Below are 55242 nucleotides of genomic sequence, written 5' to 3'. Positions count from 1 at the left end.
GATCACCGCGGTGTTCGGCCCCGGCGCCGTCAACGCCATCATCGCCATCGGTATCTTCAACATCCCGGTGTTCGCCCGCGTCGCGCGCGCCGGCGCGCTGGCGATCTGGCCGCGCGAATTCATCCTCGCCGCCCGCGCCGCCGGCAAGGGCAAGACGCGCATCACGCTCGAGCATGTCCTGCCAAATATCGCCACGCTGCTCCTTGTGCAGGGCACCATCCAGTTCGCGCTCGGCATCCTGGCGGAGGCCGGCCTGTCTTATGTCGGGCTCGGCGCGCAGCCGCCGATGCCGAGCTGGGGACGCATGCTTTTCGACGCGCAGACGCGCATGATGGTGGCGCCGACGCAGGCGCTGTTCCCCGGCCTCGCCATCATGATCACCGTGCTCGGCCTCAACCTTTTGGGCGACGGCGTCAGCGACGCGCTGGATCCGAAGCTGAGGCGGCGGCGGTGAGCCTGCTCGCCATAGAAAACCTGTCGCTGTCGATCGACGAGACGCCGATCCTGAAAGCCGTCGACCTGTCGATCGAGCCCGGCGAGGTGCTCGGCCTCGTCGGCGAATCCGGCTCCGGCAAGTCGATGACGGCGCTCGCCGTCATGCGGCTCCTGCCCGATGCCGCGAAGGCACGAGGCAGCATCCGCTTCGACGGCACCGATCTGCTCAAGGCCGACGAGGCGGCGATGTGCCGGCTGCGCGGCGACGACATCGGCATGGTCTTCCAGGAGCCGATGACGGCGTTGAACCCGGTGAAGACCATCGGCGAGCAGGTGGCCGAGGGCATCCGCTGGCACGCCGGCGCCAGCCGCGCCGAGGCCGAGCAGCGCGCGGCAAGAATGCTCGACCGCGTCGGCCTGCCGTCGCAAAAATTCCCGCTGTCGCGCTATCCGCACCAGCTCTCCGGCGGCCAGCGCCAGCGCGTCGTCATCGCCATCGCCTGCGCGCTCAAGCCGAAGCTGCTGATCGCCGACGAGCCGACCACGGCGCTCGATGTCGTGCTGCAGGCGCAGATTCTCGAATTGCTGCGCGAACTGGTCGCCGAGAGCCGCATGGGCCTGCTGCTGATCTCGCATGACCTCGCCGTGGTGACGGAAATGTCGGATCGCATCGCGGTGATGCGTGGTGGCGAGATTCTCGAGACCGGCGAGACGGCGAAAACCCTGTCGGCGCAGGTGCACCCATATACGCGCCAGCTGGCGCTGGCTTCCATGCATGTGCCGGCGGGGCGACGCATTTCCTCCTCCCTTGAGGGGAAGGTGCCGCCGAAGGCGGCGGAGGGAATTGCCGAAGGTTGGCGCGGCGCAGGGAAAACCACGCCGGAGTCTGGGTTCGAAAGCTGGCGCACTGCCGCCCGCACCGCCTCCGGCCCTTCGGGCCATCTCCCCTTCGAGGGAGGAGAGGACGTTACGCCGCTGCTCTCCGTCGAAAACCTCCGCAAGGATTATCCCGGCGCCCGCATCTCGCTGTTTTCCAAGCAAAAACCCTTCTGCGCCGTCGACGACGTCTCCTTCACCCTTGCGCCGGGCCGTTCGACGGCGCTGGTCGGCCGCTCGGGCTGCGGCAAATCCACCCTCGCCCGGCTGGTCCTCGCTCTGGAGCGGCCGAGCGGCGGCACCATCCGGCTGGAGGGCGAGGAAATCACGGGCAAGAGCGAGGCCGAGCTTCTGCCGGCCCGCCGCGCCGTGCAGATCGTGTTCCAGGACCCCTACGGCTCCTTCGACCCGCGCCACCGGGTGGAGCGGCTTGTCGCCGAGCCGCTCGGCCTGCTGAGGCCGGCGCCGGACAGGGCGGCGCGGCGCGAGCTGGTCGCCGAGGCGCTGCACCAGGTCGGCATGAAGCCGGACGACATGCAAAAATACCCGCACGAATTCTCCGGCGGCCAGCGCCAGCGCCTGTCGATCGCGCGCGCCATCATAACCCGGCCGAAGCTGGTGGTGGCCGACGAGGCGGTGTCGGCGCTCGACGTATCGATCCGCGCCCAGATCCTCGACCTGTTTTCCGAGCTGAACCGGACGCTGGGCGTCGCCTATCTGTTCATCACCCATGACCTGACGGTGGCGCGGGCCATCACCGACGAGGTACTGGTGATGCATGAAGGCCGCATCGTCGAGCGGGGTCAGACTGCCGCGGTGCTCGACCATCCGCGGTCGGAGGCTGCCAGGGCCCTGGTCGCCGCCGCACCGGATCTGCGCCGGGCGATCGCGACGAAGATGCGCGAGCAGGGTTGACCGGACGTCCCCCGGTCAGGTCTGATCCTTCACCACGTCCACCGGGCTGAGACCCAGCAGCTCCAGCGTGCGGCGCAGCAGCCGCACCTCCTTCTCGGCAAGCTTGTGGTCGGCCTTGGCGATGTCGGCCATATGGCGGGCAAGCAGCTTGCGGCGGTCGAGGTCGAGCTCCTGGAACAGCGACAGCGCCTGCGTGCCGCTGGTCTCGTAACCAAAATCGTTGAGGAATTCGACGACGCCGTCGATGCTGTCCTCGCCGATGCCGAAGCCCTCACGGCAGATGCGGCGGAAGGTCTCCAGCTCGCTGTCGCTGACCACGCCGTCGGCAAGGATCATGCGGAAGAGCAGCAACAACTCGGCGGTCAGCGCCGGATCGTCGGCGACCTTGCGCACGCCGGGATCACCCTCGAAGATCGTCCGCACCCGCGCCAGCAACCCCATCGCCATCCTGCGTTCTCCGCGTGCTTGATGTCGTCCTTCGTAGCGCGAAATCGGCCTTGCGCAAATGGATTCCATGTGGTCGAAGCGCGCGACTTCGCTTACGCGGAACGGCTTTCCTTTGGTCGACCTTTCTCTCGAGATACTCGCACTGCTGGCGGCGGCCGCCTTCCTGGCCGGTTTCGTCGATTCCATCGCCGGCGGCGGCGGACTGATCACCATCCCGGCGCTGCTGCTTGCCGGGCTGCCGCCGGTCGATGCGCTCGGCACCAACAAGCTGCAAGGCCTGTTCGGCACCGGCGCCGCGACGCTCACCTATGCCCGCAAGGGACAGGTCGACCTGCGAAAGCAGGCGCCGGCGGCGCTGTTGTCGCTGGCCGGGGGTGCCGCGGGCGCACTGCTCGCCAGCGTGCTCCCGGGCGAATGGCTGCACATCGCCTTGCCTTTCGTGCTGGTCGCCATCGCGCTCTATTTCGCGCTCAAGCCCAACATGGACGACGTCGACCGCGCCGAGCGCATGACGCCCTTTGTGTTCGGCGCGGCGATCGTTCCGGCGATCGGTTTCTATGACGGCGTGTTCGGCCCGGGCACTGGCTCCTTCTTCATGCTGGCCTTCGTCAGCCTGGCCGGCTACGGCCTGCTCAAGGCCACGGCGCATACCAAGCTGCTCAACTTTGCCTCCAACATCGGCAGCTTCGCCGCCTTCGCCTTGGTTGGCGCGGTCTTCTGGAAGATCGGCCTGCTGATGGGTGTGGCGCAGATCCTTGGCGCGCGCGTCGGCGCCGGGCTGGCCGTACGCAAGGGGGCCAGGATCATAAAGCCGCTGCTGGTGGTCACCTGCGTCGCCCTCGCCGTCCGCCTGCTTGCCGACCCGGCGCATCCGTTGAGGGTGATGCTGGGCCTTTGAGGGGCACTTTGACGCCACCCCGGCCACTTGATATCTTGCCGGCAGGTCGAGGGCCCCGATGTCGTCAACCGTGCAGCCGCTCTTTTCGCCGCCGGCCGGCATCGAACTGGTCGAGATATGGCCCGGCGGCCCTCTGGACGGCATTGTCTCCCGCATGACCGGCTACCGGGAAACGGCGCGGCGGCACATCCGTATGCGCGAGCCGGCGTCGCTGACCGTTCCATTGATCCTCAGCTTCGGCGAACCCTTTGCCATCGGCCTGGGCCGTCCCCCGACTGAAGCCGATCGCATCGCCAGCTTCGCCGCCGGCCTCTATGCCGGCCCGGTGCTGATCGAATCCTTCGGCGCCTCGGCTTGCCTGCAGATCGACTTTTCGCCACTCGGTGCGCGGCGTTTCTTCAGGATGCCCATGCACGAGCTTGCCGACCGCACGATCTTGCTGGACGACGTGCTCGGCAACGCTGGGCTGGCCTTGCGCGAGCGCCTCGGCAACATGCCGGACTGGGAAAGCCGTTTCGCGCTTGCCGTGGACTTCGTGTCGTCACGCATCGGCGCCGGCAAAACGCCGTCCGCAGAGGTGCGTGAGGTTTTCTCCGGCATCGATGCTTCGGGCGGCCGGGCGCCGGTGTCGCGGCTTGCCGCCCGCGCCGGATGGAGCAGGAAACATCTGGCGGAGCGATTTCGTGCCGAGATCGGGCTCGGGCCGAAATCGGTGGCGCGCATCGTGCGCTTCAACCGGGCGCTCGCCGCGGCGCGCACCGGAAATTGCAACTGGGCCGGTATCGCGGCCGACTGCGGTTATGCCGACCAGGCCCATCTGACGCGTGAATTCCAGAATCTAGCCGGCCTGACACCCGCCGCGTGGCGGGCCGGGCTGGCCTGAGCGGGTTACATTCCTTCAAGACGGCGCAACCGCGACGGCCCAATGTGGCTTATCGCAATGCATCCGGCACAGGAGGAAACCATGGCCGAAACGACCGCGATCGAGCCCCCGCGCATCTACCCCACCTTCCGCTACCGCGACGCCGCAAGAATGATCGACTGGCTGCAGAAGGCGTTCGGCTTCACCGTCCACGCCAAATATATGGACGGCGACCTCGTCGCCCACGCCCAGCTGACGCTCGGCTCGTCGATGATCATGCTGGGCAGCGTCCGCGACGACGCCTATGGCGCGATGGTCGGCGGGCCGGGCGACAATGCCGGCAAGAGCACCTACATCGCCGTCTCCGACACCGATGCGGTCTACGCCCGTGCCAAGGCGGCGGGCGCAAAGATCCTCGAGGAGCCGACGGACCGCGACTACGGCAGCCGCGACTTCATCTGCGCCGATCCGGAAGGCAATGTCTGGTCGTTCGGCACCTACTGGCCGAAGGCGCACGAGAAGGCGTGAGCACGATGCCGACGACCGCCGCTACCGCACCGCTCAAGCCGGTCGTGCTGCGGCCCGGCGAAGGACGCAGCTACGCGATGCCGGCGATGCGCGCCGTCTTCAAGGCCGACGGCGCCGAGACCGGCAACCGCTACAGCGTGTCCGAATGGCGGATCGAGCCGAACAGCCTGGGTCCCGGCGCGCACAGCCACGCGGCGAATGACGAGATTTTTTACGTGGTCGAAGGCACCGTCTCCCTGCTGGTCGGCGATGGCTGGGTCGACGCGCCACGTGGCTCGTTCTTCTTCATTCCGGCGGGCACCACGCACGATTTCGCCAACCGCAGCGACAAGCCGGCGGGGCTGTTCAACGTCTTCGTTCCCGGTGGGTTCGAGACAAACATGCCGGCGATCGTCGCGTGGTTTGAAGAGAACCCGCCGGATACGACGCGCTAGCGCGCCAGTCCGAAGATCGCGTCGCAGTCGAGGTGTTTTTCCAACTCCGCCGCGATCTCGTCCAATGCGCGCTCGACTTCGGTCCGGTAGTCGACGCCGCCGCCGCGCACGCCCAGACTTTCGAGGAAGCGGGCGCGGAACAGGTCGGCCGAGAACAGGCCGTGCAGGTAGGTGCCGAACACCTTTCCGTCGGCTGAACTGGCACCGTCCGGCACATTATCGATGACGGTCGCAGGCCGCGCGCAGTCGGGGCCGAAGGTGCGGCCGAGATGGATCTCGTAGCCCGAAAGCGGCGCGTCGAAGGCGAGCGACCGGGCGTCAACGTTGCGCACGGTCTTTTCCGGCTCCATCACCGTCTCGATGTCGAGCAGGCCGAGACCTTCGGCCTCGCGAAGACTGCCCTCGATGCCGTCGGGATCGCGCACGGTCCGGCCGAGCATCTGGTAGCCGCCGCAGATGCCGACCACGTAGCCGCCGCGGCGGCGGTGCTGGGCAAGGTCGCGGTCCCAGCCGTTTTGGCGGAACTCGATGAGATCGCCGATGGTGGATTTCGAGCCGGGGATGACCACCAGCCCGGCATCGGCGGGCAGCGGCTGGCCCGGCGGCACGAACGCCACCTCTACCTGCGGCTCGGCGCGCAGCGGGTCGAGATCGTCGAAATTGGCGATGCGGGCAAGCATCGGCACCGCCACCTTGAGCGCCCTGCGCTCGCCGGCGGTCAGCCGTTCCAGCACCACCGAATCCTCCGACGGCAGCCGCGCCGCCGCCTTCAGCCATGGAACCACGCCGAAGCAGCGCCAGCCGGTGAAGCGCTCGATGGCCTTGATCCCGTCGTCGAACAGCGAAACGTCGCCGCGGAACTTGTTGATGAGATAGCCGGCGATCATCGCCCGGTCCTCCTCGGGCAGGATGAGATGCGTTCCGGCGACCGAGGCGATGACACCACCGCGGTCGATGTCGCCGACCAGGATAACCGGCACGCCGGCGCGGGTGGCAAAGCCCATATTGGCGATGTCGCGCGGCCTGAGGTTGATCTCGGCCGGTGAGCCGGCGCCCTCGACGATGACGAGATCGGCGCCTTCGCCGACCTGGCGCCACGAATCCATCACGGCGTCCATCAGCTTCGCCTTCAGCGCCTGGTAGTCGCGCGCCTTGGCATGGCCATAGACTTTGCCCTGAACCACGATCTGCGAGCCGATGTCGCTCTGCGGCTTCAGCAGCACCGGGTTCATGTGCACCGTCGGCGCGACGCCGCAGGCGATCGCCTGCAGCCACTGCGCCCGGCCGATCTCGCCGCCGCCCGGCTCGCCGGGAAGATCGGCGACGGCGGCATTGTTCGACATGTTCTGCGGCTTGAACGGCCGCACCTTCAGCCCGCGCCTGAGCGCGGCGCGGCAGAGGCCGGCGACCAGCACAGTCTTGCCCACGTCCGAGCCGGTGCCCTGCAGCATGACGGCGCGCGCCATGGTCAAGCGTCCCTGCCGCCGATAACGGATCTTTGGGCCAGCGGGCCGCCGCGCCAGAGATAGATGGCCAGCAGCGGATCGTCGCCGGTGCGCATGGCGTGGTTTATGTTTGAAGGATGGTGGATCACCTCGCCGGCCTTCCTGGTCACGAATCCGCCCTCGCCTTTCCGCCACCCCGTCCCATCCGTCAGCGGGATGTAGATCTCTTCGGCGACATGATGGTGGTCGGGATAAACCAGATTCGGCCCGAGCACGAGAAATCCGGCCGCGACATCATCGTTCACGAAATGCCCGCGCGTGCCGAAAAGTTCGAGCCAGCCGTAATTGTCGATGAAACTCCGTTCGAAATCGGCGGCGGTATAGGTCTGGCCCCAGGCGAGGCTGTCCGCCTGAAGCAGCAACGCACCGGTCAGCGCCCGTGCGGCAGGCGGTGCCAGATCATGACAGCGGCCGAGATGACGCAGACAGGGCAGCCGTTTCGGCGCAAGGTCGCGTTCCTTCATCGCCGGCAGAAGATAGGCCGTGAAGCGCCGCGGCACGTCGTCAGCCCGATGAAACAGATAACTCCGGAACGCATGCAGGAGTTGTTCCGTCATCGCCGCCATGCAAATCCCGCTCTCTATTTCTTGCACAGCCGCTTCGCGTCCGGTCGCGGTTGCGCGGCGGCATCATTGGTCTAGATTGGCGGCAAGGCATAGCCAAAAACGTCAGGGAGGACGCCATGGACGCCGCAGTCGATCCTGCCGCCATCCAGTTCGACCTCAACGAGGACCAGCGCGCCATCCGCGAGGTGGCGGAGGCGTTCGCGGCCGACCGGGTCGCGCCGAACGCGCTGGAATGGGATAAGAGCCGGCATTTTCCCGCCGACGTGATCAGGGAGACCGGCCCGCTCGGCTTCGGCGGCATCTATGTGCGCGAGGATGTCGGCGGCTCCGCCCTCGGCCGCCTCGATGCCGTGCTGGTGTTCGAGGCGCTGTCGCGCGCCTGCCCGGGATTCGCCTCCTTCGTCTCCATCCACAATATGGGCGCGTGGATGATCGACCGCTTCGGCGATGACGAGCAGCGCCGGCGCTTTGTGCCGAGGCTCACCTCGATGGAATGGCTCGCCAGCTACTGCCTGACCGAGCCGGGATCGGGATCGGATGCGGCCGCGCTGAAGACCCGCGCCGTGCTGGACGGCGACCACTATGTGCTGAACGGCACGAAACAGTTCATCTCCGGCGCCGGCGACAGCGACGTCTACGTGGTGATGGTGCGCACCGGCGGCGACGGGCCGAAAGGCATCTCCACGCTTGTCGTCGAGAAGGACACGCCCGGCCTCTCCTTCGGCGCGGTCGAGAGCAAGATGGGCTGGCACATGCAGTCGACCCGGCAGGTGATCTTCTCCGACTGCCGGGTGCCGGCGGCCAACCGCCTGTCCGGCGAAGGCGCCGGTTTCTCCATCGCCATGGCGGGTCTCGACGGCGGCCGGCTCAACATCGCCGCCTGCTCGCTCGGCGGCGCCCAGGCGGCGCTCGACAAGGCGGTGGCCTATGCCGGCGAGCGCAAGGCATTCGGCAAGCAGCTCAAGGAATTCCAGGCGCTGCAGTTCAAGCTGGCCGACATGGAGACCGAGCTGCAGGCGGCCCGCGTCTTCCTTTATGCCGCCGCGGCGCGGCTCGATGGTAAGAGCCCGGAAGCCGGCAAATGGTCGGCGATGGCCAAACGCTTCGTCACCGATGTCGGCTTCCAGGTGGCCAACGAGGCGCTGCAGATCCACGGCGGCTACGGCTACCTGCACGACTACGGCGTCGAGAAGCTGGTGCGCGACCTGCGCGTCCACCAGATACTCGAAGGCACCAACGAGATCATGCGCGTGATCGTGGCGAGGAATCTGCTGGGGAGGCGGTAGGGAATAGGCAGTCGGCAGCAGGATCCGATCGTGCTTCTTCTGCCGTCGGCGCCCACCCGCCCGCTGACCGACCTACTGCCTACTGCCGACTGCCTACTGCCCATTGCCAATCTTGAAGGACCACTACCATGCCAACCATCGCATTCATCGGCCTCGGCAATATGGGCAATCCGATGGCCGCCAATCTGGTGAGGGCCGGCCATGCTGTACAGGGTTTCGACCTCGTGCCCGACAATCTTGCCAAGGCGCGCGAGAGCGGCGTGACGGTGATGGCCAATGCGGCGGCCGCGGTGAAGGGCGCCGAGGTCGTCGTCACCATGCTGCCGGCCGGCAAGCACGTCATCTCCGTTTACGAGGACATCGCGCCAAAGGTAGCGGAAGGCGCCCTGCTGATCGACAGCTCCACCATCGACATCGACTCGGCCCGAAAGGCCCATGCGATCGCGGCGCGGCGCGGCCTGCCTTCGATCGACGCGCCCGTCTCGGGTGGCACCGGCGGTGCCACCGCCGGCACCCTCACGTTCATGGCCGGCGGCAGCGCCGAAGCCTTCGCCAAGGCCGAGCCGATCCTGCAACCCATGGCCGGCCGCATCGTGCATTGCGGCGAGGCCGGCGCCGGCCAGGCGGCGAAGATCTGCAACAACATGATCCTCGGCATCTCGATGATCGGCGTCGCTGAAGCCTTCGTGCTGGCGGAGAAGATCGGCCTGTCGCACCAGGCGCTGTTCGACGTCGCCTCGACCTCGTCCGGCCAGTGCTGGTCGATGACGACCTATTGCCCGGTTCCGGGCCCGGTGCCCACCTCGCCGGCCAATCGCGACTACAAGCCGGGTTTCGCCGCGGCGCTGATGCTGAAGGACCTCAAGCTGGCGCAGGAGGCCGCCCAGGCGTCCGGCGTGGCCACGCCGCTCGGCGCACAGGCCTCGCAGCTCTATGCACTGTTCTCGGGCCTCGGCCACGGCGACATGGATTTCTCCGGCATCATCCGTATGCTGCGCGGCGACATCGGATGATTTCGTGCCGATCCGGTGCCGGAGGGCGTACCCGACCAGCTCTTGCTACGAGTTGATGCCGGCAAACGATCCACCCAGCCGGCTACCGCGAAAACGCCCGATTCAGCTTTGCTTAAGGTCTCGATAACCGCGCGGTAACATTGTCGGCTTAAAAGAGAAGACAGATCGGTTGTCGCAGCCGCTCTCACGCTCCGGATCAGGTCTCGCGTACCGGAGCCAGGTTTTCGCGCTGTATTGCGTCCGTGTATGCCGTGCGTGACTTTGGCAAGACCGCGCTTTTCCGCTCGGCGGAACGGCGCGGTTTTTGCTGTCGTCGCCGCGGCGGGACGCTGCACTGTCGCACTGCTCGAAGATAGCTGCCGCCTGTAGGTCCCCCCTCTCCAACGGGGCATGCATCGGCTAGCCTTTGCGGCTGCTCAACCTTCGATAGTTCGCCTTGACCTTGCGCCCCGCCGGTTTCATCGCCGCCTGGATCGCCCGGTCTGCGGCCACGCCGCTCATAAGCGACGGCGTCCTGCCGGACAGCAGTTCGGGCCAGAAGCGCAGGGCCGCGCCTGCGATCTCCATCTGTGCCGCGGCCATGCCTTCGGCCAGGGCGGCTGCCTTCTCGGAAACGGCCCGCGCCGTCTCGCTGCCGGGCCCGGCCGCATCGGCGCCGGCTTCCGCCACCAGCAGCGGCACGCGCATGCCGATGACGAGCGGGGCAAGCATCAGGTCGGTGACAATCCCGGCTTTCCGCTTGATGGCTCGCCTCCCCTTCATTCGTGCGGCTCGAACTGCACGTCGACCGGAGGCTTGAGGCCGTTCACCAGCCGGTTGGTCTCGTTGGCCATGCCGACCACCGCAAGCAGTTCCATGAGCTGTGCATCGGTCATTCCTTTGGCGCGCGCCGAGGCGGTGTGGGAGTAGGTGCAGTATTCGCAGCCATTGCTGGCCGACACGGCGATATAGACCAGCTCCTTGGTCAGCGGATCGAGCGCGCCCGGCGCCATCACCTGCTTTATCGAGTCCCAGGTGCGCTTGAGCAGCGCCGGGTCATGCGCCAGCACCTTCCAGAAATTATTGATCCAGTCGGTGTTGCGGGTGGCCATGATGTCGTCGTAGACGGCGCGCACCTCCTCACCGGCCATTTCGTATTCAATCAACGGAAGCAGCGATTTACCCGACATTCCTGACCTTTCGTTGAAGAATGGGCGGGCAGCAGCGCCCGCCCTTGTCGGCGTCAGGCCGCCTTGCGCAGGTCGGCCTCGGCGAGGTCGAGCGCCCTGGCGATACGCTCGCCGGCGAGATCGATCGTCTGCCGCGTCCAGATCAGCGGCGGCGACAGGATCATGGTGTCGCCGGTCGCCCGCATCATCATGCCCTGGCCGATGGCATGGTCGCGCACCAGGACGGCGGCGCTGCCGACGGGCTGGAAGCGCTCGCGCGTCCGCTTGTCCCCGACGATCTCGATCGCGCCCATCAGGCCGACGCTGCGCACCTCTCCGACCAGCGGGTGGCCGCCGATGCGCTCGCGCAGCATCTCGGCGAAATAAGGACCGGTGTCGTCGCGCACCCGCTCGACCAGCCCCTCCTTCTCCATGATCTCAAGGTTCTTCAGCGCCACGGCGCAGGCCACCGGATGGCCGGAATAGGTGTAGCCGTGATAGAATTCGCCGCCCTTCTCTTGCAGCGTGCCGGCTATGCGGTCGCCGACCAGCAGGGCCGACAGCGGCTGGTAACCCGAGGTCAGCGCCTTGGCCGTGGTGATGGTGTCCGGCTCGACGCCGAAGGTCTCGGCGGCGAACCAGTGGCCGGTGCGGCCATAGCCGGTGATCACCTCGTCGAGCATCAGCAGCACATCATGTTTGCGGCAGATGCGCTGCACCTCCGGCCAGTAGCTCGCTGGCGGGATCTTGACGCCGCCTGCCCCCATTACGGGCTCGCCGATGAAGGCGGCCACCTTGTCCGGACCAGCTTCGAGAATCGCATCCTCCACCGCCCTGGCGGCGCGCATCCCGAAATCATGGTCGCTCTCGCCCGGCAGCGACAGCTCGAACGCATAGGGCATCATCACATGCACGATGTTCGGCACCGCGCCGCCGAGCTGGCCGTGCATGCCCTCCATGCCACCGAGCGACGTGCCGGCGACGGTGGAGCCGTGATAGGCCATCTTGCGCGAGATGATGCGGTTCTTCTCCGGCTTGCCCTCAAGCGCCCAGAAATGGCGCACCAGCCGCAGCGCCGTGTCGTTAGCCTCAGAACCCGAAGAGCCGAAGAACACCTGGCTCAATCCCTTCGGCGCCAGCTCGGCGATCTTCTTGGCAAGCAGCGTCGGCGTCGGCGTGGTGCAGCGGAAGAAGGAATTGTAGTAGGGCAGCTCCTTCATCTGCTGGTAGGCGGCCTCGGCCAATTCGTTGCGGCCGTAACCGATATTGACGCACCACAGGCCGGCCATGCCGTCGAGGATCTCGTTGCCCTCGGAATCGTAGACGAACGGCCCGTCGGCCCGCACGATCATGCGGCTTCCGGCGGCGCGCAGGTCCTTGTGGTCGGTGAACGGGTGCAGATGATGCGCGGCATCGATCTGCTGCAACTGTTTCAGCGAATAGTTCTGGTAGGTCATGAGTTTGGCCTCGACTTGAACTGATCCGGCGGATGCCGGGACGAATTCAGCGAGCGGCGGCGGGCGGCGAATAGCCTATCCGGGCGCACAGCCGAAGCAGTTCGACATGGATCGTGCGCCGCGAAGGCGTCGAGGCATGTCGGTCGCAGCAGGAATGGCCGTCGCGCATGAGAGGACTGTAGTCGACCTTGGCAGGAACGTTCAAGACCGCCGCGACAATGACCGCAATAGCGCGAAGGTGACCAGCAGGCTGCTCAGTCCGGCGATGACGACAGGAAGGCCAAGCGGCCCGATGGCCTGCATCAGGGCGCCCGAGGTCGGCGGGCCGACGATGCCGCCCAGTCCCCACATGAGCGCGAAAGCGGCGTTTCCGGTCACCAGCGTCGTACCGTGGAAACGGTTGCCGAGCTCGACCAGCGCCATGGTGTAGACGCCGTAGCCCACGCCTCCCATCACCACCAGCAGCGGCCATACCGCCGGCGTTAGGACCAGGGTTGGCAGCAGCAGCGCGCAGCATGCCGTCGCCAGCGCGCAGGCCAGCATCATGGTGCGGCCGCCCAGCCGCTCGGCTGCGAGGCCCAGCGGGATCTGCAAAACGATGTTGCCGAGCGAGAGCGCCGTGATCAACGAAGCGAGCACGGCCTCCGGAAGGCCATAGGCTGCCCCGAAGACAGGCGTCAGCGAGTAGGTGCTCTGCTGCACGGCCGACGACGACAGCACCGCGGCCAGCAGTGCCGGCGCGATCATGGCGAAGCCGAAGACGCCGCCCGCCTGCCCGCTTTCGCCCTCGAAGCCGGCAAGGCCGGAAGAGACCAGGTGTAGGATGGCGCCGCAGGCGAGAAAGCCGCCGATGGCGATGAGGAAGGGCGGCCAGCCTTCGACGCCGATCATGGTGAGCGACAGCGGGCCGACGGCATAGCCGGCACCCATGACGGCGTTGAAGACGCCCATCACGCGGCCGCGCTTGCCCGGCGGCGCCAGCGCCAGCGCCCACACTTCGCCGAGCACGTAGAGCGGGTTGATGACGAAGCCGAGAAGGAAGCGGATGACGAACCAGCCGATCCAGTTCTGCATCGAGCCGATGAGGAAGAAGCAGAATGCGCCGACCAGCGCGCAGGTGACGGCAACGTTGCGCCCGCCGAATGTTCGCACTGCCCATGGCACGAAAGAGGCCGAGAGGATGAGGCCGAGCGGCATCATTGCCGCCGAGGTGCCGATCAGCGCCGGCGACAGGCCCTGCCTCTGCATCAGCAGCGTGAACAGCGGGTAGCTCAGTCCCTGCGCCATGCCGAACATGGCGAGCGCGGCGGTCACTCCCATCAGCGCCGACCAGCGCGGCTGCGTCTCCTGCGCCGCCGTCATGCCCGGTCTCGGGAACGCATGAGAATGGAGACGACCAGGCCGAGGCAGAGCAGCCCGAGCGCCAGCGGAAGGCCCTGCACGCCGGCGATGTCCATGACGGCTCCGGTCACCGGCGGCCCGGCGATGCCGCCGATGCCCCAGAACAGAGCGAAGGCGGCGTTGCCGGTGATCAGCATTGCCCCGGTGAAGCGGTCGCCGAGCTCGATCAGCGCCATGGTGTAGATGCCGAAGGCCACCGCGCCCCAGACGAACACCATCGGCCAGATCAGCGGTGTCGCGAGCAGCAGCGGCAGCAGCGCGCAGCCGAGCACGGCGACGACCGCGCAGAGCAGCATCACCCGGCGCGCGCCGATGCGCTCGGCCAGCGCGCCTAGAGGAAGTTGGAGCGCTATGTTGCCGGCGATGAAGACGGCGAGCAGCGAGGCGAGCGTCCGCTCCGGCGTGCCGTAGCTCGCGCCATAGACAGAAAACAACGACAGCAATCCCTGCTCGAAGGCCGCGGCCGCCGCCACGGCGAACAAGAGCAGCGGCGCCAGCATGGCGAAGCCGCCCACCGAAGTCGTATGCGCTTCGTCCTGCATGTCCGGCAGGCGCGGCAGCACGATCACCAGGATCAGCCCGCAGACCAGGAAAGCGCAGATGCCGACGAGGAAAGGCGGCCAGCCCTGCGTGCCGACCACGGTGAGGGTCAGCGGGCCGAGGGCAAAACCGCCGGACACGATCGAGGTGTAGATGCCCATGACCCGGCCGCGCTTGGCGGCGGGCGCGATCGCGATCATCCAGGTCTCGCTGATCACGTAGAGCGGGTTGGCGAAGAAGCCGAGCAGGAAGCGCAGCGGGAACCACAGCCAGACGTCCTGTGTCCAGCCGATGGCCGCCAGCATCAGCGTCGCCAGGCCGGCGCAGCCGACCGTCAGCGGCCCGGCGCCGAAACGGCGCGACAGCCACGGGATGAACGGCGCCGACACGATATACCCGAGCGGCGTCATCGCCGCCGAGGCGCCGATCATCGCCGGCGAGTAACCCTCGCGCAGCAGGATGAAGCTGAGCAGCGGATAGGTGAGCCCCTGCGCGATGGCGAACACCGACACGGTCGCGATGATACCGGCGAGCGCCGCCAGCGGCATCCCCGAAGTGTCCCGTACCTTTTCCACCATCGTTTGCTCGAGCCGCCGGAACTTAGGAGCGGCCTCCATGCCACGGTGGCAGACCAGGCGCACTACGGCACGGCAGCGATTTCGCCCCGCCACGAAGCGGTGGCGCAGGGGCCGCATGGAACGTGCGGTGCCGCATGCGCGTTGCATCGTTCAAGGAACGGAGCGCGCCATGTTGGATTCCAGTCTGTGGGTGCTTGTCACGATCGCCGGCCCGGCCATCCTTGCCGCCGCGGTTGCCTTTGCCTTGATCAAGCAGCGGAAGCTGACGCCTGCCGAGCGCAGCGAGCTGCGCGAGGCCGTGGACGAGCCTTACGTCGACACGGAAGAAAACGACGGCTGTCTGATCCGCGTCGACACGGAAAAGCGGAAGGGCGAGACCAACCCGCGGTCCCGCCGCTTCGACCGCCTGGCAGGCACTATGCGGTGAGCGCCACCGGGAAGCGCGACAACTGCTCGCGCCCGCTTTCGGTAACCAGCACCTGTTCCTCGATCTTCACACCCTCGTGCCCGCCGAGCCGGCCGATATAGCTTTCCACGCAGAGCACCATGCCGGGTTCCAGCACGCCGTCCGGCGTGTCGTCGGTCCAGTCGGCGGCATGCGGCAGGGTCGGATATTCGTCGGCCAGGCCGACGCCGTGGTAAAGCACGCCGTAACGGGCGGGAAAGCAGTCCGGCGGCGGCACTGCCGATCGCTCGACCAGCTCACGGAAGGAAATGCCGGGACGGATCAGCGCGGTGTTGCGGGCGGTCTGGTCGCCGGCGATGGCAAAAAGATCGCGCTGCTCGGCGGTCGGTTCCCCGTCGCCGCACAGCCAGGTACGGGACAGGTCGGCGCAGAAGCCATAGGGGCCGATCAGGTCGGTGTCGAAGGCAACCAGGTCGCCGGCCTCGACTTTCCGGGAGGAGCACTCCTGGAACCAGGGATTCGTGCGCGGTCCGGACGACAGAAGCCGGGTCTCGATCCATTCGCCGCCGCGCGAAATGTTGCCGCGATGCAGTTCCGCCCAGAGCTCGTTTTCCGTAATACCGGGCTTCAGCGCGTCCCGCATTTCCGCCATCGCCGCCTCGCACGAGACGACGGCGCGGCGCATGGCCAGAATTTCGTCCGGCGACTTGATCAGCCGGGCGCTTTCCATCACGGCCTCGCCGTTGTGGACGGAGACGCCCAGCCGCGAGAGTTCAGCCGCACCTTCCGGATCGAGATGGTCGGCAGCAAGCCGCGTATTGCCGCCGCCATGCGCTCTGACGAGATCGGCAATCGGTCCGGCCCAGCGTTTCACGCGCCGGTCACTGAGTTCTCCGCCGTAAAGATACATCCATGACACCGCCTGCCGAACCTCGTCGACCACGCCGGAATGGTCGGAAAGATGCTCGCAGGAAAAATAGTCGAACAGCACGACGGGACCTTCGACAGCGACAAAACAGTGGCGGGTCGGGTTGTGAGCCACCCAGAGCTGCATGTTGGTGGAGTCGGTGGCGTAACGGATGTTGACGGGATCATAGAGCAGCGCGCCGGCATAGCCGCGGCGCTTCAGCTCGGCGCGGATGCGCTCCAGCCGGTATTTTCGCATCGCCGGCAGGTCGGGGGCCGGGATGCCGGCGGCGGCCCATTCGCGCTCGGCAGTCTCGCCATAGCCAAGGACATGCTGGTTGAGGGAGGCAGCTTTTTGGCGGGCCTGCTGGCGCAGTGCCTCGATATCGGCGGCCGCGCCAGGCTCGAATGGCATGATCTTGCGGTGGCGGCCGAAGGTACTTTTGACGAGCGGCTCCATTAGGGTCGCTCTCGCAACGCGGTTCGCCGAGGTTTGTAATCCTTCACACCCCCCTCTGTCCTGCCGGACATCTCCCCCGCAAGGGGGGAGATTGGCTTGCCGATGTGGTTTCGCCAATGGCCAATGTTGCAGGCGGAGTGATGCCGTTGAAGCTGCCAATCTCCCCCCTTGCGGGGGAGATGTCCGGCCCATTCGACAAGCTCAGGACAGAGGGGGGTGCGAAGATGCAGCACTGACATCCCTGGGCCTCTACCCCCGCATCTTCTCGCCGGCGGGGTCGAACAGCGGCTCGACATTGATGCGCGCCGGGCGGCGCTGGCCCAGAATCTCGATCTCGAACAGGCCTTCGCTTTCGTCCTCCGCCAGCTCGGCCGGCACATAGCCCTGCGCCAGCGACTTCTGTACGAAATGCGCATAGCCGCCCGACGTCACCCAGCCGACTACCGACCATTCGCCGTCACGGATGCCGCGCACCATTGAGGCTCCGGTCGCCGCAGTCGAACCGCGGACTTCCTTGCCGGTGGTGTCGAAACGTGGCGCGCCATAGCCATGCGGCTTCTCGACGGTGCCGAAATCTTTGCCGTTCACCTTCGCCCAGATCGGCTCGTCGCCCATGACGTCGGCGTCGAGGGCATCGACGATGAGCGACACGCGCCGCAGCCTCGGCCCTGCGGCATGCTCCTTCGCCGCAGCCTCGCGGCCGACAAAATCGTTCTTCTCAAGCTTGATGAAGCGCTCCATCGAGCCCTCGAAAGGTCCGTAGATTGGCCGAAGCTCGCGGAACCAGGTCGGAAAGTTTTTTTCGAGCCGCATGGACAGCAGCGCCCGCATGCCGAAATCGACGATGCCGAATTCCTCGCCCGCTTGCTTGATCGCGGCATAGACCAGCCGCTGATAGGCCGGCTGCATCCAGATCTCGTAGCCGAGGTCGCCGGTATAGGTGATGCGGTTGACGATTGCCGGCGCGCCGCCGACCGCCATTTCGCGGAAATCCATGAAGCGGAAGGCTTTTGACGATACGTCCTCGTCGACGAGTTTTTGCAGCAGCGCCTGGCTCTTCGGCCCGGCAATGGAGAGGCCGACCAGCGTCTGGTCGAAGCGGTGGATACGCACCGACCCATCCTTCGGCAGGTGCTTCTCGAACCAGCGCATGTGGTATTTCTGCGCGGCCGACGAGCCCCAGATCATGAATGTCTCGTCGCCCGTCCTGGCGATGGTGAAGTCGCCGATCAGCTTGCCGAACTCGTTCAGCATCGGGGTGAGCACGATGCGGCCCTTCTTCGGCATGCGGTTGGTCATCAGCCGGTTGAGGAACTCCTCTGCACCCGGACCGGAGACTTCGTATTTGGCGAAATTGGCGATCTCGGTGACGCCGACACGTTCGCGCGTCGCGCGGACCTCCGCGCCGATATGTTCGAAATCGTTGGAGCGGCGGTAGGAGACGATGTCCTTCGCCTCGGTGCCTTTCGGCGCGAACCAGAGCGGCGTCTCCAGGCCCCAGCTGTCGCCCATCACCGCGTTGTTGGCGACCATGGTGTCGTAGAGCGGCGTGGTCTGCGCCGGCCGCGCGGCGGGCAATTCCTCGTTGGGAAAGCGGATGGAGAAGCGGCGCGAGTAGTTTTCGCGAACTTTCGCATTGGTGTAGCGCAGGCTCGCCCATTCGCCGAAACGGGCGACATCCATGCCCCAGACGTCGAAGCCGGGGTCGCCGTTGACCATCCAATTGGAGAGCGCCAGCCCGACGCCGCCGCCCTGGCTGAAGCCGGCCATGACGGCGCAGGCACACCAGAAATTGGTCAGGCCCTGGACCGGGCCGACCAGCGGGTTGCCGTCGGGCGCGAAGGTGAAGGGGCCGTTGATGATCTGCTTGATGCCGGCCTTCTCGATGCCGGGGAAATGCCGGAAGCCGATCTCCAGCGACGGTGCGATACGGTCGATGTCAGGCTGCAGCAGTTCATGGCCGAAGTCCCACGGCGTATTCACCGGCGACCACGGCTTGCATGCCTTCTCATAGGTGCCGAGCAGCACGCCGTTGCGTTCCTGGCGGGTGTAGATCTCGCCCTTGAAGTCGAGCACGCCGACCATCTCGCGGCCGGTCGCCTTGTTGAACTCCTCGACCTCCGGCATCGGCTCGGTGAGCAGATACATGTGCTCCATGGCCAGCAGCGGCAGCTCGACGCCGACCATGCGGCCGATCTCGCGCGCCCACAGGCCGCCGCAGTTCACCACATGCTCGGCCTTCACCGTGCCCTGCTCAGTGACCACGTTCCAGGTGCCGTCGGCCTCCTGCGTCAGCTCCACGACGCGGTTGCGCAGCACGATCTCGGCCCCGAGCTTTTTGGCCGCCTTGGCGTAGGCGTGAGTGGTGCCCGACGGGTCGAGATGGCCTTCGACCGGATCCCACATGGCGCCGACGAAATGTTTTTCGTCCATCAGCGGGAACATCGCCTTGGCTTCCGACGGCGTGATCAGTTCGGTGTCCATGCCGAGATAGCGGCCCTTTGCATGGGCGAGGCGCAGAAAATCCATGCGCTCAGGCGTGTCGGCCATCATGACGCCGCCCGTGAGATGCAGCGAGCAGGACTGGCCCGAAAGCTCCTCCAGCTCCTTGTAGAGCTGCACGGTATAGGCCTGCAGCTTTGCAACGTTGGGGTCGCCGTTGAGCGTGTGGAAACCGCCGGCGGCGTGCCAGGACGAGCCGGACGTCAGCTCCGAGCGCTCGATCAGCATGACGTCGGTCCAGCCGGCGCGGGCAAGATGGTAGAGCACCGAGCAGCCGACGACGCCGCCGCCGATGACAACCGCTTTGACGTGGGATTTCATGTGGAACTCCTGGAACGGGCTCGGCCGACCGCGAAGGACGCGAGGCAAAGCGCGGCGGCGGCGAGCAGGGCATAAAGAAGGTAGGCGGGAGCGAAGCCGATCTCCTCGGCGAGCCAGCCATAGGCGAGCGGGGCGGGGATGCGCACGAGACCGGTGATCAGCGACAGCATGCTGATCACAGCCGCCGCCGGCCGCGCCGACATCCGCGCCGCGGCGGCGAAGCCGCAGGGCACGATGCAGGCGGTGCCGATGCCTACGGCGGCAAAGCCCAGGGCGCTGACGGCGAAGCTGGAGGAGGTCGTGATCACCGCGAACCCGACGAACGCCACCGCCAACGAGACGCGGATCAGCCTTTCGTCGCCGAGCAGCGCGCGCAGGCGGTCGCCGCTCAGGCGGACGGCCGCCTGGAACAGCGCGAAGGCGGTTGCGCCCGCGCCGGCATAGGCGGCGAGCGCCGGCGCCTGGTCGACCAGCGTCTGGGCGGAGAACATCGTGGCGGCCATCTCGCCAGCCATCGAAACGCCGAGCACGAGCGACAGGGCGACAAGCGCGGCGGAGGGCCTGAACCAGCTCGAGCCGGCCTCGGCAGGCTGTGTGGCGCCGCGGTCGGGCGTGCCGGACATGACCGCGGCGATGGCGGCCGCATGCACCAACAGGCTGACGATCGCGGTTGCCGTCAGGCCGACCGTCACCGACAGGTAGCTGCCGCCGATGGCACCCAGCCCGACGCCCAGCGAAGCGAGGCCGTGGAAGCCGGAGAGAACGGGGCGGTCGAGAGCCCGTTCAACCGCGACGCCCTCGCTGTTCATCACGAGGTCGATGCTGGCTGAAAAGAAGATGAAGACGAACAGCCCGGCGATCAGCGCGACGGCATTTTCCGCCTGGAACAGGAGGACGAGACACACGGCCGCGATCAGTTGCAGGATGAGCAGGCGTTTCTTCAGGCTGACCCCGCCGCCGACGCGGCCGGCAAGGGTCTGGCCGAGGATGCCCGCGATGGTCGAGCCGAAGAAGGCCGATCCGATCATCTCCGGCGACGTGCCGGCGAGCCGGGCGATCTCGGGAACGGAACCGCCGAGCAGGCCGATCGCCAGGCCGAAGCAAAGAAACACCGTTCCCACCGCCGCGCGCGGCGTGATCAGGGCGGGACCAGGGGACACGGCGTCCAGGGCGGTCATGCGCTGTATCAAAAATCAGTCGGAGCGCCGCCCTCGGCGCGGCGCCTTTCGACGAAGGCGTCGAGCTCCTCGCGGATGGCCGGGTCCATCCAGGGCTCTTCGTATTGCGCCAGCCGTTCCTTCCACACGCGGTTCGCCCTTTCGATAGCCGTCGGACTGCCGGCCTCAGCCCAGGTCTCGTAGTTGCGCCAGTCGGACAGCACGGGGGCATAGAAGGCGGTCTTGTAGCGCGACTGCGTGTGCGGCGTGCCGAAGAAATGCCCGCCGGGGCCGACGTCGCGGATGGCGTCCACCGCCAGCGCCTCCTCGGAGAGGTCGAGCGGGGTGAGGAACTCCGCCACCATCTGCAGAAGATCGATGTCGAGGATCGTCTTTTCGTAGGAGCAGCGCAGCCCGCCCTCGAGCCAGCCGGCGCCGTGCATGACCATGTTGCCGCCGCCCTGGACGGCGCCCCAAAGCGAGAACACGCTCTCATAGGCGGCCTGGGCGTCGACGGTGTTGGCGGCGCAGGTGTTGGAGGTGCGGTAGGGGATGTTGTAGCGCCGCGCCAGCTGGCCGCCGACAAGCTGCGCCTTCATGTATTCCGGCGTGCCGAAGGCCGGCGCGCCCGACTTCATGTCCACATTGGAGGTGAAGCCGCCATAGCCGACCGGCGCCCCCTTGCGGACCATCTGCGCGAAGGCGATGCCGGCCAGCGCTTCGGCATTCTGTTGCACCAGCGCGCCGGCGACGGTCACAGGCGCCATGGCGCCGGACAGCGTGAACGGCGTGACGATGACCACCTGGCCCATCGACGCCATCTGGATGATGCCCTCCATCATCGGCACGTCCAGCTTCAGCGGCGAGTTGGTGTTGATGATAGTGAAGACCGACGGCTCGTCGATTAGCTGCTCGCGCGACACGCCGCGGGCGATGCGGGTGATCTCGATGCCGTCGACGTTGCGCTCCTTGCCGAGCGAATAGATGTGGAAGACCTTGTCGGTCAGGGTTGCGAGGTCGCGGATGCAGTCGAGATGGCGCACCGACGGGTGGATGTCGATCGGCTCGACCGGATAGCCGCCCGTGCAGTTGAGGACATTGTGCATCTGCGCGAGTTTCAGGAAGTTGCGGTAGTCCTGCTGATTGCCGGGCCGGCGGCCGCGGTCGATGTCCGAGCAGTTCGGCGCCGAGGCCATCATCGACAGGATCAAATTGTCGCCGCCGAAACGAAGGTTATGGGCGGGATTGCGCGCGTGGATGGTGAATTCCGGCGGGCAGTGGGCGATCAGCTCCAGAATCATGTCGCCATCGAAGCGCACGCGCTCGCTGCCGTCGCGCACGTCGGCGCCATGCTCCTTCATGATCTGGCGGGCGCCGTCGTGCAGCACGTCGACGCCGATCTCCTTCAGCACCCGGAGCGAGGCGAGATGGATCGATTCCAGCTGGTCGTCGGAGACGAGCTTCGTCGGCTGCAGCGGCATCCGCAACTGCCGGAACGGCGGCTGCTCGAAGCCGGCGCCCGCGCCCGAACGCTTGCCGGCGCGGCCGCCGCGGCGGGAGCGTTCGGCCACGGGAGCGGCTAGGTCGGGCTGCACGGCGTTCATGATCATCCTCGTATTTCAGTGCCGGCGCATAATGGACCGCCGCCCGTCACGCCATTGCGGAGGCGACGACCACTAGCGCAAAGGAAGCGACATGACGCAACGGCTTGTCATGCCGCCGCCGGCTGGCGGGCCAGGTCTGCGACCAAAGGCATGGTGGTGCGTTGAACCCGGGCATTGGCCGCTCCCGTCGTGCAGACGGGACTGACTCGAAACGGACCCGGGTTGAAACATGCCGCGAAGCAAGCGCAATGAGGCCGAGCTGCGCATCGGCACCTCCGGCTGGCATTATGCCGGCTGGTGGGGGCCGTTCTATCCGAGGGAGGTCAGGAAGAAGGACGCGCTGGGCTACTATTCGACGAGATTCGACAGCACCGAGCTCAACGCGCCTTTCTATCGCACGCCGACCGACAAGGCGGTGGAGACCTGGTTCGACACCGTGCCCGGCGACTTCCGCTTCGCCTGGAAGGCGTCGAAATTCATCACGCATTGGCGCCGGCTCAACATCGACGCGCATTCGATGGAGCTGCTGGACTCGCGCGTGAAACTGCTGCGGCAAAAACTCGGGCCGGTCCTGTTCCAGCTGCCGCCGCGCATGGCGGTCAACCGTGAGCGGCTCGCTCGCTTCCTCGACCGATTGCCGAAAGGGCGGCTACACACCTTCGAGTTCCGCCATCCGAGCTGGTACGAGAAGCCGGTCTTCGAGCTGCTGTCCGACCATAACGCCGCGCTCTGCCTGTCCGACCACGCCGACGCGCCGGCGCCGCTCGAGGCCACGGCGGACTGGGCCTATGTCCGCAACCATGGTCCGAGCGGCCGCTATCACGGCAGCTACAGCGACGAGCAGCTCGCCGGCTGGGCTAGGAACATCCGCAAATGGCGCCGGCAGGGGCGGGGCGTCTGGTGTTTCTTCGACAACGACGTGAAGAGTGCCGCGCCGGCGGATGCGCAGAGACTGAGGGAGTTGCTGGCGTAGCGGGCGCTCACCGCGGCAGTTCGGTTACCGGAGAACCGAGGGCGGCGATGTAGGGCAGGCCCTTGCGCCGTGTGGTCCAGCCGACCACCCGTACCGCGCCGGCCTTCGGCTCGAAGCGCCTGATCAACTGCCAGCTGCGGCAGTCGACGGCCGCCACATCCGCCCTGCCCTCGGCCACGGCCATGACCGAGGCGCGGTGCGCGCCGGTCTCGACCAGACCCGAAAAGACGTCGAGGCCCTCGCCGAGCGCGGCGAGGTCGCGGGTCAGCGCCAGGATGCCCGACATGGAGTCGTGACTGTTGAAGGCCAGCCTCTTGCCGCGGATGCGCCCGAGCGGGATTGTCGCAGTACCGTCGGAGGGCGCTCCCACGTCCCCCTCCCCCTCCAGGTGAGGGTCGCCGCGAAGCGGCGAGGCGGGGTCGTCGCGGCCGCGCTCCGCGGTCTCCTGCCGTAGCCCGCTGCCCCGACCGGCTCCCTCCGGCCCTTCGGGCCATCCCCCGCTCAAGGCGGGAGGATTCCGACGCATCAGGATGGCACTCGAATAGAGCTCGCCCTGCCCGCCTTCGTAGGCGGAATAGTCGGGCTGGCCGACGATGCGTACATTCGACACCAGTTCCAGCTCCAGCGGCCCCCAGCAAGTCTGCCCGAACAGCAGTTTCGGGTGATGCCAAAGTGTGGAGAAATCGAGTTCATTCGGCGGCAGCGTCGCCGGGTCTGGCGCAACGATCGCGCCCGCCGCGTCGCGGATGCCGCCCGGCACCGGCGGCATGTCGGCATTGCGGCGTACCAGTTTTTCCGGCGCGTCGATGCCGGCGGCACGCAGGCGGGAACGGATCGCCGCCCACTCGGCATCGACCTCGGCACGGGCCTCCGGCCAGTCATACATGGGCAGCGCGGCGAAGAAATCGGTCATGCCAAAGATGTCGGCGAAGCGGCGGCCCGGCGCAAGGGCGGGCCGCGCTATTCCTTGGGCGGCTCGGCCGGCACCGGCACCGAGCCCATCCCGTTCAGCGAACGCGAGCGCACCCGTGGCGTAAAGGCGCGGCCCCTTTCTGGCGTGCGGCGCAGCGCCGGATGCACCACCGGCTCCTTGGGCTTGAAGGCATAGCTCCTCAGCAGCGCGAAATAGCTCGGGAAGACATAGCCGCGGTTCATCGCCAGCCATTCCTCGCGGCGGGCGCGGAACAGCGCCGGCAGATCGTACCAGGCAACCGTCGGGTTCTTGTGGTGGACGAGGTGCAGATTGTTGTTGAGGAACAGGAAGGCGAAGGGCGAGCGCTCGACGATGATGGTCCGCCCGTCCGGGCGCTCCGACCATTGGTGCTCGGCGAAGGTGCGCACCGAGATCAGCGACTGGCCGAGCCATACCGAAAGCAGATAGGCCCAGGCGGGGATGTCGAACACGGCAAGCACCAGCGGCATCACGACGGCAAGGCCGGCGCCATGCAGCAGCCAGGCCTTTCGCACCGCGCGGTCGCCGGCGGCGATCAGCTTTGCCTCGGCCGCCAGGAAGCCGGCGGTGCCGAGCAGCGGCCCGATGACGAAGCGGCCGACCATGGTGTTGTTGACGTGCAGCAGGAATTTCAGCGCGGCCGGCAGCTCGCGATGCTGCCAGAGCGCGCGGTAGTAGGATTCCGGATCGTCGAAGGGATCGGTCAGGTTGTCGTCGGCGTGATGCCTGAGATGCAGCGCGCGAAACCGCCGGAACGGATAGACCAGGCCGGCCGGCAGGCCGACCAAAAGCTCGTTCAGCCATCCCCTGCGCGTCGGATGTCCGTGCGCGGCCTCATGCATGAGCGACGATTGCAGCGCCAGCACGAAGCCGAGCGCAACGATCGTCGCGGCCGGCCAGGCCGGCCAGGCGAGACCGCAGAGCGCGGCCCACAGCGCATAGGTTGCGAAGATGAGAAGGACCGTCGGCCACTCCACGCGTTGGCGCCTGTGCGCCGTTCGCCTGCCTGCATTCATTTCAATCGACCACTGCCCCCAGCCGCCGGAATCGGCGATTCCTGACAGCATGGTGTCAGGAGAATGAGCAGCCTTCAATGCGACAATGCGCAGAAAGTGTTGTGATTGCGCATAAGAGGCCTCACATGTTATGGAAAGTAAACAGCAATCGGATTCGTGTTCTCTGTTTCGGGGTGGGAAGGACATCCCGGAGTAGAATTTTCCTTCGCGAGGTCTCTCTGAAGTGGACAAACGCGATCTTTCAAGCCTTTTTCGCGAGCGCCTGCGCATCCTGCTTTCGCGCTATGCCGGCAACCAGTCTGCCTTCGCCGCCTCGATCGGCATCGACCGCTCGGCGCTGTCGCAGATGCTGTCGGAGACCTCGACGCGCCTGCCGCGCGCCGAGACGCTGCTCACCATCGCCGCCGAGCACAAAATCTCGCTCGACTGGCTGATGGGGCTGTCGCAGGACGAAGGCCTGACCGGCGAGATCCGCGAAAGTCTCGAGATCGAGGAGGCGCCCGACGGCTTCGACCGCACTCTGCTCGCCAAATGGCACGCGGAGGCGGTCGGCACGAAAATCCGCTACGTGCCGGCCGGACTTCCGGACCTGCTGCGTACCGACGCGCTGATCGACTACGAATCGGAGATTTCCAACCGCAGCCGCGAGGCGCAAGCCGGCGAGACGCAGTACCGCATCGACTACAACCGGCGGCCGGAGACCGACATGGAGGTGTGCATGCCACGTCACACCCTGGAGGTGTTCGCGCGCGGGCTGGGCGTCTGGTCGGGGTTTCCGGAACAGGCGCGGCGCGAACAGCTCAAGCACATGTCGCGCCTGCTCGACGACCTCTATCCGGCCTTCCGGCTCTTCCTCTATGACGGCCGCCTGCGCTATTCCGTGCCCTACACGATCTTCGGCCCCTACCGGGCTGCCGTCTATGCCGGCGACATGTATCTGGTGCTCAACGCCACCTCGACCGTGCAGCGGCTCACCCGGCATTTCGACACGCTGATCCGCAGCGCCGAGATCAATCCGCACGAGGCATCGAGCTTCACTGCCGGCCTTGCCGGGATGCACTTCTGAGCATCGAGCTCATTGGAGTTTCATTGAGCTGAGATTGACCTGACATAAAGACTTCTTTATATCTTTATCCAAACCTTGATGCCAAAGGGCCTTCTCCCAATGACCAATCCTATCGACGCCCTGCTCGCCGAAAAAGGCGTGCTGCTTGCCGACGGCGCCACCGGTACCAATTTGTTCGGCATGGGCCTGGCCTCGGGCGAGGCGCCGGAACTGTGGAACGAGGACGCGCCCGAGAAGATCGTCGCGCTGCACCAGAATTTCGTCGATGCCGGCGCCGACATCATCCTCACCAATTCCTTCGGCGGCACGCGCCACCGGCTGAAGCTGCACAACGCGCAGGATCGCGTGTTCGAGCTCAACAGGAAGGCCGCCGAGATCGCCCGCTCGGTCGCCGACAATGCCGGCCGCAAGGTGATCGTCGCCGGCTCGGTAGGCCCGACCGGCGAGTTGTTGCAGCCGCTCGGCGCGCTCACCTATGACGACGCCGTTGCCGCCTTCAAGGAGCAGATCGAGGGGCTGAAGGCCGGCGGGGCGGAGATCGCCTGGATCGAGACCATGTCGGCGCCGGAAGAGGCGAAGGCAGCGGCGGAAGCCGCGATCGCCATCGGCCTGCCCTACACCTACACCTTCTCGTTCGATACGGCCGGCCGCTCGATGATGGGCCTGGCGCCGAAGCATGTTCACGGCGTCGCCGACGGCCTCTCCCAGCCGGCGGTGGCGGTCGGCGCCAATTGCGGAGTCGGCGCTTCCGACATCCTCGCTTCGCTGCTCGACATGACCGAGGCCAATCCGGACGCGAAGGTGATCGTCAAGGGCAATTGCGGCATTCCGGAATTCCGCGGCACCGAGATCCATTATTCCGGCACGCCGGAACTGATGTCGGACTATGTCCGGCTCGCCGTCGACGCCGGCGCAAAGATCATCGGCGGCTGCTGCGGCACCTCGTTCGAGCATCTGGCCGCCATGCGCAAATCGCTCGACGCGCACCAGCGCCAGGCCCGCCCGACGGTGGAGGCGATCGTCGAGCGCATCGGCCCGCTGCGCAACAAGACGGCCGACCAGAGCGGCGCGGTCCAGGGCGGCGAAGGCCGCCGGCGACGCCGCGCCTGATCGCCGCCTGCGTCGCGGACAATCCTCGCGATGCGCATTCTTTCCCTGAATGCCTGGGGAGGGCAGCAGCATGCCGAGCTGCTGCCTTTTCTCGCGCGATCGGGCGCAGACGTCGTCTGCCTTCAGGAAGTGCTCCGGGCGCCCGGGAGAACGCCCGACTGGCTTCTCTACCGCGACGGATCCGTTGAGCTTCAGCAGCGTTCCAACCTGTTTGAGGAGATCGCGGCCGTCCTGCCCGACCACGACGCAGCGTTCTTTCCGACATCGCGCGGGGACCTGATCGGCAGCGACGGCCCGGTTGGGGTCGAGTTCGGCATCGCCACTTATGTGCGCAGATCGCTCCCCATCATCGGCCAGGCGGTGGCATTCGTGCACGGCTCGTTCTCGCCGGCTTCGTTCGGCCATCATCCGCGGCCGCGCAACGCCCATTGCCTGCGCCTCTTCGACTACGCTGCCGACCACGCGGTCACCATCGCTCACCTGCACGGGCTGCGCACCGAGGACGGCAAGGGCGACAACGCGGAGCGCGACGCACAGGCGGCCGCCCTGGCCCGCCTCATCCGCTCCGTCTGGCCCGGCGGCGAGCGGCTGGTCGTCTGCGGCGACCTGAATGTCCTCCCCGGCGGCAGGATTTTTCAGGTGCTGGGCGAGTTCGGGCTGACCGACCTGGTCACCTCGCGCGGTTTCGCCGGCACGCGCACGTCGCTCTACCGGAAGCCGGAACGCTTCGCCGACTACATGCTGGTCACGCCGGACGTGCGCGTGCTCGGCTTCGACGTGGTGCGGCAGCCCGAGGTCTCGGATCACTGCCCATTGCTGCTCGACTTCGCTTAGACCTGATCGGTCTTCCGTTCCGACCGCATCCCGCTCAGCACGCGAAAATAGTGTTCCTCGCGTCCCTCCAGCCATTCATACGCCGCGGGCCAGCAGGCCGGATCGGTCACCGGCAAGGGATGGTTGCTGAGATAGCAGCAGCCTTCATAGCCGCGCAGGCTGGCACCGAGCGCCTCGCCAAGTTCGGGCTCGCAGGCCGAAAGCCGGCTCACCGTCGTCGCCCAGCGCTCGCCCCGCTGGCCCCTGACGAACAGGCCGACGCTGCGGTTGGTCAAGTAGAGCGAGATGACCAGGTCGTCGGAGACATGGCGCCAGCGCGAATAGAGGCTGCCGTGCTCGATCTTCGCGCTGCGGCGGACGATGTAGCCGTTCCAGAATGTCTTGATCTCGGCCGCCGACACCGAACGCAGCCCGCGCGAAAAATCCCATTCGTCGAGGACGCGATCCGCCATGGGCTTCACCTCTCCCTTTGGCGTCGCGGTCGGCGGACCGACCGCGACGTGGAGGTGAGGCGTATCACAGATCCTCGATGTCGCGCCGCGCCTTTTTCAGGATGTCGCGGGCCTTGCGCGCCTGCTCGGGCGTGAACTGGCCGCGCCGCAGCCGCATGAACACGGCCTTCACCACGCCCCTTACCTCTTCGCCCAGCGAGACGTTGCCGCCTTCGGCCGAAGCTTCGTCGATCTGGGCGTTGATGCGCGCGAGATCCGCCGCGTTCTCCTCGAGATAGGCTTTGCCCTGCTCGGTGATCGAGTAGAGCCGCTTGTTGCCATGGGCCTGCGAGGCGACGAGGTCGGCCTCCTCCAGCATCTGCAGCATCGGATAGATGGCGCCGGGGCTCGGACTGTAGGCGCCCTGGAATTTCGCCTCCAGCGCCTTGATGATGTCGTAGCCGTGGCGCGGCTCCTCGGCGATCAGGCCGAGCACGACGAGGCGCAGCGCCCCGGGATCGAACATGCGCGGACCGCGCCCGCCGAACGGGCCGCCGCGATGCCGGCCGAAAGCCCCGCCGAAGCCGCCGCGCCGGCCCCCGCCGAAACGGCTGCCCTCTCCCGACATCGACCATTCGCCACAGCGCTCATGGGACCTGTGAAACCGATGAAACATGGTTCTTCCTTTCTCAGATATATCGTTCATGCGATATATCTGGAGAACGATATATCTTTTGCAAGGGTGATTTTTGGAATGGCCCGCCGCCTGCTGGCGCGAGAAACAGCCGCCGGAACAAGCGTTCCGCCAGCCTGGTCATTTCTGCTGCGACGTTATCCGACATCCCAGCAAGCCGCTGTCGGTATGCGATGGATCGCTTTGGCTTACTTCTTGAATTGCCAAGACGGGTCTTCGATCTTCAAATGCTTGGATAGCTTTAAGCCGACCCATTTGCTGAAAAGCTCGGGCGACACCAATGCGAAATGGTACATATCCGAATCAGAGTTCAAATCGATGACGAGCAGATTGCGCTGTTTCGACCAATCGACCAGCTTGGGAAAAATCAGGTCGAGGTGATCGCCTCGCGCGACCTGTTCTATTTGCGCGGCAAACTGATGGAAGCTATCGGGAAAGCCAACCAAGCCGAGTTTTCTTAGAAGCGGGTCGAATGTTTCGATGACATCATCGGGAGACGCCGCCCAATCAATGCCCGCAAGCAGGTCGTTTTCCCGTCCCACCTCCAGCAGTGCGACATCCTCGAGAAACCGATCTTCTACCTTGCCCCACCCCTCCGCGAGTATCGATGCGGCTCGTTTCCGATCTCGCAACAAATCGCGAAACTGATCGACGGCAATGTGGTCGCCGCCCTCCAAATCGGCCAAGAATTCATCATGGCGCCCCAGTCCGACAGCGTTCTCGGGGTCGCCCAACCCCAACATGCGTCGAAGCCAATCCATTGCGTCGATCCCAACCCCTCATGAGTTGTAGATGTAACGAAAAGTTTGCCATTGTCACTGCGAAGCCGGCAGAGTTCGCGCACTGCCGGACTCGCCCGCCGGCAACTAGGGCCTACGGCTTGCCCGCATCCAGCGCCGCCGCCAGCCGCACCAGCGACAGGAACTCCGAGCGGTAACCGTAGCGATCGTCGCCGCGCGCGGCGGCAGCGATCTCAAGAATCCGGTCGTAGCCGAAACCGGCCACCTGGTCGGCATGCCGGAGCTTCTGCCCGAAGGCGGCGACGGCAATGGAAAAGCGCTGGTCGGTCGAGGCAGCGTCGAAGGAAGCGACCTCGTTGCCTGCCGTCACCGGCGTGGTGATCAGCTTGGACACGTCGCCATCCGGCGCCTTGTAGCGGATTTTGACGAAGGCATATTCGTCGGCATTCGCCACGCCGCCATTGGCCGTCGAAGCCTCCCCGTAGCGCGGAGGATCGATCATGGCGGCCGAGCTGCCCTTCGGCGTCACCTCGTAGATCGTCGTCACCGAATGGCCGGAGCCGATCTCGCCGGCGTCGACGCGGTCGTTGTTGAAGTCCTCGCGTTTCAGCGCGCGGGTCTCGTAGCCGATCAGCCGGTATTCCGAGATTTTTGCCGGATTGAACTCGACCTGGATCTTCACGTCCTTGGCGATCGGGAAGATGGTCGACGAGGCGTCCTGAACCAGCACTTTCTCGGCTTCGGCCAGCGTGTCGATATAGGCGGCGGTGCCGTTGCCGTTCTGGGCGATGGTCTGCATCATCTGGTCGTTGAGGTTGCCGCGGCCGAAGCCGAACACCGACAGGAACACGCCGCTCTTGCGGTTCTCCTCGACGATGCGCTTCAGGTCGGCGTCGTCGCTCTGCCCGACATTGAAGTCGCCGTCGGTAGCCAGCATGACGCGGTTGACGCCGCCCTTCACGAAGGATTGCTTCGCCAGCCGGTAGGCCTCGCGGATGCCTGCCTCGCCGGCCGTCGAGCCGCCCGGCGCCAGCGTATCGATCGATTGAAGGATCTTGTCGCGCTCCGATACTTTCGTCGGCTCCAGCACCGTGCCGGCCTCGCCCGCATAGGTGACGATCGATACCGTGTCGTCCGGCGACAGCGTGTCGACCAGCAGCCGGAAGGCGGATTTGAGCAGCGGCAGCTTGTCGGGCTCGTCCATCGAGCCGGACACGTCGAGCAGGAAGACGAGATTGGCCCGCGGCCGCTCCGCCGGCTTCACGTCAAAACCCTTGATCGCCACATGCATCAGCTTCGTGCCGGCGTTCCACGGCGTCGGCATGACGGTGACCGTCGTGTTGAACGGCGTCGCCGCGTTGTCCGGCCCTTTCCAGTCGTAGGGGAAGTAGTTGACCATCTCCTCGACGCGCACCGTGTCGGCATCCGGCAGTATCCCCTCCTTCAGCGAGCGTCGCACGAAGGAGTAGGACGCGGTGTCGACGTCGATGGAGAAGGTCGACACCGGCTGCTCCTGCGTCGAACGCAGCGGGTTGCTGTCGAAGGCGGCGATGCGGTCCCGGTCCTCGCGCGCAAGCGGGGGCATGTCGGCGGGTGCGATCGAGGGCGCCGCCTGCCGAGCAAAGGTGCGGGCCGCGCCGTCGCGGCCGGGCCGCGCGGTTTCCAGCATCGTCGCCGGCGCGGCCCCGCCCTGGCCGACGGCGCTTTGCGGAACCGGCGCCGCCGTCAGCGCATCATGCGGCGCAGCGGCTTCGGGTTTCGCCAACTGCGCCGGTAGCCCGCCCGCCTGCGTCCGAGTGTCCTGCGCGTCGGCCTCCTGCTCGGCGACCGGCGCCGGCGCGATCTTCTGCCTGTAGGGCTCGTGCGGCGCCGGGACGACATTGTTTTGCCCGGTCTCCAGCAGGTAGTAGGCCGTATAGCCGGCCAGCGGCAGCGCCAGCAGGGTCGCCAGCGCCGGGGTCGCATAAAGTTTCTTCTGCATCATCCCACTCCAAAGCTTCATTGCTCTGGCGGTAAGACGGCGCGGTTCCGCAATTCCTTGGGCGGCATTCGGCTTTTTTTCGGCGGCCTCTGGTGCATTCGCCCGATACGCGGCCATTGCCGCACCGACCGCACGGGCCTTCGCGTCGGCATCGGGCGACGGCGCGGCGATGCGGCCGAGCCTTTCGAGTTCGCTTTCGTCGACCATGGTCAACCTTCCCCGGCCTGGCGCATCAGCACCGTCAGCCGCTTCTTCGCTTCATGGATGTGCCACGAGACGGTCGCCTCGGAGATCGCCATCACCTCCGCCGCGGCGGAATGGCTGAGCCCTTCGCCATGGACCAGCAGCACCGCGTCGCGCTGCCTGTCCGGCAACTGGCGCACCGCTTCCCACAGCGCATCGGAGCGCGCCTGCGGTTCCGTTTCGGGTCCGCCCCCTTCGGCGATCAGCGCGTGGACGCCGTAGGCCTCCGCCCTGGCGGCCTCCCGCACCGATCTGCGCAGCGCGTCGCGGGCGGCGTTCAAGGTCAGCGCATAGAGCCATGTGGTGAAGGCGCCGGCGCCGCGATAGCCGCGGATCGCCGTGCCGAGCCGGATGCAGACCTCCTGCGCGACGTCGTCCGCATCCGCCGCGCGGCCGCACCAGCGCCAGGCGACGCGGTGGACGAAATCATAGTGCCGTTCGACCAGCCGGCCGAACGCGGTCTCGTCGCCCGCGCGGGCGCGATCGACCAGTTCCGCGTCGGAGGCTTCCGGTTTCGCCTGCACCGTCATGACCGTCATTACCGGTTGGACGACGGCTATCGGCCATTCCTTGGGGTGTGAAAAGGACTTTTTTCCAGGATTGCCGGTTCGATTTTCTATGTCTTTTCGGAGAAAACCGTAGCGAACCGTCGCGAAAGTTTTCAGCTTCCGCCCAAAATCCGCAGCGTCCGCGGATCGGGATCGCCTCCGAAACATCTGTCGAGGGCGCGCAAGAACACCTCCTCGCCGGAGGCCTCGCAGAACAGCGTCAGGCAGGAACGGAATTTTGCGTCGTCGGCGCTGCCGAATATCTCGCGAGCGGAGCGGCCGTCGTTTTCCAGCACCAGCTCGACGCATTCGCGCAGGCGATCGCCCAGGATCGGGTGGTCGAGATAGGCGCGCGCCTCGGCGAGCGAGCCGATGGCATATTTCCGCGACATGGCGCTCATGCCGAGGCCGGCCATCTGTGGGAAGACGAACCACATCCAGTGGCTCGTCTTGCGCCCGCTCCGCAACTCGGCCCGCACCCTGTCGATGACCGGCGCCTGCGCAGCGACGAAACGCCGGAGATCATACGGATCGTCGGACATGATCGTGTTCGCGGGTCTTTCGCTCAGAGCGTATCCGAAAGCGTCTCGGCAAAGAAGGTTTTGAGCCGCTTCCAATGCCGCTCCGCGCCTTTCCCGTCATAGGCGCCATGGTCCGGCACAGCCCAGCCATGCGCCATGCCGACGTAGTTTTCGATGACGTGGTCGACCTCGGCCGTGCGCAGGGCCTCGGCCAGCTTTGCCGATTGTTCCGGCGGAAAGCTGCGGTCGACGCCGGCGACGCCTATGTAGACGCGCGCCTGGAGCTTTGCGGCGCTCCGGTGCGGACTGTCGGGGGCATCGGATGCGAGATTGCCGCCATGGAAGCTGGCAGTGGCGACGATCCGGTCGGGATAGGCGGCCGCGGCGTTGATCGCCCGGCCGCCGCCCATGCAATAGCCGACGGCGCCGACCGGCCCATTGATGCCTTCCGCTTCGAGTGCTGCGAGGAAGGCGCCGGTGTCGCGCACAGTCATCTCCTGCGACGTGCCGGAGATCAGCGCCATCAGCTGGTTTTTGGTCGTTTCGTCGCTGAAGGCGGTCTTGGCATCGAACGGGCCGTAGGGGGCGTTGCGGTAGAACAGGTCGGGTACCAGCACAATGTAGCCTTCGCCGGCGAGCTGCTCCGCCATGCCGTCCAGCGCCGGTCGGGGTCCGAAGGCATCCATATAGAGAATCACGCCGGATCCCCCGCCCGCTCCGCGGAACAGACCGGCTTTGGCCACTCCGTCATCGGTCCTGATCTCGATCTCGCGCTTGCTCATCGGGCTTCCTCGGGAAAATTTCGTCCGCCGCAGAACTTATCTGCCCGCCGCCGGTTCTCAAGCCCCGGCCATGAATTCGGATGCTCCGTTGCGGACGGGATCAACCCCGCGCCTCGTGCGTTGGGCAGGAGCCAACGAGGAGATTCGACATGCCATCCCAGGAAAGAGCCGAAGCCAGGAACGAGGCCGACAAGCAGCGCAAGATCCAGAAAGGTGTCGACCGGACGGACGCGAAAAAGAAAAAAAACGGGGGCGGCAACGGTGCCATGCAGGCCGGCGCGCGCGCCTATCCCGAGCCTCCTTTCCCCAAGCAGCATCATCCGAAACCCGGCGAGGAGTGGAAGATCGAGCCGGCGCCGCTGTATGATGCGCCCTTCTACATCGGTTCCAAGAAGCTGGAGGGGAAGGTCGCGCTGGTCACCGGCGGCGATTCCGGCATCGGCCGGGCGGTGGCGGTGCTGTTCGCGCGCGAAGGCGCCGACATCGCGATTTCCTATCTCACCGAGCACAAGGATGCGGAGGCGACGAAGAAGGCGGTCGAGGCGGAAGGGCACAGGTGCATCCTGTTCCCGGGCGATGTCACGGAGCGCGACTATTGCCGCTCGGTCGTCGCCGAAACGGTGAAGCGGCTGGGCAGCCTCGATGTCCTGGTCAACAATGCGGCGTTCCAGATCCATTCCACAAAATTCGAGGACCTGACCGAAGAGCATTTCGACACCACGCTGAAGACCAATCTCTACGGCTATTTTCACATGGCCCAGGAGGCGGTGCCGCACATGAAGCCGGGCTCGGCGATCATCAACACCGGCTCGGTGACCGGCATCGACGGCAGCAAGGAACTGGTCGACTATTCGATGACCAAGGGCGGCATCCACGCCTTCACCCGGGCGCTTTCCGGCAATCTGGTGTCGAAGGGCATCCGCGTGAATTGCGTGGCGCCCGGCCCGGTGTGGACGCCGCTCAACCCGTCGGAGAAGGAGGCGGAGGACGTCTCGCAGTTCGGCGCCAAGACGCCGATGAAGCGGCCGGCGCAACCCGAAGAGATCGCGCCGGCTTATGTGTTCCTGGCCTCGCCGCAATGCTCCAGCTACATCACCGGCGAGATCCTGCCGATCGTCGGCGGCTATTGAACGGTCAGTTGATGGTGCTCTTGCCGCCGATGTCCTCCATGGTCGGATCGAGCGGTTTCTGCCCGGTGGCGCGGTTGACGAAGACCGTGACGACCCACAGCACTACGCCGATGGCGAGCAGCACGCCGGCGATCTTGTATTGCTCCGGATTGCGTCCCGTCCATGGTCCCGTCAGGAACCCACAGGCGATCGCCCCGACGATCGGCAGGATGGTCGGGGCCTTGAAATGCGCGTGCTCCACCCGGTCCTTGCGCAGGACGAGCACCGCGACGTTGACCACGGTGAACACGCATAGAAGCAGCAGCGCCGTGGTGCCGCCGAGCTGCGGAACGCCGCCGACGAAGGTGATCAGGCCGAACGCCAGGAGCGTGGTGAAGAGGATCGCCAGGTAGGGCGTGCGCCGCGTCGGATGTACCTTGCCCAGCACCGCCGGCAACACATGCTCGCGGCTCATGCCGTAGATCAGCCGGCTCGCCATCAGCATGTTGATCAGCGCGGTGTTGGCGACGGCGAACATGGTGATGAAGGCGAAGATGCCGAGCGGGAAGTTGGGTGCGCCCGCCTCCACCACCTTGAGCAGCGGCGTCTCGCCCTCGCCGAGCGCGGCCGGCTCGACCAGCGTCACCGCCGAGATCGACACCAGCATGTAGATCAGCGCCGTCGCCAGCAGTCCGATCAGCAGGATTTTCGGGAAAATCCGCACCGGGTCTTTGGTCTCCTCGGCCATGTTGACCGCATCCTCGAAGCCCACCATCGCGAAAAAGGCGAGCGTCGTCGCGGCGATCACCGGCCAGACGGCGCTGACGCCCTCCGGCGTGTGGAACTGGGTGACGCGCGAGACGTCGCCCTGCCCGGCGCCGATCGCCCACAGGCCGATGAAGATGACGATGAGCAGGCCGGACAGCTCGACGCAGGTCAGAACGATGTTGACCTTCACGCTCTCGCCGACGCCGCGGAAGTTGATCGCCGCGACGATCGCCATGAACAGCAGGCCGAGCCACATGATGCCCCAGGTGTTGTTGCCGACGGCCGGATCGCCGAGGCCGAGTCCGAAGGCCGCGTCGAGATTGACCGAGAACGCCCGCGAGGCGGTCGATGCAGAGGTGATGCCGGAACTCATCACCGCGAAGGCGACGAGGAAGGTGACGAAATGGATGCCGAAGGCCTTGTGGGTGTAGAGCGCGGCACCGGCCGCCCGCGGGTATTTGGTCACCAGCTCGAGATAGCTGAAGGCGGTGATCAGCGCGACGACGAAGGCGATGAGGAAAGGCAGCCAGACCACGCCGCCGACCTGCTTGGCCACCTGGCCGGTCAGCGCATAGATGCCGGTGCCGAGAATGTCGCCGACGATGAACAGGAGCAGCAGCCATGGCCCGATCGCCCGGTGCAGGGTGGGCTCGGCGGCGGGGGCTTTCCGGGGAGCGGTGGTGTCGGTCATCAAAGTCCCTCCGTTGCGCGACTAGCCGCGCGACGCCGCGCCCCTTCACGGCCGTGACTCAAGCTCCCCGCCCGCGATGGTTGCGCAGCTTGCGCCGAAGATCAATTGCCCGTGAATGCCCGCATATGAAAAGCCTGCATCTCGGCCGGATAGCGATAGGCGGCGCCGTGCGGACAGGCGTTGCGGTCCAGGCAGCCCCGGCTCGCGCAGGCCCGACCCTTAGCCGAGCGCACATATTCCAGGCAGCCGGCATGGTCGAAACCGGCCGCCGAATGAGCATCGACCGGACAGGACGCCAGGCAGGGCTTTTCCGCGCAGGCGTCGCACAGATGGGCCGGCGCGCCGGGGTCGGGCAGGTCGAGCTCATGGTCGAAAAGCAGCGCGCCGCGATAGGCGTGCCACAAGCCGTATTCCGGATGCATGAGGATGCCCAGCGGTGACGGTCTCAGCTTCTCCGCGCGCATCGCCCATTGCTGGAACGGCAGGTAGGGCCTTTCGGAGGGAAACACCGCCCTCGCCCCGAAGCGCCCCGCGACCGCGCCGATCACCTCGCGCGACCAGGTGTCGAGGGGATTTTCCAGGCCGGGGGGCTGAGCCTCCCTCCACTTCAGGAAATGCAGCCATGGCGCTGCACCGGCCTGGCCGACCAGCAGAACCGCCTGCGCCGGCGCGCCGGACGGGCCGGGCGGTGCGTCTTCGCCGTCGGCGAAGTTGAAGCCCCCGCGCGGGATAAGGCCATGCCCAGCTAGTTCACGCGCCAAATCTCGCGTCCGAACTATGCAGCCGTAATTCTGATCCGGGCCTGCCGCGCTCTGTTTCGGCATCTGCATGAAGCACCTTATGCTGGCGCGTGTTGCGGCCGCAACGCCTCCGGCTTTCGATGGGAGCGCGCCGCTCAGAACCGCTCCAGCCGCCGCCTCACCTTCTCCAGAAAGGCCGCGCGCGAGGCCGGCGTCGAGCGGTCCATGTCGTAATGGGCGAGATAGAGCGTGCGGCTGCGCTTCGCGCACAGCGCCCGCATGCCGCGCAGGATCGTCTTGCGGCCGGGCTGGCCGATCAGGAACGACCACAGCCGCGGCGCGCCGCAGGTGGTGACCACGCCGATGCGGGTTATGTGGGAGATGCGCGAGACGATCCGGCCGCCGTCGCTGGCGAGGTCGAAGGCGACCCCGGTCGCCCAGACGCGGTCGAAGAATCCCTTCAGCATGGCCGGCAGGCCGTACCACCAGGTGGGATAGACGAACAGCACCGCCTCCGCCCATTTCAGGTGCTCGACATACGGCACGAGCGCGGGGTCGGCGGGCGGGCCGTCATTGTAGCCACGCCGCTCGTCGCAGGTCATCACCGGATCGAAGCCCTCGGCGTAGAGGTCGACCAGGCGGAGCTCGTCGCCGCGGCGGCGGAACACCTCCAGCGCCGTGTCGCGCAGGGCGGCGCAAAAACTCTCCGGCACCGGGTGGCAGTAGACGACCAGCATCCGCATCAGAACGCATCCATCCTGGCTGCCACCTTGCGCATGAAGGCCGCGCGCGAGGCCGGCGTGGAGACGTTCATGCCGTAATGTGCGAGGTAGGAGACCGAGGCGCCCGGCCTCACCATGGCGCGCAGCACGCGCGTCACCAGCTTTCGCGGCGGGTCGCCCATCAGGAAGGCATTGAGCCGGCTTCCGCCATAGCTGGTGACGGCGACGACCCTGCGGATGTCGTGCAGCGCCGGCCTTACCACGCCGTCGACCAGCTGGAAGCTGACGCCCGGCAGGAAAACGCGATCGAGAAAGCCTTTCAGGATCGCCGGATAGCCGAAATTCCAGACGGGATAGCACAGCACCAGCCCCTCCGCCGCAAGCAGCCGCTCGGCATAAGGGTGGATCGGCTCGCCAGGGTGGCGGGGATCGTGATAGGCGAGACGCTCGGCGGTGCTCAGGCGCGGCTCGAAGTTTTCGGCGTAAAGGTCGCAATCGTCTACGTTATGGCCGTTCGCCCGCAGCCGCTCCACGATCGTCCGGTGCAAGGCGGCGTTAAAACTCGTCGCGACCGGATGGGCGTGGAGGACGAGGATGGTCATGGACGGTTCTTTCCCTCCCCCTCGAGGGGAGGGTCGATCCGCGAAGCGGATTGGGCTGGGGGCGTTGCCGCCTGTCTCGGCGCTCCTCCACGTCGAGCGGAGACGGCCGCGGAGGTTTGCCGGCGCAAGGTCTTGCGCACCTTGGCGTAGAGCGCTGCCGCGACGACCCCACCCGGCCGCTTCGCGGCCACCCTCCCCTTGAGGGGGAGGGAGGGCGTTGTGCTCTTCATCGCTCCAGCCCCTTGAATAGGAATGTTTTCCCTGACCGGTAGTCGTAACCCGGATTCTCCCAGGCGATCATTTTTCCCGGGTTGAGCAGGCCCTGCGGGTCGGCCCGGCGCTTGAAGGCGAGCTGGATCTCGTCGGTCTGCTTCATGCCGCCCTCCTCCAGCGTGTAGCGGTGCGGGTTGAAGATCGGGCAGCCATTGTCCTCGTAGAGGCGGACGATCTCGTCCAGCCGCTGCTCGGTGGTGAACTTCACCAGCGGCAGGCCGAAGCAGGTGATGTTGCCGTCGAAGCGCACGAATTCGAGATGCGAGGTGACCTCGGGGAACAGGCCGTCGACCCTCTCCACCAGGTCGAGCTGGTGGGGGAAGGGATAGAGCGACTGCAGGTAGGTGATGGACGGGTCGACGCGCAGCGCCCTCAGCGTCGTGTGGTTCCAGGCGAGCTCGTAGGCGGGCGGCAGGCCTTTCCTGTCCTCCACCAGCGAGGCGTCGAAGATCACCTTGCCCCTCTCGCGCCGGGTGAAGGCGCGGAAAGCGTCGAGCGCGTGCGGCGCCACCATGCAGACGACGACGCTCAGGCCTTCGTGCAGGAATTTCTGATGGCGCTTGAAATAGAGCCAGGGCGCGGGCGCGGCGACCGGCGTGATCAGCTTGGTCAGGATGCCGTCCTGGCAGGCGAGCGCATTGCCGTAGCGGGCGGCGTCGGAAAACCGGTCGAAGCCGACGATGACGTCGACCCAGTCATAGGCGGCGGCAAGCGGCATCTCCACCTCGGTGATGATGCCGTTGGTGCCGTAGGCGTGGGTGACCTTGTGCAGGTCCTCGCCGCTCAGCTCCAAAACCTTCGGATCGGCTTCCATGGTGACGACGCGCAGCCGGATGACGTTGCCGAAATCGCGCAGGCCGCCGAAATTGATCGAGCCGACGCCGCCGGAGCCGCCGGCGATGAAGCCGCCGATGGAAGCGGTGTTATAGGTCGAAGGATGCAGGCGAAGCTCCTGTGCCGAATGGGCTTTCGTCGCCCGGTCGATATCGGCGAGGATGGCGCCCGGCCCGCACACCACCCGGCCGGGCGCGATGGCGCGGACCTCGTTCATCTCGGCCAGCGACAGCACCACGCCGCCAGACAGCGGCATGGCCTGGCCGTAATTGCCGGTGCCGGTGCCGCGCGGCGTCACCGGAACGCCGTGCGAAAAGCAGGCGGCGAGCACGCGGACCACCTCGGCCTCGTCCTTCGGCGAGACGATGAGATCGCCGGTTACATGCTCGAGCTGCCGCTTCAGCACCGGGCTGTACCAGTAGAAGTCGCGGCTCCTCTGCTGGACGATCGCCGGATTGTCCTCGATCCTGATGCCGTCGAGCTCGCGTTTCAGGGCTTCGATGTCCATGCGCTTCCCATCAGCTCGTCGAGTTCGCAATAGTCCGGGATGCTGCGCTCGATCGCCCGCCCGTCGCGCACCACGATGCGGTCGGATTCGGGCCGCGACAACAGTTCCGTCCAGCTCCTGCCCTTGAAGATCACCAGATCGGCTGGAGAGCCGACGGCGAGCCGGCCCGCATCGACGCCCATGATTTCGGCCGGCGTCGCCGCGACCGTCTTCGGCCAGTCGCCGACGGGATGATCGAAATGCAGGATGCGCGTCGCCATGCGGTAGACCTCCAGCATGTCGAGGTCACCATAGGCGTAGAACGGATCGCGCGTGTTGTCTGAGGCGACGGCGACGGGAATGCCCCGCGCCTTCATCTCGTGCAGCAGCGTCACCCCGCGCCAGCGCGGCGTGGTGCCGTCGTGCCGGCGGTCCTGCAGGAAAAGATTGCACATGGGCAGCGACACCACGGCGATGCCTGCCGCGGCGACCTTGTCGAGCGTTTCCAGGACCTCGCCGTCCGGCTGGCGCGACAGCGCGCAGCAATGGCCGACCAGGATTTTTCCCCCGAAGCGGTGTCTGAGGGCAGCCTCGGCAATCCTGCGCAGCGACACGGCGGCGAGATCGCCGGTCTCGTCGGCGTGGAAATCGAGGTCGAGGCCGAATTCGATCGCGGTGCGGAAGACGCGGTCGAGCAGTGGCTCCAGATCGGGCAGCATGTAGGTGACGGCGCCGAGCACGGCTTTTGCCGCCGCCACGCGGCGCGCCAGCGTCTCGAACCAGGCCGCCTCGCGGACGCCTTCGATGCCGATCAGGCTCGCCGCCTGCAGGTCGATGCGGCCACGCCACTCGTCCCGCATTTCTTCGAAGACCGGCCAGGAAATTGTCTCCTGCGGCGCGACCGAGTCGAGATGGGTGCGCAGGGCCTTGGTCCCATGCGCATAGGCGGTGCGCAGCGAGAAATCCATGCGGCGGGCGACGTCGGCGGCGTTCCAGTGCACCAGCCGGTCGGCGCCGACGGCGCCGAGCGCGCCGGCGAAGGAGCCGTCGGGATTGGGCATGCGCGGCCAGATATGGCCCTTGTCGACATGGGTGTGGCAGTCGACGAAGCAGGGCAGCACGATCCGGCCGGCGAGGTCGATGCTGCGCGGCGGCGCCGGCCGCTCGCCGCGGGCGGCGATGCCCGTGACCTTGCCGTCGGCGATGGCGATGTCGACCAGCGCGAAGCCGTCGCGGTCGAACGGCCCGTCGAGGCCGGGCGTCAGCGAGCCGTGCAGCCGGGCATTGCCGAGCACGTACCAGCCGGAGGTGGGAATGAGGAGGTCGGTCATGCTGGCTGCCGCAAGGACAGGCCGCGTCCCTTCGCACCCCCCTCTGTCCTGCCGGACATCTCCCCCGCAAGGGGGGAGATTAGCCGGCCGCGTGTGCTTCGCAAATCACCAGCGCGGTAGGAGAAGCGCCCAGAGCGGAACTGCAAATCTCCCCCCTTGCGGGGGAGATGTCCGGCAGGACAGAGGGGGGGGCGACGAAGCGCAGGCCAACAATTGTCCACTCTCATCATCACCGTTCCGCCGACAGCGCGCTTTCGTGCCAGCGCCGCAGGGCGAGGTGCGACACCAGCGACAGCGCCAGGAAGATCAGGATGCCTGTGAGCGAGATCAGGAACAGCGCGGCGAACAGGCGCGGCGCGTTCAGCCGGTAGCCGGCCTCGATGATCCGCGAGGCGAGCCCCGACGACTGGCCGGACGCGCCCGCGACGAACTCCGCCACCACCGCGCCGATCAGCGACAGGCCGCCGGCGATCTTCAGGCCGCCGAGGAAATAGGGCATCGCCGCCGGCAGCTTGAGCAGTCGCAACTGCTGCCAGCGCGAGGCGCCGTTGAGGCGGAACAGGTCGAGCAGGTTGCGGTCGACGGAATTCAGGCCGAGCGTCGTGTTGGAGAGGATGGGGAAGAAAGCGACGATCCATGAACAGAGCAGCAGTTTCGCGGTCTGGTTGTCGACATAGATGTTGATCAGCGGAAAGATCGCCACGATCGGCGTCACCTGCAAGACGATGGCGAAGGGAAAGAACGACATTTCCACCCATTTCGACTGGGTGAACAGGATCGCCAGGCCGACGCCGCCGAACACGGCCAGCAGCAGACTGAGGAAGGTGATGCGCAGCGTCACCAGCAGCGACGAGAACAGCAGCGCCCGGTCGGTTATCAGCGTCGCTGCGACCACGCCCGGGCGCGGCAGGATGTATCGCGGGATCTCGTTCCACACGCAGAGGCGGTCCCACAGCCACACGGCGGCGACCATGATGAGGATGGGCAGCAGCCACCGGCCGACCCTTTCCAGCCGGGCGCCGCGGGCGCGCCGCGCCTCCTCGGGATCGAGCGCGAGGGCAGCGGAGCGCCGTTCTTCAACGGCCGCCATTGCGCGCTCCCGCCGGGGCTTGGTTGATTGCTCCGAGCAACACGTCGGAGGCCTGCCGGCAGAGCGCGGCATAATCCGGCGAGGTGCGGAACGCCTCGCTGCGCGGCTGCGGCGTCTCCACGGCGATCTCGTCGAAGACGCGGCCCGGCCGCGCCGCCATGACGGCGATGCGGCTGGACAGGAACACGCTCTCGAACACGCTGTGGGTGACGAAGACCACGGTGAAGTGCTGCTCCTGCCAGAGATCGAGCAGGTCGTCGTTGAGGCGAAAACGGGTGATCTCGTCGAGCGCGGCGAAGGGCTCGTCCATCAGGAGGAGCCGCGGCTTCGTGACCAGCGCCCGCGCGATCGAGACGCGCATCTTCATGCCGCCGGAAAGCTCGCGCGGCATCGCCTTCTCGAATCCCGTGAGCCGCACCCGCTCCAGCAGCGTACCGACCGCCGATGCCGCTTCGGCGCGCGAGCGGCCGCGTAGCCTGAGCGGCAGCCAGACATTGTCGAAAACATCGGCCCAGGGCAGCAGCGTCGGCTCCTGGAAGACGAAGCCGACGCAATCCTCGCCGAGCGCCTTGCGCCAGTCGAGCGTACCCGAGGTCGGCGTCGTCAGGCCGGCGATCAGCCTGAGCACCGTCGACTTGCCGCAACCCGACGGTCCGAGCAGGCTGAGGAAGTCGCCCTGGCGGATGGTCAGGTCGACATCTGCCAGCGCGGTGACGCCGTTCGAGAAGGTCTTGCCGACATTGCGCAGGATCAGCAGCGGCTCGCCTTCGTCGTCCGGCATCGGGCCGTCACGCTTCATTCCGGCCGTCGATACCGTCATCGTGGCATTCTGATCCGCTTCCCGTCGCGATGCAGCGGCCCTACTGCTTGAGATCGAGCCCCACGCCCTTGTTCACGAACTGCAGCGTGTAGGACTTCTTGATGTCGATGCCTTCCGGCAGCACCTTGGCCTTGACCATCTTGTCGTAAAAACTCTGGATGTGCTCGTCGGTCATGGCGCCGATGCCGAGCTTTTCGGCATCGCCGGAATCGACGATGCCGAACTTCTTCATCTGCGCGATCGAGAAGGCGATCTGCTCGTCGGTGATGTCGGGATTGTCCTTCTTGATCATCTCGTTGGCGGCCTTGTTGTCGCCGTAAAGATAGCTGTACCAGCCCTTGGCAGAGCCATCGACGAAGCATTGGACCACCTCGGGGCGCTCGTCGATCGTCTTCTGCATCGCCTCGATCGTCGTCGCATAGGTGTTGTAGCCGTAGTCGGCGAGCAGGAACTGGTTCGGCACGAAGCCGCCCTCCCTCTCGATCGCAAAAGGCTCGGAGGTGACGTAGCCCTGCTGGATCGACTTCTTGTTGGCGAGGAACGGGGCCGGATTGAAGGTATAGGGCACGCGCCTGGAGACGTCGAAGCCGTATTCGGTCGCCATCCACAGGAGGAAGCTCTGCGCCCCCTCGTCGCCGATGATGTACTGCTCGGCCTTGGGCAGTTCCTCCCACGTATCGAGGCCCTGCCCCGGGTGCGACATGACCACCTGCGGCTCCTTCTGGAAGGAGGCGGCGACGACGCGCAGCGGGATGTTCTGGGCGACCGCGTCGAACGCCTGCTGCAGATTGCCGCCCATGTAGAAGTCGATCTTGCCGGCAAGCAACAGCGGCCGGCCGCTGACCTGCGGGCCGCCCTGCTGGATGGTGACCTCGAGGCCGCAGGCGGCGTAGGTACCGTCGGCGACTGCCTGGTAGTAGCCGCCATGCTCGGCCTGGGCGAGCCAATTGGTCATGAAGGTGACTTTCTCGGCGGCAACAGCGCCATAGGCCGACGCGGCAAGAGCCGCGAGCGCGACCGAGATTTTCGCGAGATTTCCGTTCATCGACACCACCCCTCGTCGGCCGCGCATGCCGCGCGGCACTGCTGCAATCCGTCAATCCGCGATGCAAGCCGCATGCCACTGCCGACCCGCAGACGCCGCCGGCGGCGGACACTGAACAAGCGCTCGTGCCCTGCCCTCGCGCGACGCATCGTGCATAATTTGCGAGCGCCTGTCCACGGTGCCCCGCGCCTGTGCAGTCCCCCTGCCCTACCCGCCGAACACCGTTTGCCGGTCTGTCCCGGCCTATTTCTCCGGAAAGTCGGGCAGGCTCTTGAAGGCGTTCTTCAGGGCGTCGGACCAGCCTTCCGACACCGTGCGGTAATACGGATCGTCCTGGCCGATGCGCTTCTGCACGCCGACCTTGTACTTGTTCGCCTCGTAGAACAGCAGGTCGAGCGGCAGGCCGACCGACAGGTTGGAGCGCAAGGTGGAATCGAAGGAGACGATGAGCAGCTTCACCGCCTCGGCGAAGCTCATGGCACGGTCGTAGGTCCTGACGATGATCGGCTTTCCGTATTTGGTCTCGCCGACCTGGAAGAACGGCGTGTCGTCGGTCGATTCGATGAAGTTGCCTTCGGGATAGATCATGAACAGCCGCGGCTCGGAGCCGCGGATCTGGCCGCCGAGAATGAAGGAGGCGTTGAAGTAGCTGTCCGCCTTCTGGCCGGCCGGGCTCGAATCGTGGATGACCTCCTTCACCGTGTCGCCGATCAGCTTCGCCGTCTGATACATGGACGGCGTCTCCAGCACGGCGGCCTTGCGCTCCTCCAGCGGCTTGGCACGGCCGTTGAGCAGGCTGATCACGTTCTGCGTGGTGGCGAGATTGCCGGCCGACATCAGCACGACGACGCGCTCGCCCGGCCGCTCCCACACATGCATCTTGCGGAAGGTCGAGATGGAATCGATGCCGGCATTGGTACGGGTGTCCGACATGAAGACGAGCCCGCGTTCGATCTTGAGGCCGACGCAATAGGTCATAAGCGTGATTCCGCGTAACGTTCGCGGGGATTACTGCTCCACCGTGATGTGGACCGCAAGCGCTTCCGCCGCCTGTCCCAGCCGAATGCCGGAAACCGGCATCGCCTCGCGGTAGTCGCGCCCGACCGCCAGGCGCACGTAGCGCTCGTCCGGCGAGATGCGGTTGGCGACGTCGAATGCGACCCAGCCGAGCGCCTCGACATGCGCTTCCGCCCAGGCGTGGCTGGCGACCTGGTCGACCGTGCCGTCGAGCAGCAGGTAGCCGCTGACGTAACGGGCGGGATAGCCGAGCCGGCGAGCGGCGGCGATGAAGACATGCGCCTGATCCTGGCACACGCCCTTGCCCAGCGCTATCGCTTCCTCTGCATTTGTGCCGGCGTGGGTGGAGCCGGGCACGTATGCGACCTTATCGGCGACGGCGTCCATCAGCGCGTGCAGCCTGTCGACCTCGCTCGCCGGCGCGACCGCGTCGGCCAGCGCAGCGATGCCGTCCGCCGCCACGGTCAGCGCGGTCTCGCGGGCGAACAGCCAGAGCGGCGCAAACCCCTGATGCGGGCCGACGATGCCGGAGGTGTCGAAGGTCTCGACGATGCCGCCGGCTTCCACCGACACGCCGTGCGGCTCGCCCTCGACGCTGACCAGCCGCGTCTCGTTGCCGAACTGGTCGGCGAAGCGGACCTCTTCGCGCGCGCCTGCGATTTCGAGGGCCCAGGACACCACCGCCTGCGTCGGCCCGCTCTGCGGCACTAGGCGCAGCCGCTGCAGCCCGTACTGGACCGGTACGTCGTAGCTGTATTCCGTGCGATGGGTGATCTTCAGCCGCATCAGTAGAACCGATAGCTGCGGGCGACCTCGTCGCCGAGGCGGTTGTTGTCCTGGATGAAGGCGGTGAGGAACTCGTGCAGTCCTGAATCGAATATCTGCTTGATCGTCGCGCCCTTCAGTTTCGCCGTCGTCGCGGCCAGCGTGTCGTGGCAGGCGTGGCGGATGCCGTAGGCTTCCTCGAGATAGCGCAGGCTGTCGGCCAGGTTGCGGTAGCAGAAGGCGAGCGAGCGCGGCATGCGGGCGTCGAGGATCAGGTATTCGGCGATGTTGGTCGGCCGGTAGTCGGCCTCGTACACCCAGCGGTAGGAGCGGTGCGCCGACACCGAGCGCAGGATCGATTCCCACTGGTAGTTGTCGAGCGACGAGCCGACCCAGTGGATCGACGGCAAAAGCACGTAATATTTGACGTCGAGAATGCGCGCCGTGTTGTCGGCACGCTCGATGAAGGTGCCGAGCTGGGCGAAATCGAAGATCTCGTTGCGCAGCATGGTGCCGTGGAAGGTGCCGCGGATCTGTGCGGTCTCCCGCTTGATGGTGTCGAGCACGCTCGGCAGGTCGCGCTCGTCGACCGGCCTGGCCAGCACCCGCCTCATCGCCATCCAGGCTTCGTTGATGCTCTCCCAGGTCTCGCGCGTCAGCGCCGTGCGCACCATGCGGGCATTGCCGCGCGCCGTCTCGATCGAGGCCAGCACGCTCGAGGGATTGGTGACGTCGCGCAGCAGGAAGTCGGCGACGGCGGTGGCAGAGACCTCCGGATGGCGGTTGCGGAAGGCGACGTCGCAGCCGGCGCTGACGACGACGGAGTTCCACTCCTCGGCCGAGCTCGCCGTGCGCGTCAGCGCCATGCGCAGCCCGGCGTCGAGCAGCCGCGCCATGTTCTCCGCCCGCTCGATGTAGCGGTTCATCCAGTAGAGGCCGTTGGCGGTGCGACCGAGGAGCATCAGGCGGCTCCGCGAGGTGAATGGTGAATGGTGAATGGTGAATGGTCGCGAGTTCGCACGAGATTAAGGACCGTCATGACGCCAGCCAGTTTTTTCTAGGCACCAAACCATTCACCATTTCACCATTCACCATTCACCCTAGTCATCCAACACCCACGTATCCTTCGTCCCCCCGCCCTGCGAGGAATTCACCACCAGCGAGCCCTCCTTCAGCGCCACGCGCGTCAGGCCGCCGGGCACGATCTGGATGCGGTCGGAGACCAGCACGAAGGGGCGGAGATCGACATGGCGCGGGGCGAGGCCGGCATCGGTGAGCACCGGGCAGGTCGACAGCGACAGGGTCGGCTGGGCGATGTAGTTGGACGGCCGCGCGGCGAGCTTTTTGGAAAACTCCTCGCGCTCCTTCTTGGTCGCCGCCGGGCCGACCAGCATGCCGTAGCCGCCGGAGCCGTGCACCTCCTTCACCACCAGCTCGGCGAGGTGCTCCTGGACGTATTTCAGGCTGCCCGGCTCCGAGCAGCGCCAGGTCGGGATGTTGCCGAGGATCGCCTTGCGGCCGGTGTAGAACTCGACGATGTCGGGCATGTAGGAATAGATCGCCTTGTCGTCCGAGATGCCGGTGCCGGGTGCGTTGGCGATGGTGATGTTGCCGGCGCGGTAGACGTCCATGATGCCGGGCACGCCGAGCGCCGAATCCGGGTTGAAGGTGAGCGGATCGAGGAAGGCGTCGTCGACGCGGCGGTAGAGCACGTCGATCCGCTTGTAGCCTTGGGTCGTGCGCATGGCGACGTGGCCGTCGACCACCCTGAGATCCTGACCCTCGACCAGCTCGACGCCCATCTGGTCGGCGAGGAAGGCGTGTTCGAAATAGGCGGAGTTGTAGAGGCCGGGGGTGAGCACCGCGATGGTCGGCGTGCCCTTGACGCCGTCCGGTCGGACGGCGGCCAGCGACTGGCGCAGCAGCTTCGGATAGTCCTCGACCGGCCGCACCTTCACGCGCTGGAACAGCTCGGGAAAGAGCTGCAGCATCGTCTCGCGGTTCTCCAGCATGTAGGACACGCCCGACGGCGTGCGCGCATTGTCCTCCAGCACGAAGAAGTCGTCCTCGCCGGTCCGCACGACGTCGACGCCGATGATGTGGGTGTAGACGCCGCCGGGCGGCCGCACGCCGATCATCTCGGGCAGGAAGGCGGCGTTGTTGGCGACCAGCTCCTTCGGCACGCGCCCGGCGCGCAAAATCTCCTGGCGGTGGTAGATGTCGTCGAGGAAAGCGTTGAGCGCCTGCACGCGCTGCTCGATGCCCTGCGTCAGGCGCCGCCATTCCTGGCCGGAGATGATGCGCGGCACGATGTCGAAGGGGATCAGCCGTTCCGCGGCTTCCGCCTCGCCATAAACGGCGAAGGTGATGCCGGTCTTGCGGAAGACGCGTTCGGCGTCGCGTGTCTTTTCCGACAGCCTGGCGGTGTCCTGTTCCCTCAGCCAGCTGTCATAGCCGAAATACGGTCTGCGGATGCCGGACTTGTCCGGCGACATCTCATCGAACGCAACCAAGCGCGAACTCCCCTGTGACCGCATTTCAAATGGCCCCGCGCGGAAAAGCAAGCGCAATCGGAGGCTTGCGGCGCTTGCGTGGGCAGTTTCGGCGAAACGCCCAAGAACAAGGCAGTTTGCCTCGCCGCCTGCGGACACTTTCGGCACGCGGACGGAGGAGATTCGCGGCGATCGTGAAACCACCGGGGCGGATTCGGCGTATACTCGGCAGGGGCCGGCGGAGCTGCCGGGCGCCGTACGGCCGCGAGGGGATTTTCCGCATGCGCAGCATTCCCGCAGCACTGATGAGCCTGCCGTTCATCGCCGGCGCAGCATTCGCCGGCGAGGCCGAGGTCAGGGCGGCACAAGGCACGATCGAGGCACAGATCGGCGCGTTCCGCGGCGGAGACAATGCCGCGGCCTACGGGCACGCGGCCCCCTCCATCAAGCGGATATTTCCGACGCTGGAGTCCTTCATGGGAATGGTGACCGGCGCCTACCAGCCGGTCTACAGGCCGCGCAGCTTCGCCTTCGGCAAAGCGCAGGAGGCGGGATCGGCGATCGCCCAGCAGGTGATGATCGTCGGCCCCGACGGCAGGGACTATGAAGCGCTCTACACGCTCGAACTGCAGCCCGACGGCCGCTACCGCATCACCGGGGTCAGCCTGAAGGCCTCCAACGCGCTCAGCATGTAGAATTTCAGAGTCTTTTGGTATTGCGGAAAAGACACCACGACGCAAAGGCCCGTCGATCCTTGACGGGTGCAGCAAGGAAGCCGGAGATTACGATATCTGCACTGCCGATATCCGCCTCGACATCGGATTTCAGCAATCTCGCATGCGGATCATAATCAGCTTCATGTCGCTTATGCTGCATTTCGGCGAACTTGGCGGCAAAATCGACGATCGGGCTGGGGAACCTGGTCATCCCCTTCTTGTCTTCGCAGGCAGCCCTTGCCGCGCCGTGCGAAAGTGCCCGGTATACTTCCACCCACGCCTGTCTGCTCCTCACCGATCCATCGCCACCAATGAACAGGTCGGCACAGGAGCGGGCAAGAGAATGGAACATCGCATAGTAGACGGTGCTGCACGCGCGCCGCAGTTGCGCCTGCGAGGGGCGGCCCGGACCGCTTGCGACCAGGAGCCTTGCAACCTCTAAAAAGTCATCTGGATTCAGCTATTTTTCCCACCTCCGAAGTCGCAACGTAGTAGAAGACAGGAAATCGGTCGTCACCCATCTTTTCCAATCGGCCCCGAACGTTGCGCATCACGTTCACGGTTTCCTGTGCATCGATGATGCTGGATTTGCTTTCATACACTACGTGAACCCGAATTATTTCGTCCCCGTCAGACCCCGTACCTGACTTTACGGCAACATCGGTGACCTTGCCGCTGTGAACTTGCTCGCGGACAACTTTTTCAATCTCCGATTTCAAGCGGCTGTCTGAGATCATAGCCGCATCTCCGTCTTGCTCACTTCGAGGAATCATCCTGCCGAACCAACCGCAAGTCAACTATGTCACAGGCGCGTCGATCGCCGGACGCCAAATTACGTCGCTTCTTTGATGTTGCTTCTTTGTTTTCCGTTGTTCCCGCTGGCTCCTCACGCCGCGTTGGAGTGCGCCTCCTTGTCGAGCAGCATGTAGTCGAGCGGCAGCTCGGTCGTGTACTTGATCTGCTCCATGGCGAAGGACGACGACACGTCGCGGATCTCGATCTTGGCGATCAGCCGCTTGTAGAAGGCGTCGTAGGCGGCGATGTCGGGCACGACCACTCGCAGCAGATAGTCGACGTCGCCGCTCATGCGGTAGAACTCGATGACCTCGGGAAACTCCTGGATAACCTCGGAGAAGCGCCGCAGCCATTCGTGGCTGTGCGAATTGGTGCGGATCGACACGAACACCGTGACCCGGGCATTGATCTTTTCGGGGTCGAGGACGGCCACCCGCCGCCGGATGACGCCTTCCTCCTCCAGCTTTTGGATGCGCCGCCAGCACGGCGTCGTCGACAGGCCCACCTTTTTTGCGACGTCGGCAACGGCGAGCGTGGAATCTTCCTGCAACAGGCGAAGGATTTTGCGATCGAGGCGGTCCATGGGTCGCTCCGGGAGAAAAATATTCCACGCAACCTATCATTCCGCCACAGCGGCACAAGGAAGATTTTTGCCCGCCAAGGCGTTTCGGGAAACGCACATTGCGCCGGCGTCAGCCAAGTCGCATCGCGATTTGCGTGCGCAGGAAGGGCAGCAGCTCGGCCGCGAACCAGGGATTGCGCTTCATCCAGCCGGTGTTGCGCCATGACGGATGCGGCAGCGGCAGGATTTTCGGCGCGGCCGATGCGGCGAAGATGGTGCGCCAATCCTCGACCGTCTCGGTGAGCGAGCGTCGCCGGCTCGCGCCCATGTGCCAGGCCTGCGCATAGAGGCCGATCGCCAGCACCAGCTCCAGTTGCGGCATCAAGGCCATCAGCCGCTGCCGCCATTCGAGGGCGCATTCGCGGCGCGGCGGCAGGTCGGCGCCGCGCGCATCCTGTCCGGGAAAACAGAAACCCATCGGCACGATGGCGAAATTCCCCGGGTCATAGAAGGCGTCTCGCGCGACGCCGAGCCAGTCGCGCAGCCTGTCGCCGGACGCGTCGTTGAAGGGAATTCCGGTCGCATGCACCTTGGTCCCCGGCGCCTGCCCGGCGATCAGGATGCGCGCCCTGGTGGACGGCACCAGCACCGGGCGCGGCTTGTGCGGAAGCGCACGGCCGGCGGGACGTTCAAGGCAGAGGCGGCAGGCGCGGATGTGTCCGGCGAGGCTGTCGAGATCGGCGTTCGCGTGGGTCGGCATTGTCCGTATTTGCAGCTTTCTCTTGCGATTTCCAGCACTCGACGTCTCCCCTGATCCGATCAAGGAACCGAGACAGCCCTGTCGCTTCAACCGGTCTTTCCGGACAGCCAGCCGGAGCGAAAGGCAAGCTCCGCTACAAAGATCACGCCGCCCTGCTCGTCTCGCACACTCACCCGGAAGGTTCTTTCCTCACCGTCGGGCAGGTCCTCGCGGGCCATGTCCGGCAGCGCCTCTATGGCCGCTCGCCTCACATGCTCCAAAGTTTCGATATCAAGCCCGACGTCGTCGCGGAAAGGTTCCACGCCGTCATGGGTGTCGAAGTAGTATCGGGACATGGAATGACCTTTTGGCTTGCTGCTCGACCAAAAAGCTTTCCGATGCCGTTGAGTTCCTGTCATGCTCTATGCGCTTGGCCCGGCCAGTCGGTCCCACAGGACCAGGGGGTTAAAATCCGACCGGTCTCAAGCTCCCGCGCTCGGGCGTGCCTTCAGTGCCCGATACCAGCGCTGCACGTTCTCGAGTTCTTCCGGAATTGCGATCCGGGCCGGCTTGGTGAAGTCAAGCGCCACCAGGCCGGTGATGTCGGCGATGCTGAAGTCCTCGCCTGCCGCGAACTCGTGCGACGCAAGATGCGTGTCGAGGATCTTCATGAACTCGACCGCCTTCGGACGGTTCATCTCGCCCCATTCAGGAAGTTGCGGCACCTCCCAGTCCTTCATCGCCGGGTGGGTGTGGCGGAAGGCGAAGGAAACCGGCAGATAGAAATTGAGCTCGATGCGCCGCTGCCACATCTCGACCAGCGCCTTGCCGAGCGCGCCCCGGCCGAACAGCGCCGGTTCGGGATGAAGCTCCTCGAAATAGCGGCAGATCGCCACCGATTCGGTGAGCACGGTTCCGTCGTCCAGTTCCAGTACGGGCAGGCGCTGCAGCGGGTTGCGCGCCGTCAGCTCCTCGCCCTTGTGGCCGAGCGCGCCCATGTCGACCGGCACCAGCGGCACCGCGATGCCCTTCTCGGCGAGAAAGATCCTGACCCGGCGCGGATTGGGCGCGCGGCCGCCGTCGAACAGTCTCATCCGGTCTCCTCCGTTTGCAATCCGATCAGCCCTTAAAACAGGACGAGATTGGCCATTCCGCGGCGATCAGCCAAGGTGGAATATTTGCCTGAGCCAGTTCCACAGCGCGCCAAGCCGATCGTGGTCGACCTCGGCCATGCTGCCATGGGTGTCGCGCCAGTGCCGGGGCCGGTCGAACTCGCCCGCCCACAGGCCGCGCCCGGCCCGTCGCGCCGACAGCTCCTCGTCCTCGAAATCGCCGAAGGCGACCGCCCAGCCCTCCTCCACCAGAGTTCGGTTGAGCTCGGTCGACCCGGCCGAGCAGGTGCCGAGCAGGCGGCCGAACTTGTCGCGCTGCCAGCCGGAGCAGGCGACCGGCTGGTTGCCGATCAGCGTGCGCAGCCGCTGCCGCGCCTGGCGGCCGCAGGGATAGCTCTTGCCGTCTCTCATGCAGCTCTGGGTGAATTCGGGGGCGTCGATGCCGCGCAGCCTGATCTTCTCCGTGCCCACCGTGATCGTATCGCCGTCGTTGACGACCACCGCCCCGCTCAGGCGGCGCGTCTCGACGCGGTCCAACCGCGCCGCCAGAAGCGCCAGCAGCCCGAGGATCGCCACGGCCAGCAAAAGATCGAAAAACCTGCGCAACAGGCTACGCCGGGCTCGCGGCCGTGGCCTCCTAGCGCGCGCCGGCCATGACCGGCTCATATGGCAAACAGTCCATTAATCATTCGCAACTAGCCTGCCGTCTGGTTTCAGCACGCGAAAAATCCGAATCGGAATGTCGCCGACGCACAGCACCACGGCTGACAAGATCATTGTGGATCGGCGCAAACCGCATCGCAACAGCGAGGTGGCGCAGGCCGTGCGCCGCATGCGCGACCGTCTGGTGCAGCGGCCGGGCAGCATCGGCTTCGACCGGGAACTTTTGAAGCTGCATGCGCGCTCGACGATCTTCTGCGCGACCGCCGTGCCCGTGCTGGTGCTGCTCATCGCCATGGGCGGCCTTGCCGTCGGCATGAGCAGGACGATCGCCGTCTGGGCACTGATCACCGTCGCTTGCTATGCCGGGCTCCTGCTGATCGCACGGCGGGTCGACCGGACGGCGTCCGGCGACGTGGATGTCGGGCGGACCAGACGCGCCTTCCTGGCCGCGCATTTCGCCTCGGGGCTCGGCTGGGCCTATCTGATGACGCTCAGCTGCGACGAATGCGGCGTCGAGCAGTTTCCGGTGGTCAAGGCGGTGCTGCTGCTGCTTGCCGTCGCCGCCACGGCGCTGATCGCAGCGTCATTGCGCGGCGCTCTGGTCGCCACCTTCGCCCTGCCCGTCTTGCTCTACGTGCTGATCGGCGCCCGGCTGTCCCAGCCGGTGGACGCGATCATGGCAGGGCTGCTGGTGCTCGCCCTGCCCTTCTTTTCCTACATCTCCGCCCACATCAACAAATCGTCGCTGATGCTGCTGTCGTTCCGCACCGAGAAGGACGCCCTGATCGCCGAACTGGAGACGGCCAAGGCGATGTCCGACGAGGCCCGCCACCGTGCCGAGGAGGCCAACCTCGCCAAGTCGCGCTTCCTCGCCTCGATGAGCCATGAACTGCGAACGCCGCTGAACGCCATCCTCGGCTTCTCCGAGGTGATGGGCAGCGAGGTGCTTGGTCCGATGGCCAACCACACCTATCGCGACTACGCCCACGACATTCACTCGTCCGGGCAGCATCTTCTGACGCTGATCAACGAGATCCTCGACCTGTCGCGCATCGAGGCCGGGCGCTACCAGCTCAATGCCGAGCCGCTGTCGCTCGTCCAGACGGTCGAGGACTGCTGTCACATGATGACGCTGAAGGCGCGCGGCAAGGACATCCGCATCGTCGAGGAATTCGAGCCGGGCATGCCGCGCCTCAACGCCGACGAGCGGGCGGTCCGCCAGATCGCGCTCAATCTTCTGTCGAACGCGGTGAAATTCACCGCGACGGGCGGCGAAATCCGCGTCCGGGTCGGCTGGACGGCCGGCGGCGGGCAATATCTGTCGGTGAAGGACAATGGCCCCGGCATCGCCGAGGACGAGCTTCCGGTCGTGCTGTCGGCCTTTGGCCAGGGCGCCATCGCCATCAAGAGCGCCGAACAGGGTACCGGCCTCGGCCTGCCGATCGTGCAAGGGCTGATCGCGCTGCATGGCGGCAGCTTCGACATTTTCTCCAAGCTGCGCGAAGGCACCGAGGTGCTGGTGACCTTCCCGGCCGCCCGGGTGATGGAGAAACTACCGGCGATGCCCGCGCCGGGCCGGGCCGTCGCGGGGCGGAAACGGTGAACCCCAGGGGAATCGCTTCAGGTTAATTCTGGGTCTGCCTGAGGAGGGTTTCGAGGTAGTGCTGATTGAGGTTTGCCTTTTTGCGTCTGACCTTGAGGCTGTGCTTGTCGTTTGCGGCGCGCACCATGTT

The 55242-nt window shown here is 66.1% G+C and carries 57 protein-coding genes (1 of these 57 only partly in view); 16 read left to right on the top strand and 41 right to left on the bottom strand.

Annotated features, from left to right (window positions below; translation table 11 throughout):
- A protein-coding gene (locus C7I84_RS12035) for an ABC transporter permease (RefSeq protein WP_106772440.1) crosses the window boundary here: on the top strand, positions 1-454 show its 3' portion. The gene continues 422 nt to the left of window position 1, outside the view; 454 of the gene's 876 nt are visible here — the last part of the coding sequence; its start codon lies beyond the left edge, outside the window; the stop codon is at positions 452-454.
- Positions 451-2226: an ABC transporter ATP-binding protein gene (locus C7I84_RS30580; RefSeq protein ID WP_106772439.1), complete on the top strand. Its 1776-nt coding sequence runs from the start codon at positions 451-453 to the stop codon at positions 2224-2226. The genes C7I84_RS12035 and C7I84_RS30580 overlap by 4 nt, the downstream gene beginning before the upstream one ends.
- Positions 2227-2241: 15 nt before the next feature.
- On the opposite strand, the gene C7I84_RS12025 is transcribed toward C7I84_RS30580, so the two are convergent.
- Entirely contained in the window at positions 2242-2673 is a 432-nt protein-coding gene (locus C7I84_RS12025; RefSeq protein ID WP_106772438.1) for a TerB family tellurite resistance protein, read from the bottom strand.
- Between the two features lie 112 nt (positions 2674-2785).
- Here C7I84_RS12025 and C7I84_RS12020 point away from each other — a divergent pair, with 112 nt between their 5' ends.
- The 4 genes from C7I84_RS12020 (at position 2786) to C7I84_RS12005 (ending at position 5395) form a co-directional block, all read left to right on the top strand.
- Complete coding sequence (locus C7I84_RS12020; RefSeq protein WP_106772548.1) at positions 2786-3571, top strand: TSUP family transporter; 786 nt, start codon at positions 2786-2788, stop codon at positions 3569-3571.
- A gap of 154 nt (positions 3572-3725) precedes the next feature.
- Positions 3726-4454, top strand: a complete 729-nt coding sequence (locus C7I84_RS12015; RefSeq protein ID WP_342587163.1) for a helix-turn-helix domain-containing protein — start codon at positions 3726-3728, stop codon at positions 4452-4454.
- A gap of 81 nt (positions 4455-4535) precedes the next feature.
- A complete protein-coding gene (locus tag C7I84_RS12010) occupies positions 4536-4961 on the top strand; it encodes a VOC family protein (RefSeq protein ID WP_106772436.1) in 426 nt (141 codons plus the stop codon).
- A 5-nt stretch (positions 4962-4966) separates the two neighbouring features.
- Complete coding sequence (locus tag C7I84_RS12005) at positions 4967-5395, top strand: cupin domain-containing protein (protein ID WP_106772547.1); 429 nt, start codon at positions 4967-4969, stop codon at positions 5393-5395.
- On the opposite strand, the gene C7I84_RS12000 is transcribed toward C7I84_RS12005, so the two are convergent.
- Complete coding sequence (locus C7I84_RS12000) at positions 5392-6861, bottom strand: cobyric acid synthase (RefSeq protein ID WP_106772435.1); 1470 nt, start codon at positions 6859-6861, stop codon at positions 5392-5394. The two genes, C7I84_RS12005 and C7I84_RS12000, sit on opposite strands and share 4 nt — an antisense overlap.
- 2 nt (positions 6862-6863) lie before the next feature.
- The gene (locus tag C7I84_RS11995; RefSeq protein ID WP_106772434.1) at positions 6864-7466 is read right to left on the bottom strand and encodes a dimethylsulfonioproprionate lyase family protein; all 603 of its coding nucleotides are present in this window, start codon (positions 7464-7466) and stop codon (positions 6864-6866) included.
- 116 nt (positions 7467-7582) lie between these two features.
- Between C7I84_RS11995 and C7I84_RS11990 the strand changes: the two genes are divergently transcribed.
- Both C7I84_RS11990 and mmsB read left to right on the top strand, forming a co-directional pair.
- Positions 7583-8752, top strand: coding sequence for an isobutyryl-CoA dehydrogenase (locus C7I84_RS11990; RefSeq protein WP_106772433.1), 1170 nt, complete (start codon positions 7583-7585; stop codon positions 8750-8752).
- A 128-nt stretch (positions 8753-8880) separates the two neighbouring features.
- A complete protein-coding gene (gene mmsB / locus C7I84_RS11985; RefSeq protein ID WP_106772432.1) occupies positions 8881-9765 on the top strand; it encodes a 3-hydroxyisobutyrate dehydrogenase in 885 nt (294 codons plus the stop codon).
- A 399-nt stretch (positions 9766-10164) separates the two neighbouring features.
- Here mmsB and C7I84_RS11980 read toward each other — a convergent pair whose 3' ends face one another.
- The 5 genes from C7I84_RS11980 to C7I84_RS11960 all read right to left on the bottom strand — a co-directional run bounded on the left by C7I84_RS11980 (position 10165) and on the right by C7I84_RS11960 (position 14889).
- Positions 10165-10527 (bottom strand): hypothetical protein, encoded by a 363-nt coding sequence (locus tag C7I84_RS11980; protein WP_106772431.1) that lies wholly within the window; start codon positions 10525-10527, stop codon positions 10165-10167.
- On the bottom strand, positions 10524-10895 hold the full coding sequence (locus tag C7I84_RS11975) for a carboxymuconolactone decarboxylase family protein (protein ID WP_245428411.1): 372 nt from the start codon (positions 10893-10895) through the stop codon (positions 10524-10526). Before C7I84_RS11975 ends, C7I84_RS11980 begins: the two co-directional genes overlap by 4 nt.
- Before the next feature lie 92 nt (positions 10896-10987).
- A complete protein-coding gene (locus C7I84_RS11970) occupies positions 10988-12370 on the bottom strand; it encodes an aspartate aminotransferase family protein (protein WP_106772429.1) in 1383 nt (460 codons plus the stop codon).
- Between the two features lie 201 nt (positions 12371-12571).
- Positions 12572-13732 carry an MFS transporter gene (locus C7I84_RS11965; RefSeq protein WP_106772428.1) on the bottom strand — a complete coding sequence of 387 codons (1161 nt, stop codon included), beginning with the start codon at positions 13730-13732 and terminating at the stop codon, positions 12572-12574.
- Positions 13729-14889 carry an MFS transporter gene (locus C7I84_RS11960; RefSeq protein WP_106772427.1) on the bottom strand — a complete coding sequence of 387 codons (1161 nt, stop codon included), beginning with the start codon at positions 14887-14889 and terminating at the stop codon, positions 13729-13731. Before C7I84_RS11960 ends, C7I84_RS11965 begins: the two co-directional genes overlap by 4 nt.
- Positions 14890-15004: 115 nt before the next feature.
- Here C7I84_RS11960 and C7I84_RS11955 point away from each other — a divergent pair, with 115 nt between their 5' ends.
- A complete protein-coding gene (locus C7I84_RS11955; protein ID WP_133170089.1) occupies positions 15005-15316 on the top strand; it encodes a hypothetical protein in 312 nt (103 codons plus the stop codon).
- Here C7I84_RS11955 and C7I84_RS11950 read toward each other — a convergent pair.
- The 4 genes from C7I84_RS11950 to C7I84_RS11930 form a co-directional block, all read right to left on the bottom strand.
- The gene (locus C7I84_RS11950) at positions 15306-16661 is read right to left on the bottom strand and encodes a M24 family metallopeptidase (RefSeq protein WP_106772425.1); all 1356 of its coding nucleotides are present in this window, start codon (positions 16659-16661) and stop codon (positions 15306-15308) included. The genes C7I84_RS11955 and C7I84_RS11950 overlap by 11 nt on opposite strands.
- Before the next feature lie 249 nt (positions 16662-16910).
- On the bottom strand, positions 16911-19484 hold the full coding sequence (locus tag C7I84_RS11940) for a GcvT family protein (RefSeq protein WP_106772423.1): 2574 nt from the start codon (positions 19482-19484) through the stop codon (positions 16911-16913).
- The gene (locus C7I84_RS11935) at positions 19481-20662 is read right to left on the bottom strand and encodes an MFS transporter (protein WP_106772422.1); all 1182 of its coding nucleotides are present in this window, start codon (positions 20660-20662) and stop codon (positions 19481-19483) included. Before C7I84_RS11935 ends, C7I84_RS11940 begins: the two co-directional genes overlap by 4 nt.
- Before the next feature lie 8 nt (positions 20663-20670).
- On the bottom strand, positions 20671-22245 hold the full coding sequence (locus tag C7I84_RS11930) for a trimethylamine methyltransferase family protein (RefSeq protein WP_106772546.1): 1575 nt from the start codon (positions 22243-22245) through the stop codon (positions 20671-20673).
- Between the two features lie 229 nt (positions 22246-22474).
- Here C7I84_RS11930 and C7I84_RS11925 point away from each other — a divergent pair, with 229 nt between their 5' ends.
- Entirely contained in the window at positions 22475-23218 is a 744-nt protein-coding gene (locus tag C7I84_RS11925) for a DUF72 domain-containing protein (RefSeq protein WP_106772421.1), read from the top strand.
- Positions 23219-23225: 7 nt separating this feature from the next.
- Here C7I84_RS11925 and C7I84_RS30575 read toward each other — a convergent pair whose 3' ends face one another.
- Together C7I84_RS30575 and C7I84_RS11915 are read right to left on the bottom strand one after the other, a co-directional pair.
- Positions 23226-24131 carry a phosphate/phosphite/phosphonate ABC transporter substrate-binding protein gene (locus C7I84_RS30575; protein WP_245428410.1) on the bottom strand — a complete coding sequence of 302 codons (906 nt, stop codon included), beginning with the start codon at positions 24129-24131 and terminating at the stop codon, positions 23226-23228.
- Between the two features lie 47 nt (positions 24132-24178).
- A complete protein-coding gene (locus C7I84_RS11915) occupies positions 24179-25186 on the bottom strand; it encodes a fatty acid desaturase (RefSeq protein ID WP_106772420.1) in 1008 nt (335 codons plus the stop codon).
- A gap of 223 nt (positions 25187-25409) precedes the next feature.
- Here C7I84_RS11915 and C7I84_RS11910 point away from each other — a divergent pair, with 223 nt between their 5' ends.
- From C7I84_RS11910 to C7I84_RS11900, 3 genes are all read left to right on the top strand, one after another.
- Positions 25410-26252, top strand: a complete 843-nt coding sequence (locus C7I84_RS11910) for a helix-turn-helix domain-containing protein (RefSeq protein WP_106772419.1) — start codon at positions 25410-25412, stop codon at positions 26250-26252.
- 99 nt (positions 26253-26351) lie between these two features.
- Positions 26352-27362, top strand: a complete 1011-nt coding sequence (bmt, locus tag C7I84_RS11905; protein WP_106772418.1) for a betaine--homocysteine S-methyltransferase — start codon at positions 26352-26354, stop codon at positions 27360-27362.
- 30 nt (positions 27363-27392) lie between these two features.
- Positions 27393-28196, top strand: coding sequence for an endonuclease/exonuclease/phosphatase family protein (locus C7I84_RS11900; RefSeq protein ID WP_106772417.1), 804 nt, complete (start codon positions 27393-27395; stop codon positions 28194-28196).
- On the opposite strand, the gene C7I84_RS11895 is transcribed toward C7I84_RS11900, so the two are convergent.
- The 7 genes from C7I84_RS11895 to C7I84_RS11865 form a co-directional block, all read right to left on the bottom strand.
- Positions 28193-28648: a hypothetical protein gene (locus tag C7I84_RS11895; RefSeq protein ID WP_106772416.1), complete on the bottom strand. Its 456-nt coding sequence runs from the start codon at positions 28646-28648 to the stop codon at positions 28193-28195. The two genes, C7I84_RS11900 and C7I84_RS11895, sit on opposite strands and share 4 nt — an antisense overlap.
- 64 nt (positions 28649-28712) lie before the next feature.
- Positions 28713-29303 carry a PadR family transcriptional regulator gene (locus C7I84_RS11890; RefSeq protein ID WP_106772415.1) on the bottom strand — a complete coding sequence of 197 codons (591 nt, stop codon included), beginning with the start codon at positions 29301-29303 and terminating at the stop codon, positions 28713-28715.
- Between the two features lie 206 nt (positions 29304-29509).
- The gene (locus C7I84_RS11885) at positions 29510-30082 is read right to left on the bottom strand and encodes a DUF6630 family protein (protein ID WP_133170088.1); all 573 of its coding nucleotides are present in this window, start codon (positions 30080-30082) and stop codon (positions 29510-29512) included.
- A 112-nt stretch (positions 30083-30194) separates the two neighbouring features.
- Positions 30195-32042 (bottom strand): vWA domain-containing protein, encoded by a 1848-nt coding sequence (locus tag C7I84_RS11880; protein ID WP_425351330.1) that lies wholly within the window; start codon positions 32040-32042, stop codon positions 30195-30197.
- Between the two features lie 209 nt (positions 32043-32251).
- Complete coding sequence (locus tag C7I84_RS11875; protein WP_425351333.1) at positions 32252-32815, bottom strand: RNA polymerase sigma factor; 564 nt, start codon at positions 32813-32815, stop codon at positions 32252-32254.
- A 131-nt stretch (positions 32816-32946) separates the two neighbouring features.
- Positions 32947-33375 (bottom strand): DUF1810 domain-containing protein, encoded by a 429-nt coding sequence (locus tag C7I84_RS11870; protein WP_106772411.1) that lies wholly within the window; start codon positions 33373-33375, stop codon positions 32947-32949.
- Between the two features lie 23 nt (positions 33376-33398).
- A complete protein-coding gene (locus tag C7I84_RS11865; protein ID WP_106772410.1) occupies positions 33399-34136 on the bottom strand; it encodes a dienelactone hydrolase family protein in 738 nt (245 codons plus the stop codon).
- A gap of 149 nt (positions 34137-34285) precedes the next feature.
- Here C7I84_RS11865 and C7I84_RS11860 point away from each other — a divergent pair, with 149 nt between their 5' ends.
- Positions 34286-35266 carry an SDR family oxidoreductase gene (locus C7I84_RS11860; RefSeq protein WP_106772409.1) on the top strand — a complete coding sequence of 327 codons (981 nt, stop codon included), beginning with the start codon at positions 34286-34288 and terminating at the stop codon, positions 35264-35266.
- Between the two features lie 4 nt (positions 35267-35270).
- On the opposite strand, the gene C7I84_RS11855 is transcribed toward C7I84_RS11860, so the two are convergent.
- The 13 genes from C7I84_RS11855 to C7I84_RS11790 all read right to left on the bottom strand — a co-directional run bounded on the left by C7I84_RS11855 (position 35271) and on the right by C7I84_RS11790 (position 48943).
- Positions 35271-36704: an APC family permease gene (locus C7I84_RS11855; RefSeq protein ID WP_106772408.1), complete on the bottom strand. Its 1434-nt coding sequence runs from the start codon at positions 36702-36704 to the stop codon at positions 35271-35273.
- Positions 36705-36805: 101 nt separating this feature from the next.
- Positions 36806-37528: a hypothetical protein gene (locus tag C7I84_RS11850; RefSeq protein WP_425351329.1), complete on the bottom strand. Its 723-nt coding sequence runs from the start codon at positions 37526-37528 to the stop codon at positions 36806-36808.
- Between the two features lie 71 nt (positions 37529-37599).
- Positions 37600-38187 carry an NAD(P)H-dependent oxidoreductase gene (locus tag C7I84_RS11845; protein ID WP_106772407.1) on the bottom strand — a complete coding sequence of 196 codons (588 nt, stop codon included), beginning with the start codon at positions 38185-38187 and terminating at the stop codon, positions 37600-37602.
- A complete protein-coding gene (locus C7I84_RS11840; protein WP_106772406.1) occupies positions 38187-38768 on the bottom strand; it encodes an NAD(P)H-dependent oxidoreductase in 582 nt (193 codons plus the stop codon). Before C7I84_RS11840 ends, C7I84_RS11845 begins: the two co-directional genes overlap by 1 nt.
- Positions 38769-38994: 226 nt before the next feature.
- Complete coding sequence (locus C7I84_RS11835) at positions 38995-40383, bottom strand: FAD-binding oxidoreductase (RefSeq protein WP_106772405.1); 1389 nt, start codon at positions 40381-40383, stop codon at positions 38995-38997.
- The gene (locus C7I84_RS11830) at positions 40365-41693 is read right to left on the bottom strand and encodes a cytosine deaminase (RefSeq protein WP_106772404.1); all 1329 of its coding nucleotides are present in this window, start codon (positions 41691-41693) and stop codon (positions 40365-40367) included. Before C7I84_RS11830 ends, C7I84_RS11835 begins: the two co-directional genes overlap by 19 nt.
- 229 nt (positions 41694-41922) lie before the next feature.
- Complete coding sequence (locus tag C7I84_RS11820) at positions 41923-42783, bottom strand: ABC transporter permease (RefSeq protein WP_106772403.1); 861 nt, start codon at positions 42781-42783, stop codon at positions 41923-41925.
- Positions 42770-43582 (bottom strand): ABC transporter ATP-binding protein, encoded by an 813-nt coding sequence (locus tag C7I84_RS11815; RefSeq protein WP_106772543.1) that lies wholly within the window; start codon positions 43580-43582, stop codon positions 42770-42772. The genes C7I84_RS11820 and C7I84_RS11815 overlap by 14 nt, the downstream gene beginning before the upstream one ends.
- A gap of 61 nt (positions 43583-43643) precedes the next feature.
- Positions 43644-44648, bottom strand: coding sequence for an ABC transporter substrate-binding protein (locus C7I84_RS11810; protein ID WP_106772402.1), 1005 nt, complete (start codon positions 44646-44648; stop codon positions 43644-43646).
- Between the two features lie 243 nt (positions 44649-44891).
- Positions 44892-45626, bottom strand: coding sequence for a proteasome-type protease (locus C7I84_RS11805; protein ID WP_106772401.1), 735 nt, complete (start codon positions 45624-45626; stop codon positions 44892-44894).
- 30 nt (positions 45627-45656) lie between these two features.
- A complete protein-coding gene (locus C7I84_RS11800) occupies positions 45657-46451 on the bottom strand; it encodes a transglutaminase family protein (RefSeq protein ID WP_106772400.1) in 795 nt (264 codons plus the stop codon).
- On the bottom strand, positions 46451-47392 hold the full coding sequence (locus C7I84_RS11795) for an alpha-E domain-containing protein (protein ID WP_106772399.1): 942 nt from the start codon (positions 47390-47392) through the stop codon (positions 46451-46453). The genes C7I84_RS11800 and C7I84_RS11795 overlap by 1 nt, the downstream gene beginning before the upstream one ends.
- Before the next feature lie 138 nt (positions 47393-47530).
- Positions 47531-48943: a circularly permuted type 2 ATP-grasp protein gene (locus tag C7I84_RS11790; RefSeq protein WP_165816052.1), complete on the bottom strand. Its 1413-nt coding sequence runs from the start codon at positions 48941-48943 to the stop codon at positions 47531-47533.
- Positions 48944-49203: 260 nt separating this feature from the next.
- Here C7I84_RS11790 and C7I84_RS11785 point away from each other — a divergent pair, with 260 nt between their 5' ends.
- Entirely contained in the window at positions 49204-49617 is a 414-nt protein-coding gene (locus C7I84_RS11785) for a DUF4864 domain-containing protein (RefSeq protein ID WP_106772397.1), read from the top strand.
- 4 nt (positions 49618-49621) lie between these two features.
- Here the strand turns inward: C7I84_RS11785 and C7I84_RS11780 are convergent, their stop codons facing one another.
- The 7 genes from C7I84_RS11780 to C7I84_RS11750 all read right to left on the bottom strand — a co-directional run bounded on the left by C7I84_RS11780 (position 49622) and on the right by C7I84_RS11750 (position 53452).
- Complete coding sequence (locus tag C7I84_RS11780; protein WP_106772396.1) at positions 49622-49990, bottom strand: hypothetical protein; 369 nt, start codon at positions 49988-49990, stop codon at positions 49622-49624.
- A gap of 94 nt (positions 49991-50084) precedes the next feature.
- Complete coding sequence (locus tag C7I84_RS11775) at positions 50085-50375, bottom strand: hypothetical protein (protein WP_106772395.1); 291 nt, start codon at positions 50373-50375, stop codon at positions 50085-50087.
- A 149-nt stretch (positions 50376-50524) separates the two neighbouring features.
- On the bottom strand, positions 50525-51016 hold the full coding sequence (locus C7I84_RS11770) for an Lrp/AsnC family transcriptional regulator (protein WP_106772394.1): 492 nt from the start codon (positions 51014-51016) through the stop codon (positions 50525-50527).
- A 109-nt stretch (positions 51017-51125) separates the two neighbouring features.
- On the bottom strand, positions 51126-51755 hold the full coding sequence (locus C7I84_RS11765; RefSeq protein ID WP_106772393.1) for a uracil-DNA glycosylase family protein: 630 nt from the start codon (positions 51753-51755) through the stop codon (positions 51126-51128).
- Between the two features lie 86 nt (positions 51756-51841).
- Positions 51842-52153, bottom strand: a complete 312-nt coding sequence (locus tag C7I84_RS30330) for a DUF6894 family protein (RefSeq protein ID WP_207770996.1) — start codon at positions 52151-52153, stop codon at positions 51842-51844.
- A 63-nt stretch (positions 52154-52216) separates the two neighbouring features.
- On the bottom strand, positions 52217-52828 hold the full coding sequence (locus tag C7I84_RS11755) for a glutathione S-transferase (protein WP_106772392.1): 612 nt from the start codon (positions 52826-52828) through the stop codon (positions 52217-52219).
- A 66-nt stretch (positions 52829-52894) separates the two neighbouring features.
- A complete protein-coding gene (locus C7I84_RS11750; protein ID WP_342587162.1) occupies positions 52895-53452 on the bottom strand; it encodes a thermonuclease family protein in 558 nt (185 codons plus the stop codon).
- Between the two features lie 133 nt (positions 53453-53585).
- Between C7I84_RS11750 and C7I84_RS11745 the strand changes: the two genes are divergently transcribed.
- Entirely contained in the window at positions 53586-55112 is a 1527-nt protein-coding gene (locus C7I84_RS11745; protein ID WP_106772390.1) for a sensor histidine kinase, read from the top strand.
- Positions 55113-55242 lie beyond the last annotated feature (130 nt).

This window comes from Kumtagia ephedrae (genome assembly GCF_003012745.1).
In the GTDB taxonomy this organism is placed as follows: Bacteria; Pseudomonadota; Alphaproteobacteria; order Rhizobiales; family Rhizobiaceae; genus Kumtagia; species Kumtagia ephedrae.
This window is presented reverse-complemented; position numbering and strand designations above follow the sequence as displayed.

Coding starts and splice junctions, on each gene's coding strand:
- C7I84_RS11975 (WP_245428411.1), bottom strand. CDS start 10,895: ATGGCCGGTGAGGAGGTGCGCGCCGTCTACGACGACATCATGGCCACC.
- C7I84_RS11990 (WP_106772433.1), top strand. CDS start 7,583: ATGGACGCCGCAGTCGATCCTGCCGCCATCCAGTTCGACCTCAACGAG.
- C7I84_RS11795 (WP_106772399.1), bottom strand. CDS start 47,392: ATGCTCCTCGGTCGCACCGCCAACGGCCTCTACTGGATGAACCGCTAC.
- C7I84_RS11880 (WP_425351330.1), bottom strand. CDS start 32,042: ATGCAGAAGAAACTTTATGCGACCCCGGCGCTGGCGACCCTGCTGGCG.
- C7I84_RS11875 (WP_425351333.1), bottom strand. CDS start 32,815: ATGACGGTGCAGGCGAAACCGGAAGCCTCCGACGCGGAACTGGTCGAT.
- C7I84_RS11810 (WP_106772402.1), bottom strand. CDS start 44,648: ATGAACGGAAATCTCGCGAAAATCTCGGTCGCGCTCGCGGCTCTTGCC.
- C7I84_RS11805 (WP_106772401.1), bottom strand. CDS start 45,626: ATGACCTATTGCGTCGGCCTCAAGATCGAACGCGGGCTCGTCTTCATG.
- C7I84_RS11745 (WP_106772390.1), top strand. CDS start 53,586: ATGTCGCCGACGCACAGCACCACGGCTGACAAGATCATTGTGGATCGG.
- C7I84_RS11770 (WP_106772394.1), bottom strand. CDS start 51,016: ATGGACCGCCTCGATCGCAAAATCCTTCGCCTGTTGCAGGAAGATTCC.
- C7I84_RS11755 (WP_106772392.1), bottom strand. CDS start 52,828: ATGAGACTGTTCGACGGCGGCCGCGCGCCCAATCCGCGCCGGGTCAGG.
- C7I84_RS11970 (WP_106772429.1), bottom strand. CDS start 12,370: ATGACCTACCAGAACTATTCGCTGAAACAGTTGCAGCAGATCGATGCC.
- C7I84_RS11815 (WP_106772543.1), bottom strand. CDS start 43,582: ATGAAGCGTGACGGCCCGATGCCGGACGACGAAGGCGAGCCGCTGCTG.
- C7I84_RS11890 (WP_106772415.1), bottom strand. CDS start 29,303: ATGTTTCATCGGTTTCACAGGTCCCATGAGCGCTGTGGCGAATGGTCG.
- C7I84_RS11940 (WP_106772423.1), bottom strand. CDS start 19,484: ATGAAATCCCACGTCAAAGCGGTTGTCATCGGCGGCGGCGTCGTCGGC.
- C7I84_RS11915 (WP_106772420.1), bottom strand. CDS start 25,186: ATGAATGCAGGCAGGCGAACGGCGCACAGGCGCCAACGCGTGGAGTGG.
- C7I84_RS11980 (WP_106772431.1), bottom strand. CDS start 10,527: ATGAAGGGGAGGCGAGCCATCAAGCGGAAAGCCGGGATTGTCACCGAC.
- C7I84_RS11870 (WP_106772411.1), bottom strand. CDS start 33,375: ATGTCCGACGATCCGTATGATCTCCGGCGTTTCGTCGCTGCGCAGGCG.
- C7I84_RS11820 (WP_106772403.1), bottom strand. CDS start 42,783: ATGGCGGCCGTTGAAGAACGGCGCTCCGCTGCCCTCGCGCTCGATCCC.
- C7I84_RS11865 (WP_106772410.1), bottom strand. CDS start 34,136: ATGAGCAAGCGCGAGATCGAGATCAGGACCGATGACGGAGTGGCCAAA.
- C7I84_RS11850 (WP_425351329.1), bottom strand. CDS start 37,528: ATGCCGAAACAGAGCGCGGCAGGCCCGGATCAGAATTACGGCTGCATA.
- C7I84_RS12005 (WP_106772547.1), top strand. CDS start 4,967: ATGCCGACGACCGCCGCTACCGCACCGCTCAAGCCGGTCGTGCTGCGG.
- C7I84_RS30330 (WP_207770996.1), bottom strand. CDS start 52,153: ATGACAGGAACTCAACGGCATCGGAAAGCTTTTTGGTCGAGCAGCAAG.
- C7I84_RS11895 (WP_106772416.1), bottom strand. CDS start 28,648: ATGGCGGATCGCGTCCTCGACGAATGGGATTTTTCGCGCGGGCTGCGT.
- mmsB (WP_106772432.1), top strand. CDS start 8,881: ATGCCAACCATCGCATTCATCGGCCTCGGCAATATGGGCAATCCGATG.
- C7I84_RS11860 (WP_106772409.1), top strand. CDS start 34,286: ATGCCATCCCAGGAAAGAGCCGAAGCCAGGAACGAGGCCGACAAGCAG.
- C7I84_RS11855 (WP_106772408.1), bottom strand. CDS start 36,704: ATGACCGACACCACCGCTCCCCGGAAAGCCCCCGCCGCCGAGCCCACC.
- C7I84_RS11950 (WP_106772425.1), bottom strand. CDS start 16,661: ATGGAGCCGCTCGTCAAAAGTACCTTCGGCCGCCACCGCAAGATCATG.
- C7I84_RS11965 (WP_106772428.1), bottom strand. CDS start 13,732: ATGACGGCGGCGCAGGAGACGCAGCCGCGCTGGTCGGCGCTGATGGGA.
- C7I84_RS30575 (WP_245428410.1), bottom strand. CDS start 24,131: ATGACCGATTTCTTCGCCGCGCTGCCCATGTATGACTGGCCGGAGGCC.
- C7I84_RS11930 (WP_106772546.1), bottom strand. CDS start 22,245: ATGAACGCCGTGCAGCCCGACCTAGCCGCTCCCGTGGCCGAACGCTCC.
- C7I84_RS12000 (WP_106772435.1), bottom strand. CDS start 6,861: ATGGCGCGCGCCGTCATGCTGCAGGGCACCGGCTCGGACGTGGGCAAG.
- C7I84_RS11960 (WP_106772427.1), bottom strand. CDS start 14,889: ATGGTGGAAAAGGTACGGGACACTTCGGGGATGCCGCTGGCGGCGCTC.
- C7I84_RS12010 (WP_106772436.1), top strand. CDS start 4,536: ATGGCCGAAACGACCGCGATCGAGCCCCCGCGCATCTACCCCACCTTC.
- C7I84_RS12025 (WP_106772438.1), bottom strand. CDS start 2,673: ATGGCGATGGGGTTGCTGGCGCGGGTGCGGACGATCTTCGAGGGTGAT.
- C7I84_RS11830 (WP_106772404.1), bottom strand. CDS start 41,693: ATGACCGACCTCCTCATTCCCACCTCCGGCTGGTACGTGCTCGGCAAT.
- C7I84_RS11925 (WP_106772421.1), top strand. CDS start 22,475: ATGCCGCGAAGCAAGCGCAATGAGGCCGAGCTGCGCATCGGCACCTCC.
- C7I84_RS11935 (WP_106772422.1), bottom strand. CDS start 20,662: ATGACCGCCCTGGACGCCGTGTCCCCTGGTCCCGCCCTGATCACGCCG.
- C7I84_RS11775 (WP_106772395.1), bottom strand. CDS start 50,375: ATGATCTCAGACAGCCGCTTGAAATCGGAGATTGAAAAAGTTGTCCGC.
- C7I84_RS11785 (WP_106772397.1), top strand. CDS start 49,204: ATGCGCAGCATTCCCGCAGCACTGATGAGCCTGCCGTTCATCGCCGGC.
- C7I84_RS11840 (WP_106772406.1), bottom strand. CDS start 38,768: ATGACCATCCTCGTCCTCCACGCCCATCCGGTCGCGACGAGTTTTAAC.
- C7I84_RS11995 (WP_106772434.1), bottom strand. CDS start 7,466: ATGGCGGCGATGACGGAACAACTCCTGCATGCGTTCCGGAGTTATCTG.
- C7I84_RS11765 (WP_106772393.1), bottom strand. CDS start 51,755: ATGCCGACCCACGCGAACGCCGATCTCGACAGCCTCGCCGGACACATC.
- C7I84_RS11955 (WP_133170089.1), top strand. CDS start 15,005: ATGGAACGTGCGGTGCCGCATGCGCGTTGCATCGTTCAAGGAACGGAG.
- C7I84_RS11800 (WP_106772400.1), bottom strand. CDS start 46,451: ATGCGGCTGAAGATCACCCATCGCACGGAATACAGCTACGACGTACCG.
- C7I84_RS11845 (WP_106772407.1), bottom strand. CDS start 38,187: ATGCGGATGCTGGTCGTCTACTGCCACCCGGTGCCGGAGAGTTTTTGC.
- C7I84_RS11780 (WP_106772396.1), bottom strand. CDS start 49,990: ATGTTCCATTCTCTTGCCCGCTCCTGTGCCGACCTGTTCATTGGTGGC.
- C7I84_RS11885 (WP_133170088.1), bottom strand. CDS start 30,082: ATGGATTGGCTTCGACGCATGTTGGGGTTGGGCGACCCCGAGAACGCT.
- C7I84_RS12015 (WP_342587163.1), top strand. CDS start 3,726: ATGACCGGCTACCGGGAAACGGCGCGGCGGCACATCCGTATGCGCGAG.
- C7I84_RS11900 (WP_106772417.1), top strand. CDS start 27,393: ATGCGCATTCTTTCCCTGAATGCCTGGGGAGGGCAGCAGCATGCCGAG.
- C7I84_RS11835 (WP_106772405.1), bottom strand. CDS start 40,383: ATGGACATCGAAGCCCTGAAACGCGAGCTCGACGGCATCAGGATCGAG.
- bmt (WP_106772418.1), top strand. CDS start 26,352: ATGACCAATCCTATCGACGCCCTGCTCGCCGAAAAAGGCGTGCTGCTT.